Origin of the sequence: Tsuneonella rigui (assembly GCF_003958625.1) — a bacterium.
Classification (GTDB): Bacteria; Pseudomonadota; Alphaproteobacteria; order Sphingomonadales; family Sphingomonadaceae; genus Tsuneonella; species Tsuneonella rigui.
This window is the reverse complement of the sequence record NZ_RSEL01000028.1, coordinates 278,369-336,039: the sequence shown is the minus strand read 5'-3', so window position 1 is coordinate 336,039 and position 57,671 is coordinate 278,369. Positions and strand designations below refer to the sequence as shown.

At 63.0% G+C, this 57,671-nt stretch carries 44 protein-coding genes and 1 pseudogene (2 of these 45 running past the window's edge); 22 read left to right on the top strand and 23 right to left on the bottom strand.

Annotated elements, in window-relative coordinates; all coding sequences use genetic code 11:
- From ELY12_RS13020 to ELY12_RS13005, 4 genes are all read right to left on the bottom strand, one after another.
- Positions 1 to 2,038 carry the 5' portion of a 2Fe-2S iron-sulfur cluster-binding protein gene (locus tag ELY12_RS13020; RefSeq protein ID WP_126177122.1) on the bottom strand. 743 nt of this gene lie to the left of the window's left edge, so 2,038 of the gene's 2,781 nt are visible here — the first part of the coding sequence; its start codon is at positions 2,036 to 2,038; its stop codon lies beyond the left edge, outside the window.
- A complete protein-coding gene (locus ELY12_RS13015) occupies positions 2,035 to 2,355 on the bottom strand; it encodes a sarcosine oxidase subunit delta (protein ID WP_126177121.1) in 321 nt (106 codons plus the stop codon). Before ELY12_RS13015 ends, ELY12_RS13020 begins: the two co-directional genes overlap by 4 nt.
- An 11-nt stretch (positions 2,356 to 2,366) precedes the next feature.
- A complete protein-coding gene (locus tag ELY12_RS13010) occupies positions 2,367 to 3,608 on the bottom strand; it encodes a sarcosine oxidase subunit beta family protein (RefSeq protein ID WP_126177120.1) in 1,242 nt (413 codons plus the stop codon).
- Positions 3,609 to 3,698: 90 nt separating this feature from the next.
- Complete coding sequence (locus tag ELY12_RS13005) at positions 3,699 to 4,340, bottom strand: TetR/AcrR family transcriptional regulator (protein ID WP_277600252.1); 642 nt, start codon at positions 4,338 to 4,340, stop codon at positions 3,699 to 3,701.
- Between the two features lie 137 nt (positions 4,341 to 4,477).
- Between ELY12_RS13005 and ELY12_RS13000 the strand changes: the two genes are divergently transcribed.
- The 4 genes from ELY12_RS13000 (at position 4,478) to ELY12_RS12985 (ending at position 12,231) form a co-directional block, all read left to right on the top strand.
- Positions 4,478 to 6,760, top strand: a complete 2,283-nt coding sequence (locus tag ELY12_RS13000) for a TonB-dependent receptor (RefSeq protein ID WP_126177118.1) — start codon at positions 4,478 to 4,480, stop codon at positions 6,758 to 6,760.
- A gap of 43 nt (positions 6,761 to 6,803) precedes the next feature.
- A complete protein-coding gene (locus tag ELY12_RS12995) occupies positions 6,804 to 7,730 on the top strand; it encodes an alpha/beta hydrolase (RefSeq protein WP_126177117.1) in 927 nt (308 codons plus the stop codon).
- Positions 7,731 to 7,773: 43 nt separating this feature from the next.
- Positions 7,774 to 9,471 carry a DUF885 domain-containing protein gene (locus tag ELY12_RS12990; protein ID WP_126177116.1) on the top strand — a complete coding sequence of 566 codons (1,698 nt, stop codon included), beginning with the start codon at positions 7,774 to 7,776 and terminating at the stop codon, positions 9,469 to 9,471.
- 678 nt (positions 9,472 to 10,149) lie between these two features.
- Complete coding sequence (locus tag ELY12_RS12985) at positions 10,150 to 12,231, top strand: TonB-dependent receptor (RefSeq protein ID WP_126177115.1); 2,082 nt, start codon at positions 10,150 to 10,152, stop codon at positions 12,229 to 12,231.
- 143 nt (positions 12,232 to 12,374) lie between these two features.
- Here ELY12_RS12985 and ELY12_RS12980 read toward each other — a convergent pair whose 3' ends face one another.
- The 4 genes from ELY12_RS12980 to ELY12_RS12965 all read right to left on the bottom strand — a co-directional run bounded on the left by ELY12_RS12980 (position 12,375) and on the right by ELY12_RS12965 (position 17,308).
- Positions 12,375 to 13,097, bottom strand: a complete 723-nt coding sequence (locus tag ELY12_RS12980; RefSeq protein ID WP_126177114.1) for a TetR/AcrR family transcriptional regulator — start codon at positions 13,095 to 13,097, stop codon at positions 12,375 to 12,377.
- Between the two features lie 94 nt (positions 13,098 to 13,191).
- Positions 13,192 to 14,490 carry a spinster family MFS transporter gene (locus tag ELY12_RS12975; RefSeq protein WP_126177113.1) on the bottom strand — a complete coding sequence of 433 codons (1,299 nt, stop codon included), beginning with the start codon at positions 14,488 to 14,490 and terminating at the stop codon, positions 13,192 to 13,194.
- Between the two features lie 183 nt (positions 14,491 to 14,673).
- Positions 14,674 to 15,573: an alpha/beta hydrolase gene (locus ELY12_RS12970; RefSeq protein WP_164549508.1), complete on the bottom strand. Its 900-nt coding sequence runs from the start codon at positions 15,571 to 15,573 to the stop codon at positions 14,674 to 14,676.
- 448 nt (positions 15,574 to 16,021) lie between these two features.
- Positions 16,022 to 17,308, bottom strand: coding sequence for a spinster family MFS transporter (locus ELY12_RS12965; protein ID WP_126177111.1), 1,287 nt, complete (start codon positions 17,306 to 17,308; stop codon positions 16,022 to 16,024).
- Between the two features lie 509 nt (positions 17,309 to 17,817).
- On the opposite strand from ELY12_RS12965, the gene ELY12_RS12960 reads away from it, so the two are divergent.
- From ELY12_RS12960 to mmsB, 3 genes and pseudogenes are all read left to right on the top strand, one after another.
- Positions 17,818 to 19,077 carry a metal-dependent hydrolase family protein gene (locus ELY12_RS12960; RefSeq protein WP_126177110.1) on the top strand — a complete coding sequence of 420 codons (1,260 nt, stop codon included), beginning with the start codon at positions 17,818 to 17,820 and terminating at the stop codon, positions 19,075 to 19,077.
- Between the two features lie 165 nt (positions 19,078 to 19,242).
- The gene (locus tag ELY12_RS12955) at positions 19,243 to 20,961 is read left to right on the top strand and encodes a gamma-glutamyltransferase (protein WP_126177109.1); all 1,719 of its coding nucleotides are present in this window, start codon (positions 19,243 to 19,245) and stop codon (positions 20,959 to 20,961) included.
- A 17-nt stretch (positions 20,962 to 20,978) separates the two neighbouring features.
- Positions 20,979 to 21,693 (top strand): annotated as a pseudogene (mmsB, locus tag ELY12_RS12950) (3-hydroxyisobutyrate dehydrogenase); the annotation flags it as partial.
- 494 nt (positions 21,694 to 22,187) lie between these two features.
- Here the strand turns inward: mmsB and ELY12_RS12945 are convergent.
- Complete coding sequence (locus ELY12_RS12945; protein ID WP_126177108.1) at positions 22,188 to 23,348, bottom strand: ImmA/IrrE family metallo-endopeptidase; 1,161 nt, start codon at positions 23,346 to 23,348, stop codon at positions 22,188 to 22,190.
- Positions 23,345 to 23,632 (bottom strand): hypothetical protein, encoded by a 288-nt coding sequence (locus tag ELY12_RS12940; protein WP_126177107.1) that lies wholly within the window; start codon positions 23,630 to 23,632, stop codon positions 23,345 to 23,347. Before ELY12_RS12940 ends, ELY12_RS12945 begins: the two co-directional genes overlap by 4 nt.
- Before the next feature lie 177 nt (positions 23,633 to 23,809).
- Here ELY12_RS12940 and ELY12_RS12935 point away from each other — a divergent pair, with 177 nt between their 5' ends.
- The 3 genes from ELY12_RS12935 to ELY12_RS14660 are packed head-to-tail and all read left to right on the top strand — an operon-like array spanning position 23,810 to position 25,679.
- Positions 23,810 to 24,079, top strand: a complete 270-nt coding sequence (locus ELY12_RS12935; RefSeq protein ID WP_126177106.1) for a multiubiquitin domain-containing protein — start codon at positions 23,810 to 23,812, stop codon at positions 24,077 to 24,079.
- 18 nt (positions 24,080 to 24,097) lie between these two features.
- On the top strand, positions 24,098 to 25,279 hold the full coding sequence (locus ELY12_RS12930) for a DUF6791 domain-containing protein (protein ID WP_126177105.1): 1,182 nt from the start codon (positions 24,098 to 24,100) through the stop codon (positions 25,277 to 25,279).
- On the top strand, positions 25,203 to 25,679 hold the full coding sequence (locus ELY12_RS14660; protein WP_420907058.1) for a ubiquitination-like system serine protease family protein: 477 nt from the start codon (positions 25,203 to 25,205) through the stop codon (positions 25,677 to 25,679). The genes ELY12_RS12930 and ELY12_RS14660 overlap by 77 nt, the downstream gene beginning before the upstream one ends.
- 107 nt (positions 25,680 to 25,786) lie before the next feature.
- Here the strand turns inward: ELY12_RS14660 and terL are convergent, their stop codons facing one another.
- From terL to ELY12_RS12910, 4 genes are all read right to left on the bottom strand, one after another.
- Positions 25,787 to 27,265: a phage terminase large subunit gene (terL, locus tag ELY12_RS12925; RefSeq protein WP_126177104.1), complete on the bottom strand. Its 1,479-nt coding sequence runs from the start codon at positions 27,263 to 27,265 to the stop codon at positions 25,787 to 25,789.
- Positions 27,255 to 27,806 (bottom strand): DUF5681 domain-containing protein, encoded by a 552-nt coding sequence (locus ELY12_RS12920; protein ID WP_126177103.1) that lies wholly within the window; start codon positions 27,804 to 27,806, stop codon positions 27,255 to 27,257. The genes terL and ELY12_RS12920 overlap by 11 nt, the downstream gene beginning before the upstream one ends.
- A gap of 26 nt (positions 27,807 to 27,832) precedes the next feature.
- Positions 27,833 to 29,128, bottom strand: a complete 1,296-nt coding sequence (locus ELY12_RS12915) for a site-specific DNA-methyltransferase (protein ID WP_126177102.1) — start codon at positions 29,126 to 29,128, stop codon at positions 27,833 to 27,835.
- 85 nt (positions 29,129 to 29,213) lie between these two features.
- The gene (locus tag ELY12_RS12910; protein WP_126177101.1) at positions 29,214 to 30,098 is read right to left on the bottom strand and encodes a hypothetical protein; all 885 of its coding nucleotides are present in this window, start codon (positions 30,096 to 30,098) and stop codon (positions 29,214 to 29,216) included.
- A 150-nt stretch (positions 30,099 to 30,248) separates the two neighbouring features.
- On the opposite strand from ELY12_RS12910, the gene ELY12_RS12905 reads away from it, so the two are divergent.
- On the top strand, positions 30,249 to 33,011 hold the full coding sequence (locus ELY12_RS12905; protein ID WP_126177186.1) for a phosphoenolpyruvate carboxylase: 2,763 nt from the start codon (positions 30,249 to 30,251) through the stop codon (positions 33,009 to 33,011).
- A 6-nt stretch (positions 33,012 to 33,017) separates the two neighbouring features.
- On the opposite strand, the gene ELY12_RS12900 is transcribed toward ELY12_RS12905, so the two are convergent.
- From ELY12_RS12900 to ELY12_RS12870, 7 genes are all read right to left on the bottom strand, one after another.
- Complete coding sequence (locus ELY12_RS12900) at positions 33,018 to 33,728, bottom strand: FadR/GntR family transcriptional regulator (RefSeq protein WP_126177100.1); 711 nt, start codon at positions 33,726 to 33,728, stop codon at positions 33,018 to 33,020.
- Positions 33,725 to 34,480 (bottom strand): helix-turn-helix transcriptional regulator, encoded by a 756-nt coding sequence (locus ELY12_RS12895; RefSeq protein WP_241229866.1) that lies wholly within the window; start codon positions 34,478 to 34,480, stop codon positions 33,725 to 33,727. Before ELY12_RS12895 ends, ELY12_RS12900 begins: the two co-directional genes overlap by 4 nt.
- A gap of 53 nt (positions 34,481 to 34,533) precedes the next feature.
- Entirely contained in the window at positions 34,534 to 35,763 is a 1,230-nt protein-coding gene (locus ELY12_RS12890; RefSeq protein WP_241229865.1) for an MFS transporter, read from the bottom strand.
- A gap of 41 nt (positions 35,764 to 35,804) precedes the next feature.
- Positions 35,805 to 37,208, bottom strand: coding sequence for an FAD-binding oxidoreductase (locus ELY12_RS12885; protein ID WP_126177099.1), 1,404 nt, complete (start codon positions 37,206 to 37,208; stop codon positions 35,805 to 35,807).
- Positions 37,209 to 37,213: 5 nt separating this feature from the next.
- Complete coding sequence (locus tag ELY12_RS12880; RefSeq protein ID WP_126177098.1) at positions 37,214 to 39,406, bottom strand: TonB-dependent receptor; 2,193 nt, start codon at positions 39,404 to 39,406, stop codon at positions 37,214 to 37,216.
- A gap of 111 nt (positions 39,407 to 39,517) precedes the next feature.
- Complete coding sequence (locus ELY12_RS12875) at positions 39,518 to 40,291, bottom strand: SDR family NAD(P)-dependent oxidoreductase (protein WP_126177097.1); 774 nt, start codon at positions 40,289 to 40,291, stop codon at positions 39,518 to 39,520.
- Positions 40,292 to 40,302: 11 nt separating this feature from the next.
- The gene (locus ELY12_RS12870; RefSeq protein WP_126177096.1) at positions 40,303 to 41,787 is read right to left on the bottom strand and encodes a carboxylesterase/lipase family protein; all 1,485 of its coding nucleotides are present in this window, start codon (positions 41,785 to 41,787) and stop codon (positions 40,303 to 40,305) included.
- Positions 41,788 to 41,973: 186 nt separating this feature from the next.
- On the opposite strand from ELY12_RS12870, the gene ELY12_RS12865 reads away from it, so the two are divergent.
- The gene (locus ELY12_RS12865; protein WP_126177095.1) at positions 41,974 to 44,871 is read left to right on the top strand and encodes a M16 family metallopeptidase; all 2,898 of its coding nucleotides are present in this window, start codon (positions 41,974 to 41,976) and stop codon (positions 44,869 to 44,871) included.
- Positions 44,872 to 44,945: 74 nt separating this feature from the next.
- Positions 44,946 to 46,607: a thiamine pyrophosphate-binding protein gene (locus ELY12_RS12860; protein WP_126177094.1), complete on the top strand. Its 1,662-nt coding sequence runs from the start codon at positions 44,946 to 44,948 to the stop codon at positions 46,605 to 46,607.
- On the opposite strand, the gene ELY12_RS12855 is transcribed toward ELY12_RS12860, so the two are convergent.
- Positions 46,604 to 47,788, bottom strand: a complete 1,185-nt coding sequence (locus ELY12_RS12855) for a molybdopterin molybdotransferase MoeA (RefSeq protein WP_241229864.1) — start codon at positions 47,786 to 47,788, stop codon at positions 46,604 to 46,606. The genes ELY12_RS12860 and ELY12_RS12855 overlap by 4 nt on opposite strands.
- 10 nt (positions 47,789 to 47,798) lie before the next feature.
- Complete coding sequence (locus tag ELY12_RS12850; RefSeq protein ID WP_126177093.1) at positions 47,799 to 48,464, bottom strand: queuosine precursor transporter; 666 nt, start codon at positions 48,462 to 48,464, stop codon at positions 47,799 to 47,801.
- A 215-nt stretch (positions 48,465 to 48,679) separates the two neighbouring features.
- Between ELY12_RS12850 and ELY12_RS12845 the strand changes: the two genes are divergently transcribed.
- From ELY12_RS12845 to ELY12_RS12810, 9 genes are all read left to right on the top strand, one after another.
- Positions 48,680 to 48,898 carry a hypothetical protein gene (locus tag ELY12_RS12845; protein ID WP_126177092.1) on the top strand — a complete coding sequence of 73 codons (219 nt, stop codon included), beginning with the start codon at positions 48,680 to 48,682 and terminating at the stop codon, positions 48,896 to 48,898.
- 123 nt (positions 48,899 to 49,021) lie between these two features.
- Positions 49,022 to 49,312 carry a hypothetical protein gene (locus ELY12_RS12840; protein WP_126177091.1) on the top strand — a complete coding sequence of 97 codons (291 nt, stop codon included), beginning with the start codon at positions 49,022 to 49,024 and terminating at the stop codon, positions 49,310 to 49,312.
- A 295-nt stretch (positions 49,313 to 49,607) separates the two neighbouring features.
- Positions 49,608 to 49,895 (top strand): hypothetical protein, encoded by a 288-nt coding sequence (locus ELY12_RS12835; RefSeq protein ID WP_126177090.1) that lies wholly within the window; start codon positions 49,608 to 49,610, stop codon positions 49,893 to 49,895.
- A 63-nt stretch (positions 49,896 to 49,958) separates the two neighbouring features.
- Complete coding sequence (locus ELY12_RS14595) at positions 49,959 to 50,090, top strand: hypothetical protein (protein ID WP_268237093.1); 132 nt, start codon at positions 49,959 to 49,961, stop codon at positions 50,088 to 50,090.
- Positions 50,091 to 50,479: 389 nt separating this feature from the next.
- A complete protein-coding gene (locus ELY12_RS12830; protein WP_126177089.1) occupies positions 50,480 to 51,793 on the top strand; it encodes a NupC/NupG family nucleoside CNT transporter in 1,314 nt (437 codons plus the stop codon).
- 10 nt (positions 51,794 to 51,803) lie between these two features.
- Entirely contained in the window at positions 51,804 to 52,733 is a 930-nt protein-coding gene (locus tag ELY12_RS12825) for an isopenicillin N synthase family dioxygenase (protein WP_126177088.1), read from the top strand.
- Positions 52,734 to 52,976: 243 nt separating this feature from the next.
- Positions 52,977 to 56,477, top strand: coding sequence for a TonB-dependent receptor (locus ELY12_RS12820; protein ID WP_126177087.1), 3,501 nt, complete (start codon positions 52,977 to 52,979; stop codon positions 56,475 to 56,477).
- 101 nt (positions 56,478 to 56,578) lie between these two features.
- Positions 56,579 to 57,298: an energy transducer TonB gene (locus tag ELY12_RS12815; RefSeq protein WP_126177086.1), complete on the top strand. Its 720-nt coding sequence runs from the start codon at positions 56,579 to 56,581 to the stop codon at positions 57,296 to 57,298.
- Positions 57,299 to 57,472: 174 nt separating this feature from the next.
- Positions 57,473 to 57,671: the start of a glycosyltransferase family 4 protein gene (locus ELY12_RS12810; protein ID WP_241229863.1), read on the top strand. It continues 2,153 nt past the right edge of the window; only the first 199 of its 2,352 coding nucleotides appear in the window; its start codon is at positions 57,473 to 57,475; its stop codon lies beyond the right edge, outside the window.

Here is a 57,671-nt window from a genome sequence, read left to right as displayed (position 1 = left end):
CGCATTGGAGCCATTCATCGAACATCGCCGCAATGCGATCGGCCCCGCTGCTAGTGGTATGAACGAGGTAGCGATCTTCGCGGAGCCGCACGAAAACGCCGTCGTCAATGATGATGCCATTTTCGTTGAGCATCAGCCCATAGCGCGCGCTGCCCACCTTTAATGACGATGCGTTCCCCACATAGATACGATCGAGGAAGGTGCCGGCGTCCTTCCCGACGACCTCGATCTTCCCGAGCGGCGAAGCGTCGAGGAGGACGCACCCTTTCCTGGCGGTTGCCGCTTCCCGCTGCGCTGCCTGTTCCCAAGTCTCACCAGGGAACGGATATGCCGTCGGCCGCGCCCAGCCGCCGTATTCCTCGAACACCGCCCCATGCGCAGCGTGCCAATCGTGAGCCGGCAGGTATCTTACGGGGCGGTACAGATCGCCGACCAGGGGGCCGGCTAGCGCGCCAAAGGTAACTGGCGTGTAGGGCGGCCGGAATTTGGTCGTACCGACATCACCAGGCGCTCGCGCGGTCAACTCTCCCATAATGGCCAGGCCGTTGACATTCGACGTCTTGCCCTGGTCGATGCCCATGCCCAGAGTGGTGTAGCGTTTGAGGTGCTCCACCGAGATAAAGCTGTGCTCTCGTGCGAGCCCAATATCCTTCGCGGTGACATCGTTTGCGAAGTCCACGAACTTGGGTCCCGGTCCGGGCACTTCCCAAAGGGGCTCGATATCAAGCCCGGACAATTCACCTGCCGCCGCGCCCACGCACTCGACTGCCTGCACAGCGCGATTGGGGATGAACGACTGCGTGGCTTCGTCGAAACGCAACGACCCTCCGGACTGGGAGAACAGATGAACGGTTGGCGACCAGCCGCCCGACATCAACACGAGATCGCATTGCAGGGTGAATGTTTGTCCTCCATCCAGCGCCCCTATGGTGACGCCGTTGGCGGCGCGCCGCCCTACGACGGCTTTCACGACGTGGCCGGGGAGAACGCGCACGGCAGCGATATCTGGAATCTTCGCACGAGGGCGGACGTCAATGATTGTGACGTCAGCTCCGGCTTCCACGAATGAGGTGGCCGCCTCGTAGGCACTGTTGTTGTTCGTAAAAACAACGATCTGTCGACCGTGGAGGATGCCCCAGCGGCGCAGATACGATTGGGCGGCCGAGGCCAGCATGACACCCGGCCGATCGTTGTTGGCGAACACGAGGGGCCGCTCGATGGCTCCGGTCGCGAGCACGACTCGTTTGGCTCGGAACTTCCAGAGCCGCTGGCGTGCGCCTTCACCGTCGAGCTTCTCGACAGCAACGAGAGCGTTGTGATCGTAGTACCCGAAGACGTTGGTTCGTGTCAGGACCCTGACATTCGCGTGGGCTCGAAGTGCTGCTTCCAGCCGCTCAGCCTCGTTCCTTTCCCCTCTCCAAAGAGAGGAACCACCCAACCTGAAATCTATCTCGGCGAGGATAACGTCCAAGCCGGCTTCAGCTGCTTCCCAAGCCGACGCAAGCCCGGCCGGGCCCCCGCCGACAACCAGAACATCGCACGCTGCGTATTTGTGGATGTAACGATCCGGATCAGGGTCCTGCGGGGCAATCCCCAATCCCGCTGCCCGCCGGATCGGTCCTTCGAACAGGTGCCAATCGGGCCACATGAAGGTCTTGTAGTAGAAGCCGGCGCCCATCAACGGGGCGGCCAATTGGTAAGCGCTTCGCAAATCGAAGGAAGGGCTGGGCCAGCAGTTGACGCTTCGTGCAACCAGGCCGTCAAAAAGTTCGATCTCTGTCGCCTTCAGATTGGGCTCGGCTGCTTCTCCAGTGCCCAATTGCACAATGGCATTCGGCTCTTCGGCCCCGGCCGCGAGGATGCCTCTGGGCCGATGGTACTTGAAGCTTCGCGCCAGCAGTTGGACACCATTGGCAAGCAGCGCAGATGCAAGCGTGTCGCCCGGGTGTCCGACGTAAGACCGATTGTTGAAGCGAAAGCGCAATGCGCGGCTGATATCGATCCCGGTGGCGAATTCTCTTCTCGACCCTCCGCTCATCGCGCCAGCTCCGCCGACTGCTGAAGCCCATTCGATATTGCCGTCTCTGACGTTGCTGGCTTCGGATCGGTCATCGCGTAGGTGGCCAGGATACGATGATTGACGACATCGCGGGCGACATTGAACCAGCAGCCGCAGCCGTAGGCATGCCGCCAGCGTTCGAAGGTCACGCCCATCGGATTGGTTCTGAAGAACACATAGTCTGCCCACGCGTCATCGGTGGCCTCGAGCGATGGGCGAGCGATGTGACTTTCCCCGCCGCAGCTGAATTCGGTTTCATCGCGCGGACCGCAGTGGGGGCAGGTGAGAAGGAGCATATTCCGATCGCCTAGTGTGCGATGCCCGAGGCTGCTGCCTCATCGATCAGGGCGCCGCGAGCAAAGCGGTCGAGCCCGAACGCAGCGGTCAAAGGATGAGCCTCGTTCTTCGCTATGGTATGGGCGAAGCACCACCCGCCCGCCGGAATGGCCTTGAACCCCCCGGTCCCCCAACCGCAGTTAAGAAACACATTGGGAATCGGCGACCGTCCAAGAACCGGAGTGGAATCTGCTACGACATCTACGATGCCAGCCCATTGACGGAGCATTCGCAGGCGCGAAAACGACGGAAACAGGGTCAGCAAGCCGCGCAGGGTCTGCTCGACAGTCGGCAGATTGCCCCGCTGGGCATAGCTCGCATAAAGGTCGAGACCGCCTCCCACCACGAGTTCTCCCTTGTCTGATTGGCTGACGTACACACCGCACGCCGGTGACAGTACGACCGTGTCGAGCACCGGCTTGAGAGGCTCGGATACAAAGGCCTGCAGAGCGTACGAGGTCATCGGGAGGCGGAAGCCGAGCATGTCGGCAAGGGTCGTCGTGTGACCTGCTGTCGCCAATCCGATCCTGTCAGCGCCTATCGTTCCGCGCGTGGTCTTCACAGTGTGCGCGCCGCCTGAGCTCAATTCAAAACCGGTCACTTCGCAGTTCTGGATAATATCGACACCGAGAGCGTCAGCGGCACGGGCGTAGCCCCAGGCCACGGCATCGTGGCGAACGGTTCCGCCCCGTTTCTGGATGAAACCACCCATAACAGGCAGGCGGGCGGAAGGGCTGCAGTCGAGGGCCGGGACCAGCTCTGCGACCTCGTCGGTATCGAGCAATTCGCTGTCGACCCCGTTGAGCCGCATGGCGTTCGCCCAGCGCCGCTGCGACTCCAGATCGTGCCTGCTATGCGCCAGAGTTAGCATCCCGCGCTGGCTGAACATGATGTTGAAGTCGAGTTCCCGGCCGAGGCGCTCGTAAAGCCGCAGGCTATGCTCGTAAAAGCGGGCGCTCTCCGGGAACAAATAATTGGAGCGCACTACCGTCGTGTTCCGGCCGGTATTTCCGCCCCCTATCCAACCCTTCTCCAGTACCGCAATCCTGCGAACGCCATGATTTTTTGCCAGGTAGTAGGCGGTGGCCAGTCCATGACCGCCTCCACCAACGAGGACGACATCGTACCTCGCCTGGGGTGTTGGCGAACGCCATCCGCTTGCACCCTCCAGGTTACCCGCGGTGGGGCTGACTCGCTGTGATCGCTTGGACATAACCCCCAACCAGAACTTGGCGGGTTTCTACCGCCTTGTCACGAAACATAGAGCAGTCTACGTTTCGTGACAAGGGCTCTTCGTGCCTGGCTATGTTTCCGTCGGGTAGTCGGGCGGGTTTCCGACGAGAGCCTCAAGGTAAAGGGCGTAGAGATCCCGGCGCTGTTGCGGGCTTTCGACGATTTCCATCGCCTGGTAGCCAACTTGGTGAAAATAGGTGATTCGCGCCCGGATGAAGGCGCGTTGCTCGTCATAACCAAAGCGGACGAAAATGCTTTTAAGCAGGCCGATTCGCTTGTCTTCGACGCGTCGGACCACTTCCTTCGCAGCATCTGAACTGTGAGCCCACGCTCGCACAGCCGTATCGTAGGCCGGCTCATATTCGCTTTCGTTCAGCCAGACATGGAAAAGTGCATCCAGCTGGTTACGCGGGTCCGGGCCCGCGTTTTCCACTGCGGAGAACATCGGTCCGTTGGTCCGGGTTTCCCAATGATGGAGCAACCCGTCGAGAAGTTCCTGCCGACCGTTGAAGTGATGGTAGAAGCTTCCTGTGGTGACCCCGAGCACGTCAGCGAGGGGCTTGACCTTTACCCGTTCCACACCCTCCGCGATCAGCACGCTCCTTGCACAATCGAGCCAGTCCTCGCGATCCCTTTTAGGCGCCTTATCCGGGCGTTTCGGGCGTCGAAGCGGTGCGCGTCGCCGTCCCTCAGTTAGTGCCGCTGACCCCACCAAACTCTCCCTCTTGTAACAAAACGTAGATGTCCCTATGATTTGATTCGTTCAATCTCAACCTCCCGGGAAAAAAGAGGGACAGAGAGTGGACCGATGATCGCGCGTAGCCAGCTGCGCTGACGGGGAGGAACAACATGAAGGTACGGTTCAACAGGACGCATTGGTTATCCTCAGCGGTTTCTGCGGTAGCTCTTTGCGCATCCTTCCCATCGCTTGCGCAGGATCGCCCAGATGGCGATGAACAACAACCCTCCAGTGCGGGCGCAGCTGCCGACGCGAAAGATCAAGCGGAAATCATTGTGACCGCGAGTAAGCGCGAAGAACGCCTCCAGGACGTTCCGGCTACCGTAACCGCACTTACAGGCGATACGATTGAGAACCTAGGTGTCCGGGATTTCCGCGACTATGCCACCCTGGTGCCAGGACTTAGCCAGCGGGATCTTGGCGCACCGGGGCTAGGCACGATCATTTTACGCGGTCTCAATACCGGCCCTCAGCAGACCACGAACACTGCCTCCTTCTACATCGACGATGCGCCGTTCTCACCGAGCGGCTTCCTTTCAGTGGGGTCGGAGGCCACCCCCTCACCTGATCTCGCCGATATCGAGCGGATCGAAGTCCTGAAGGGGCCGCAGGGAACCCTCTACGGAGCGAGCAGCCTCGGGGGTCTGGTGCGCGTGATCACCAAGAAAGCGGATCCATCTCGCCTTTTCGGCATGGCGCAGTTGGAAGCCATGACAGTGGCGCACGGTGACGAGGGCTGGGCCGCGCGCGCCGCGGTGAATATCCCGTTGATTGCCAACCGGGTGGCCGTTCGCGTCTCGGGCTTCTACCGCCACGCACCGGGCTGGATCGACAATGTCACCACTGGCGAAAGAGACATTAATTCGTCGATCATCAAGGGGGGGCGAATTGCCCTTCATGCCGACGTCAGCGACCGCCTGGCGCTGGATTTGGCAGGCTTCTACCAGGACATCGACAACAACGGCGGGTCCGGGCAAGCGAATGTCAAAGGCACTACCCGGCCGCTGTATGGCAAATACAAGATCGGAGAGATCGCAGGAACTGGTGGGAGCGACATCAGGTATCGTTCGGCATCGGGCACGGCGACGTACGACACGGATGCTGGCGCCGTTGTGGCGACCGCGGCCTACGTCAAATCTGCCACCCGATTTATCGAGGACTATACGCCGTCATATGGCAATTACCTCTCCTTATTCGGCATCGTTCCAGTCGGAACGCAGATCGTCGGGCAGTACGGGCCCGAGCTCGAGAAGTTCACCTCTGAGCTGCGGTTCGTATCGAAGCGACTAGGTCCGGTGGAATTCGTCGCCGGAGGCTTTTACACATGGGAAAACAGTCAATATCCATTTGGTCTGCTCGCGCGCGATGCAACCGGCACGCCTCTCCCGGCCCCGCTTGATGAAGCTTTCTTCGTCCGCACTCATTCGAAATACCAGGAGTATGCCGCGTTCGGCGATCTAACCTTCTACCTGACCGACCGTCTCGACGTTACGGGCGGCATCCGCTTTGCGCATAACAATCAGACGGTGTCCCAGGACCAGGGGACCGTCTTCTATGGGCCATACGCTGCCAATTCGACTGACTTTAGCGACAACGCGACTACGTACCTTGCGACTGTCCGCTACCGACCGTCGGATCAGTTGAGCTTCTACGCCAGGGCAGCCAGCGGCTATCGGCCGGGTGGGCCGCAGACCGCTACCGCCCTGCTGCCGCCAAATGCGCAATCTGAGATCAGATCGGATAGCGTGTGGAACTACGAAGCTGGCGTTAAGGCCTCCAGCGCCGATGGTACCTTCAGCGGGAGTGCGGCCCTTTATCACATCGACTGGACGGACATCCAACTGAACACGATTTTCGGCGGCATCACGCTCCAGGGCAATGCAGGCAAGGCGGAAGTGGATGGCTTCGAGCTTGAATTGCTGGCTCGTCCGTCTGCGAATTTCACTGCCGGCGCTAACGTGGGCCGCACGAACGCGCGCATCACCAGCATTGATGCGGCCGCAGCCGGGTCCCTCGGGGCTTCGAGCGGCGATAAGCTTCCACTGACCCCGGGCTGGACCGTTGCGGCGTTTGCTGATCACAACGTACCCTTCTCTGACAGGCTCGCGGGCACATTCGGTGGCACGGTTCGCTTTCAGTCGGATATGCCGAGTGGTTATCCGGGCAGTGCGTCAAACCCCAGCATCAAAGTTCCTTCGGTCACGACGGTCGACTTGCGAGCCGGTCTCGAGATGGAGGGATATTCTCTGCAGCTCCGCGTGGACAACTTGTTCGATACGCTTGGCTATACATCGCTCAGAGGGGGAGCGCTGTATCCCGGTCAGCCGGTGCCCACCATAGGCACTACCATCCGGCCGCGCGCGGTCACCTTGTCGGCAACGGCAAGATTCTGAGTAGGTGCGCACGGTCGGTCAACGAGGGAGCGCTGATCAGGGCATGAGCGAGAGATCTAGTGACCAAGGTGGGCTTGAGCCCGCCGAACCAGCCTTCGCCGCGATCTTTCCGGACACGCACTACTTTGAGATAGACTCCCGCAGGGCCAAGGCCCGCTACGCTGTCTGGGTTACCCTTCCGCCGGGCGCCGCCAACAGCGGCGCCCGACTCCCCGCCGTGTTTATGCCGGACGGCAACTGGTTGGCGCCCATTCTCACTCCGATGAGCGCGATGGCCGCAAGCGACCCGATCAATCCCGTGCAACCGGTTATCCAGGTTGCCATCGGTTATGCGGGCGCGGATGCGGCAGATATCATGCGGATCCGCAACAGGGATCTGCTGCCCCCGGGCGAAAGGCCCAATCCGCACCATCTGGCTGCCTTCGATCATGGGGTGGATCAGGGCCTGTACGACAAAGACTGGGCCGACGGCTTCAAGCACCTGATGAACAATGGTCGCGGCGATGCTTTCCTCGAGTTCCTGGCTGAAGAGCTGTTTCCGCAAATCGTAGACCGCTACCCGGTGTCTGCAGAAGACTGCGGGTTCTTCGGATACTCGTATGGTGGACTATTCGCGACATACCTCGCGTTGAAGCGGCTGCCCGCGTTCACCCGTGTCGGCGCCGGCAGTCCAGGCTTCATGACGCCGGAGTCGGTGCCTCTGCAGTTGTGGGCCGAGCATTCTGCCGCCGGCACAATCTTCGCTGGACATCATCTTCATATGACTGTGTGCGAGCGGGAGCTCACGGTAGCGACACCATACCAGATGCTGGCACAGGGCTTTTCGCGCTTCGTCACCCGGCAAGGTCTCGAGCCGTTACCCGGCCTCCAGTTCACCAGTGCGGTTTTGCCGTTTGAGTCGCACGCGTCAGGCCTGTGGCCGTCGTGGTTCAGCTTCCTGCGGACATGTTACGGCAGCGCTGCTTCCTAGGTAGCAGGCGTGCCGGCGCAGCGCGGGCTGGAAAGGGAACAACATGAGTGATCAAGCGATAGCCAATGCTCTTGTCGTCCTTGACCAGGTCTGGGCCGAGACAGCGCAGCGCCCCTTCGTGCAGGCCAATCTGGGCCGGCCGATCGATCGTCTTCCTGATATCGGCTTTGACGCCACGGAGGCGCGAAGCGCGCGCGGCGCCCGCCTGCTCGCGAGCATCGACGCGCTCGAGCAGACTCAATTGCCACACGATCTGGTTCTGACGCTTGCGGTGGCGCGCGCCAATGCCGAGCGGATGGCCAAGGAAGCGGAGCGATATTGGCTGGTAATCGATCCAAATGGTGTCGGATTCATGGGGCTTTTCGCCCCGACCGCATACTGCGGCGGGCTGCTCATCAAAAATGCAGCCGCGACACTTGCCAAACATGGATTCGACACTGTCGCCGACGTCGATCGTTATATGGGCCTGATCGAGGACTTCGCTCGCTTGGTCAGCCAGATGCGCGAACGAACGGTCGGTCAAAGCCGGCGAGGGATTCACATCCCCCGATGCCAGCTCGATCGTTCGATCCAACTGGTGCGCGCCCTGGCTGCGGGTTCATCCTCCCTGATCCCTTCTGTCGAGCGGCTGACCGCCGTTGGCGGCGACCAGGCGGCGCAGGCCATCGCCGCGCGCATACGCTCGAGTGTCGACGCCGCGTGGCAGGCTATGGTCGATTTCCTGTCAACGGACGACTACCGCGCTGCCTCGCCTGAGAGCGTTGGATTATCCCAATATCCGGGAGGCGCCGAACTTTATCCCGAACTTGTAGAGCTGCACACAACGCTCAAACGTACGCCGGACGAGGTGCACACGGAGGGGCTTGAGCGCATGGGCGCTCTGCGCGCGCGAATGGACGCGCTGTTCCAAGAAATACACTTCACAGGCACTCCGGGCGAATACGCCGAAACGATTAAGCACAAACCGGATTGGCGTGCGGCCAACGCCTCGGAGATCGCCACCACCTTCAAGCGTTACCTCGACCGGATTGCTCCGCACATCAATTCCAATTTCAACCTCAAGCCATCGGCGCCGTGCGAAGCTGTCGAACTGCCGGCCGCATTAACAGCCTCCATGACATTCGGATACTACGATCCGCCCGGCCCCAAGCAGCCAACAGGGCGGTACTACTTTAATGCCGATAATATCATTTCCAGTTCTCTATCCAATATCGCCGCGGTCAACTACCATGAGCTCATACCGGGGCATCATTTTCATCTTGCTACCCAACGGGAGAACCAGGCACTCCACCCGCTTCGTACCAATGCGTTTTTCAACGCATTCAACGAGGGGTGGGCGGAATACGCGGCGACACTGGCCGGTGAGCTGGGGATGTACAGCGCTCCCGAAGAACGCTTCGGCCGCCTGGTCATGGACGGGTTCCTGACCTCTCGACTGGTCGTTGATACCGGGCTGAACGCGCTTGGATGGAGCTTGGCACAGGCCCGGGACTACATGCAGGAGAACGTACTCCTGCCTCCCAATGAAATTGAATCCGAGATCATAAGGTATTCGTGCGACATCCCGGGGCAGGCGCTCGCTTACAAATTGGGCGAATTCTACCTTCAAGAGAAGCGCGAAGCCTGGCGCGAGGCAAAAGGGCCGAGGTTCGATATTCGCGAGTTCCACGATGCCGTGCTTGGGCCCGGCGCACTTCCGTTGCCACTCGTGGGTGCGAACATTGATAGGAAAATGCTCTAATCCCGATCGGTCTGCTCTCGATCCCTCGCGCACCAAGGTGAATCGGGGTCGAAGTTTGTGTAAGTTCCAGCGGATTGAATCGCCGCGGAATTCGACCACGCCGCTGGGGTGCGCATGGCAAGCTCCCCGGAGGGGGGGGCGGGCTGGATGCGCTAGGCAAGCATTCGCGATAAATTCGTGTCGGCACCCACAGTAGGGCTCCACGCTCCACACGAATTCAATCAGCGATTACAAATTCGGCTCCGCGCGCCCGCATCACACTCGCCCTTACGACCAGGACGCATCGTGTTGCCACGCACCCAACGACAATCCGCCGCCAGGTCGAACTCAACGACATTTGATCACGGCCAGAGGACTTATGATCCGCGCTCAACAGGCAGCGCGGGGACCGCCCGCTAAGGGTGACAAGTCACCTGCCGATCGTAGCGCGCGCACGCAAGTCGCACTTGACAGAACCAGCATTATATATTTAATCTTACTGGAGTCGACGGGGGTCCGGCTGGCCCAGCCATGGGACATTGATGGCGCACCCAAGGGGGGCGTTGGGCCGGAAAGCGACGTTGTCGGGGATCATAACTACCGAGAAGAAGAGCGAAATTGGTGTTTCTCACTTCTATTTTCGGTGCTGACGGGAGGACAGGCGTGCGAAAGTGGAAACATAAATTAGTATCGACCAGCATGATCGGTGCATATGGCAGCCTTGTGCTACTCGGATCAGGCGCGGCCCATGCTCAAGAGGCGGGTGCCGTTGCAGGGGAGGGGCAGGCGGAGGACGAGATTGTAGTAACGGCGCAAAAGCGCGAAGAGAATCTCTCTGACGTGCCAATCTCCATCGCCGTCTTGGGCGGAGAGCAGCTTGACGAGTCCGTTGCTTCAGGACTTACTGAAGCGCTGAGGTCGGTTCCCGGGGTAACGGCGACGGTCGCAGTTCAAGGTAGCGGAACACAGCTGTCCATCCGCGGAGTAACTGCTGGCGCACCGCTATTCACAGGATCCAGTACAGTCGCCTACTATCTGGATTCAGTTCCGTTCGGCTTATCAAAAACCGCAATCGTGCCGGACACGAATGTATTCGACCTCCAACGTGTTGAAGTTTTGCGGGGTCCCCAAGGGACACTGTACGGGGCGGGCTCCCTTAATGGCGTCGTTCGTGTGCTTACAGCGGACCCCGACTATGCAAGTTTCGATCTCAAGGCCCGGGTCGGCGTCTCCTCGACCGATCATGGCGGAGAGAACTACCGCGGGGACGTGGCGGTAAATGTTCCTCTTGTGAACGACCGTGTCGCCCTACGGGCAGTGGGAAGCTACCAAGACTTTGGTGGCTGGATCGACAGACCGATCGGGAAAGATGCCAACGACGAGATCACCAAGGCACTGAGGGTCAAGCTTGGTGCTCAAATGACTGATAATCTCGAGGCCGTGGCATCTGTCTGGTTGTCGCGGAGCCGCGCTGGCGCCCCACCTTATTCCCCCGATAATCGCAGCGTAAACGTGGCGATTAATGAGCCTGTAGAAACAGATTTCACCTTGTACGGCCTGAAATTGACGTACAGCGGATCTCGCTTTGACGTCACAAGCGCTACCGGATTTCTGGACTTCTACAACAATGGGTATGTCCAGGTTGGATCAAGCGTGCAACAGACTTGGCTCAAGTCGGAAGTTTTCTCTCAAGAGGTCAATATCCAGTCAAATTCGGCTGGCTCGTGGCGCTGGGGCGTCGGAGCAATTTACAGGGATGCCTACGATCGGTTGTATGCCAACATCCCTAAGTTGATCGTGGCGCCTTTAGAAACAGACAACAAATCACGATCGATTGCCCTCTTCGCGGACGTAACTAAGCTTCTCCTCGACCAACGTCTGGAGTTGACCGCCGGCCTGCGCTATTTCCATGACTCGGTTCATAGTAAAGAATATTCCAATACCGCTGGCACAAAACCAGCAGGGCTATTTGCCACCCCGGAATTCCAGGCGTGGACGCCCCGCGTTTTGATCAGCTTCCACCCGACGAAGCGGATGACCCTTTACAGTTCCTACAGTCAGGGCTTCCGGAGCGGGTTTAACCAGAATCCAACGGTCATTGCGTTCGGCTTACCGCCAGTACGGCCAGATAAGCTCAGCAACTACGAGATCGGCTTCAAAGCTGATGGACTGGGTGACATCCTCTCCCTGGACGCCGCGGTCTATTACATCGACTGGCGTGACGTCCAGCAATCGCTGACATTGCCGTTGCCAAACGGCGTGAGGATCAGCGCCGGTGTCAACGGCCAATCCGCGAGCGGGTTTGGCTACGACATCTCCGCTACACTGAGGCCCGTGCCTGGCTTGTCCATCGGTGGAGGTTTGAGCGTCAACGACCTTACATTCGACGCGGACGTGATCTCGGGTGGCATCGTGCTGTTTCCGAAGGGCTCGCGGCTAAATGCTTCGGCTAAAGCGACTTCCAACGCGTTTGGGAGTTATCGGTTCGGTTTGGGTGATAATGGTATGAGCGCAGAGATCGCCGCGTCCATAAATCACTCGACGCCCCTGCGCCTTGCTACCCTGTCCGGCGGAGTTCCCTTGCGAACCGTGGGTGACAGCCTCACCTTCGCGCGTGCCTCCCTTGCAGTCAATGGGGCCGACGACCGTTGGTCCGTGATGGTCTTCGCGGACAACCTGACGAACGAGGACGGCGCATTCACCATCGACGCTCTGCCCCCCAACAGGACGATCCACGCGCGCCCTCGCACGATCGGTGTTCAAGCCGACTTCAAACTCTAGGAGGTCGGATGGGGTGCTACCGTTTATTGGATGCGCATGATCGGTAGCACCTGCACTTTCTATCGCGGCGGCTTCCGTCCGCCTCGCAAGGTTATATTGTCAAGGCATGGCCTGAACTGGCCGCTGCCCCTCTTGATTGCGGCTTAACGTGTGCCATTAGTTTGGCGTGATACATGCCGTTTGACTTCGGCAACCGCAGATCTTGTGATGGATTGGAGCACTTCAGGGTCTGTTTGAACGCCGAAAAGGCGTTGAAATGCCAATCCTCGCAGCGCGCTTACAACCACTGATACGACGAGGTCGGCGCCTGATGGGGTCAACCGTTCCCTTGCGAACAGGCGAAGAAACTCGGAGCGAATGTGCTGAGAGATATGTTGCTGATATCGGCGCACTTCTTTCCAGAGTTTTTCTTCTCCGCGCGCGCCAAGTGAGATATCCCAAACGGCGAGGTATTCCGGCTCGCTATAGACCCGCCAGTAAATATCAACCGCTCGCTGCATTCGCGCACCCAGGCCAAGTTTTTCCTGCAAAAGAGAGTCGAACGAAATCTCGAGAACGGGGTACACTTCGTCTAATAGTGCCAGAACTAGATCATCACGGGCCGGAAAATGATGCTGCATTGCGCCATTGGTGTACCCCGCGCGATTGGCAACTTTCGTGATTGTAAGATTCGCATAACCTTCGTCGCGCAATACAGCCAAAGCTGCCTTGAGGAGGCTTGCTCGCGTTTTCGCACGGCGCTCCTCCTGAGTCTGGCGGAGGCTGATATCTTTGCCCGCCGCTTTCTGCCTGTAAGTCATACGGGTGACTTTGGACACTCGCGCCTCGGCGCCGCTCCGAGAGCGGGATTTGCTCGCTTTCTCCATCTAAAATACGGCGTAACCGACGGTGTCAGATGCCGCAAGGCGTGCTAGAAAGAGTGTGGTTCGGTTACTGATGCCGGCTGCATAGGTGCCTGTCTCAGCGTTTGATTGCGCCGATGCGCATCCTCTCCAGGTCGCATCGGAGTCTTCTACTACAAATCCACATGGCGATGCTGGAGGGTATGAAGGCGAACATCGACACCCCTAGGGCGTATCTCAATCCAATAACTCCATAGCGCGCGGTGAACTCATCGCTCAGGAGCCCTGTCATGAGCGGCCCGATACCCAAGCCGATGAAGTTGGCGAAAAAAAACATGATGGCGACGGCCATTGACCGCCGCTCACCACCGCAGACCAGGTGGAGAACTGAAAACATTGCGGGCAGAGCAGCTCCAATGCCCGTGGCTGCGATAAAGCTCGCCCCGAAGAACATTGTCTGGTCGGCGCTTGCCAAAGAGACCATGTAAAATACGAAGCTCCCGACGAGAAGAAGACTGGGCAAGCGAGCGATCCATCGCTGGTCATTCCTGCCCAATCTATCGGTCAGGTAAGCTCCCCCTAATGTCCCAACCAGAGTTGCGAGGCCCTTGGTAAGCGCAAATGTCAGGCCTACGTCTGACAGCTGCCATGAGAGCACTCGCGTCATGTAAGCCGGAAACCAAGTCAGAGCACCGTAAGCCACGACGAAGTATAGTGTCATGGCGATGACAACGAACACGTAAGACGGTGTTCGAATAAGTGATAGAAAAGCTTCCTTGATTGGCTCGTGTCTCACGGAGCGTCCCGATTTCTGACGCGGCTCGGATAATCCCAGAAGACTTAAGGCGGCGATGAAAAAGCCTGGCAGGGCCAAAATGATGAATGACGTGCGCCAATCGTATCTGTCGACCAACGCGACGCCTGCCGTAAACACCACAATATACGCGACGGTTGCTGCTGAAGTCAGAATTCCAATCGCACTCGTACGTCGTTCCGGAGGAAAATAGTCTGCTACAAGCGATTGTGAGGGCGGAATCGCACCCGCCTCACCGACCCCGACACCGGCCCGGCTCAGAGCCAATTGCGCGAATGATTGCGCCATTCCGCACAGCGTCGCAGCAAGACTCCAGACTGCTACTGAAGTCCCGATTATCAAACGGCGATTTCCACGATCGGACCAGCGGGCGATTGGTATGCCAAACACTGCGTAAACCCCGGCGAACGCAAATCCGGTAAGCAACCCCATCTGAGCATCGCTGGCGCCGAACTCATGTTTGATGGGCTCGATCAGGATGGATACGATATGTCTATCGATGTAGTTTGAAAGGGAAACTAGAAAGAGAATCGCCAATAATACCCTTCGTCGCGATTCAGAATAGGTTTCCCATGGCCTTTCGGTAACCGAGTCCTGCTTCAAGCTACGTCTCCAGAAATACTCGTGTCGCTATTCGAAGTGGTGCAAGATCCCTCGATCACGGCTTGTCGGCCGTATTGCAGAGCCGATTGGATTCATCTAACGGCGGTGGGCGCCGTTTAACGAAGGCCGGAGTTTGTCTCTGACCGTGTTGAGGGAGCAGACCGCCTCCTAACCCGTCGCTGGTCAAATTGAATCCTTGCCGTAGCAGGAGCGCAAGAAGCTGAACCATGAGGGAGACAGGCCTGAGGCATGCGACTCCAGTGGGATGATCTCGCTCGTGAAACTGAGGCCTGGCAGCGGCTCGATTCCTTGATGGGCAACGAAGCGCGAAAAGCCATCGGCGATCAGCTGGTATGAGGAAGGTACAGTCAGTTCGCGCTCGCATATGCTCATGTGCAGGTGGCGCCCGCTGTGGTCCGTGCCAGCTGCAGACTGCTCTTGTAGCAATCTAAGTGGAACAGACTCGGGCGTCATGAACCCCGGGCTGCCGGCGCCAACGCGCCTGAACATCGGCGGCCTCTGAAGAGCAAGATACGCTGAGAAAAGACCGCCGTAAGAATAGCCGAAAAATCCACATGCATCAATTGATACCGGATATCGGTCTATTATTTGCGGATACAATTCTTCAGTGACGAAGGAGAGGAATGCGTCGGCGCGACCATTCTTCATCAGACGTTTGTAACCATCTACCCAGGCCGCTTCATAGACGCCGTTTTCGACGCCCCGATCGAACGCAGACAGGTGGATCGGGTTTGCCTTCTCATCTGGTGGTATCAAGTCGCGATTCCGAATGCGCAGGGCGTCTGCCGCATCCGGCCCCGGGTACCCGATGGCGATTTGGATGACTGCTTGAACCGGGTTGATGGGGTCGTTGTAAGCCAGCAGGTTCATCGGAGTCAGGAGGGGCAGCGAGAGGTTGCCATCAGGCATGAACACTGCGGGATAGTGTCTGCCGCTTCTCTCTGCATCAGGCGGAAGTGTCACCCAGATCGCGTATCGAGCTGCGGCTTTGCGCGAATATATCTCGAAATACTCGGTGTTCAGAAACAGGTCGGAGAATTCCGGAGTTGCGCGCTCGAGCACCGCTCGGTGTCCGTGCGTGTTATCGCTCCGCTGATCCCCGTCAGCGCTTTTGCTTGAGTGTGTCATCCATCGAACCCTTTCGGACGCGGAGTGCTCAGCGCACAAAAATGAGGTATCGCATTGAGGGCGCGAGACGGCTGGCTGAATGGGGGCGGTTCCGCACTTCTAGAGGAAGGATTGGTTCGTCGCCTTGGCCTAGGCGGGCTCGGGCCTGCGCCTGTACGGTTCGGCGAGAAGCTGCAGGCTCTGAAATGGGAAAGGATCGAAAGGCGGGTTTCACGAGGCGATCACTCTTCCCACACCGCGTTTTCGTGCATCAGGACACGCTCGCGCACGCTCGCCCGGGCTAAGCAACGCAACGGATCACAGACATAGAGCTATCTACGTTTTGTTACAACGGTGGATTTTTGGGGAAATGTTCCAGTCGATCCTGGTTCTGGCTCGGTTCCTACAGGGGGCCGGGTGGTTGGCTTCCAGATGTCTCAGCGGTGCGGATATCGTCACAAGCTGTCCTTGCGGCGATGAACATGCAGATCGCCCCAGGCAGGAAAGTCAGCGCGCCGGCCATCAGGGCATAACGGAGCCCAAGAGGCCCGTACCTCGAGGCGAAAAGGTCACTTAAAGACCCCACGGCCAAGGGGCCGAGACCTTGGGCGATGAGATTGAGAAATAGGAGGTATATTGCCGCCCCGGTTGCCCGGAGATGCGGACCACAGAGGGACTGGATCAGCGCGTACATGGCGCTTGTGTGAAGGCAACTGACGAAGGTTGCAGGGGCAACCAAAGCGAGCGCAGTACGATAGTCATTTGCAGCAAGGTAGGACAGGCTTAGCGGGCAGGCCAGAATGAACGTCAAGCCGATCATAATGAAAGGTGCCTTGTTGTCGCGCCTAAAGAGCCAATCAGCTAATAATCCTCCCGAAAAAATGCCTGCCATTGTCGCGGGACCTACGACGGCCGCGTATGTCGTCCCGACCGAGCTAGAGGTTAATTGAAATTGCCGCATTAAGTAAGCTGGAACGAAGGCATTGGTGCCAAATGCGCCGATAAGTCCAATTGACACTGCCAAGCATGACCACAGAAACGCACGACGCCGGAGTAGAACTCGGAATGCTTGGGTGAATCGAACCGAGCCCGCCTCCGCCCTGCCGGCTCGTGGTGGCTCGGGCACGGTCAGGAACAGTACGGCAGCAAGTAACAGCCCCGGCGCGGCCGCGGCATAGTAAGCGGCCCGCCAACCGTAGTGCTCGCCTATATACCCGCCGACAGCAAGGGCAGAGATGTGCCCTACGGCCGCCGATATTCCGATAATTCCGAATGCGCGGCCGCGCCAATCGGTCCTGACTGTCTCTGCGATTATCGCGTGGGTGGTGGGAGACCCGCCCGCTTCGCCAATGCCGACTCCGAAACGAGCAAGCAACATGTGCCAAAAATTTGACGCGGCCCCGGAGATTCCAGTCATAATCGACCAAAATCCCACCGACAGCGCCAAAACATTAACCCTGCGGCCTCCATCCGCAATACGCGCGATCGGCACGGACGCGAGTGCATATACGAGCGCGAAAGACATTCCTATCAAGGCGCCTATCTGACCGTCGCTGAGATCCAGATCAGATTTAATGTCATTTACGAGAATGCTTGTCAGGTTTCTATCATAGTAATTCATGACGGTGATGGCCGACATGATGCCGACTACATAGATGGCGTTGCTCTTCTGACCATTCTCATCACTCATGGAACATCCTCAATAAACAGCGCCTTTAGTATCAGGGGCGGGGCAAAATCTGAAAGAAGACCAGTCGACGTCTGGGTGGGCCAACAAGCGGTTCGAAGCACCTCGGCTGCAGCTCGGGCAGCCCATGACTGGGGCGCCCGTCTAGTCTGTGCCCCTCCGTACGCCCGCCAGATTTTCGGACGGCGACCGATGTCAGAGCGCCATATTTGGGGGCGACTCCAGGAATGTTCCGACCACGCGACATAAATTAAGGACGTAAGGTATAATCCTAAATGTGGCAACAGGGGTGCGGCTGCGCTGAGGCTGCGGCGCACGTGGAACTCCGCCGGGCTAGGCTCGATAACGCGCGGCAGCGCGGACTCGTGGCGAGGCAGAAAGGTTTTGCAACAAGATACATTACATGTCTAATGTACAAGGGCTGTCTGCCGACGTTTGGGGGATCCGAATGGATGCCGCCACCCTGCGGCGACTGCATTAGAGCGCAAAGCCACCGCATTTTGGGAAAAGCGATGAAAAGCCTGCTGTTGAAGAACGCCCTCATATTCGATGGGGTTAGCGAAGAGCGATCTTTGGGACACGTCGTGGTCGAGCAGGGCTTGATCAAGGAGGTCGCGGATACACTCCCGACTGGCGAGTTTGAGGTGACCCTTGATGTGCAAGGGCGAACGCTCATGCCCGGCCTCATTGATGCGCACATCCATGCTTACTTCCCGGACGTCGATGCAGGTAAGGTGGACAAGATGCCCATGACGCTGGTCGCGCATCACGCGCGGCGAATGCTCGAGGCTTCGCTGCAACGCGGCTTTACGTCCGTTCGGGATTGTGGCGGTGGTGACTACGGCCTCTACCTGGCCATTGAACGGGGCTGGATTGCTGGTCCGCGCCTTTTCTACTGCGGCAAAGCATTAAGTCAGTCCGGGGGGCATGGGGACAAACGTCTTCCCCATGAGGAGATATTCTGCGGCTGCGGGATCAAGGACCCCCTAGGTTGTTTCGAGGGTCATCGTACCCGGGTGGTGGACGGGCCGGAAAACTTGCGACTCGCCGTTCGCGAAGAGCTGCGTCGTGGTGCGAGTTTCATCAAGATCATGGGCTCTGGAGGCGTAGCCTCGCCAGCGGATCCCATAAAACTTGCTCAATACTCGGCAGACGAGATCAGCGCGGTCGTTGACGAAGTTGAGCGCCATGACACCTATGTAACCGCGCACATTCACCCGGACGGGGCGTTGCGCCGGTGCATAGAGCTTGGGGTTCGTTGCATCGAGCATGGAACACTTATCACCGATGATACGGCCGCGCTGGCAGCTGAGCGAGACGTCTCGATCGTGCCCACGTTGGCCGTAATCGATGCATTGAGCAGGTTCGGGCACGAAGCCGGCTTTCCTCCCGTTTCCCAAGCTAAACTAGCCGCTATCCAGCCGCTAGCGATCGGATCTCTCGAGCGGATGAAGCGCGCAGGCGTGCGAATGGGGTTTGGCACAGATCTGATCGGCCAGCTGGACAAGCATCAATGTCTCGAATTTAGCTTGCGTAGCCAGGTCTTGACACCACTGGAAATCTTAAGATCAGCCACAAGTATCAATGCCCAAATTCTCAGAGCCGAAAATAAAATCGGTCGCATTGCCACGGGCCTGATTGCCGACATGATTGTCGTGGATGGCGACCCACTGGCGGACATAGGCTTGCTAGCCCAGGACGGCCGCAAGGTACCCGTCGTGCTGAAGGATGGGCAGATTTTCAAGAACGAACTCAATCAGATTGCGGGTTGAATGTAACCCGCGAGCATCGACTAACGTCGCCTGTAGAAGAATGATTCCTGGAAAAGCAGGTGCCCTAACTCGGCTTGAGATGCTCAATCTTGGGTGGCTGGTGCGTCGAAAAACGCTGCATCGGGAAGCTGGCAAGTTTTCCCCGCTTGGTGAGAGGACTGGGAAATGACGAACAAAACATTGGCTCCAAGCGGTTGGCCGGAGGCGGAGCGCGAGCATTGGTGGGCAATTCAACATGCCCCTTTGCCCGGGAATCCGGTGGCCCAAGGGTATGGTGGCGCCATAGCTACCGCGATCAATGCAGTCGCGACCCGCGCAGGATTGGAGGCTCTAAAGCAAGGCGGTTCCGCGATGGATGCCGCGCTCACCACTGCCCTCACCCAGATTGTACTAGGAGGTGGCGCTGTCACCAGCTTCTTCGGCATCCTTCAACTTATGCATTTCGATGCTGAAAAGGGCGAAGCATCCTCGATGAGCGCCAGCTGGAATACCGTTCTGGGCGAAGATGACCCGTTGACCATTCCGGGCGAGCGCAGGGGCGCCAGCAGTTCGATCACCGACATGATGGCCTTGGGAGAGCCGTCCGGGCGCACCGCGCTCGTCGGCGGCTTCATGCGGGGCCTAGAAGAAGCACATCGTCGCCACGGTAGATTGCCGTTCCGCCGCTTGTTTGAGCCTGCGATCGAGCTTGCAGAGGAGGGGTTCACCGTTTTCGGCACGCTAGCCCGCTACATCGAGCTGCGCAAAGAAGACCTAAGCCGCTTGCCGGCGACACGATCGATCTTCTTCAAGGATGATGGCACGCCATACGTAACTGGGGACCATTTCCGGCAGCCCCAGCTTGCCGAGACATTGCGACGGGTTGCGGTTGAGGGGGCCGATTACATGTACACCGGCGCTTGGGCGGCGCGCTGTGTTGCGGCAATCCAAGCGGACGGCGGAAAGATGACGCATGAGGATCTGGCGCGTTATCGACCCATATGGTCCGAGCCCATTCTGATCGAACGGAATGGTCGTACCCTCGCTCTCCCGAGCGGCCCGTGCAAGGGCTCGATAAACCTCGTCGAGGCTTTGAACTTGGCCACCGCCGCTGGATTGACGGAGCGCCCGCACTGGTCATCTTCGGGTGACAGTCTGGTCAGAATCGCCAAGTGCTGTGCCGTCGCCGGCCTCTCGTACGCAACGAAAGAGCAATTGGAAGCCGAATTTCCAGGTTTCGACATGAGCGATGAAGTACGCATGACTCAAGGCCACGCCGACAGGTTGTGGGAAAGACTGGATGGTCCGGGCATGATCCACTTCCAGCCGATCGGTACACACTCAGACGACGTTGTTGCAATTGACGCTCAGGGAAACATGGTGTCGCTGTGTCATTCAATAAACTGTCTGATATGGGGGCGCACCGCCATCAATGTGGATGGCATTTCGATAGGTGACTCCGCAGCCGTACAGCAGCCCCTAGTTGCCGCGACGCCTCGCGGCGGAGCGCTTCCAAATCCCATCGAACTCGGCCTCATCTTGAAGGACGACCGGCCCGAAATCGCATGGGCCTCTATGGGGATGGGGCTACACTACCAATCGACCATGTCAGTCCTCAACGTCGTCGATCACGGAATGACAATCGTCGAGGCTGTTGACGCTCCGCGACTACTCACGCCGCTTCAGCCTGACATGAAGACGCGAGAATACACTCTGCGCGTCGTCGAGGGAGAATATCCAGAATCCGTGCTCGACGAGACGGGACTGGAAGTTATTTCTGTTGCGCAAGAGGACGCGCGGTTCGCCCAAGGTCTTTGGGTCGCCATCCAGCGGGATACCGCATCGGGCGTGCTCACGGCGATCTCGCCAAGCTATACCAATGGGCAAGCAGCCGCTCTCGACTAATCATCCGCCGCGAGAATTTGTCGATGCTGCCGAACGGCGAGATCGTGCTCAGCGCGTACACCGGAGAGGTGTTCGGCAATGCGTCAGCGGGCGATCCTGCTCGACTGCTCGACTGCTCGACTGCTCGACTGCTCGACGATCGACGTCGCGACCGCGCGCCAATTGGCGGACCAGGCGCACAAGGCGGGCTACGAGATGGTCGATGCGCCGGTTTCCAGCGGGGTCGCGGCGGTCAACGGCGGCATGCTTACTTTCATGGTCGGCGGTAGCGAGAGCGCGTTCGCGCGCGCGGAGCCGATCCTGCAGGCGATGGGCAAGGCGGTGATCCACGCCGGCGCGGCGGGCAACGGGCAGGCGGCCAAGATCTGCAACAACATGCTGCTCGGCATCAGCATGCTCGGCACCTGCGAGGCCTTCGCGATGGCGCAGAAGCTGGGACTCGATCCGCAGACCTTCTACGACATCTCTAGCGTCTCGAGCAGCCAGTGCTGGTCGATGACGAGCTACTGCCCCGTCCCCGGCGTCGGCCCGACCTCGCCGGCCGACAACGATTATCAGGGCGGCTTCGCGGCGGGGCGGATGCTCAAGGACTTGCGGCTGGCGATGGAGGCGGCCGAGACCGCCGACGCGCCCGTGCCGATGGGCCGGCGGGCGCGCGCGCTGTACGAAGACTTCGGCGGCGCGGGAAACGGCAGCGTGGACTTCAGCGGGATCATTCGGACGCTTCGATGAGAACCTTGGCCGGTCTCGGATGCGCAATGTTCCATGGGCCGCATTGCGTTGGCGTGAGCTAAGTGTTCGGCTGGTTTAGATCGCGTGAGAAAGGGGCGACCGGGAGAACCACGCTCCGCCAGCTGAACCCTCTTTTCGTAGTTATGATTGAACCACAGCATGATGCTGAGCTTAGTGCGTGCATACGACGTAATAATGCCGAGTTTCCCGCATCATTGCGTGTGAACCCGGGCACATGGCTTGTCGTTTCAACCCATTCAATTTCTTCCATGTGGGAGCGTCTGACGACCAATGCGCCGCCAGCGAACCCAAAAATGATATGTAATGTGTATACCCAATTCGGTTGGCGGAACGATCTCGCAATGTGCGCCGCAATGGACAAATTCAGAGACAGCGCCGTCCGGAAGGTGGAAATTGAGCAATAAAAAGGTAGCAGGCTGGAACACATTTGATCAAGTTGAGGCTCCATACGATGGGCGCCGATTACGCAGCCTTTAACGATAAAATTGAGATCTGATTTCTCCGCGACCCAAGCTTCTTGCAAAACGCCGATAGTCGCCGTGCTCTCGCTGCCATCGTCCTGCTACGATTGCCGGATGAACCCCTGCTAACTCAGCGATGCGGTCCACATCATCGTTGTCGAGGTCTGCAGATTTGTTCTCATCCCAAATTGTAGGCGGGATCAAAACGTTTTGAGCAAACAGGTCAGCTTCGGCCTCAATCTCATCGCTGCTCCTTAATTCAAGATCATCAAGGATCAGATTCGTTTCCTTGCCGATGTGATTGAGCACATGACAAAGCTCGTGGAGCAGTGTGAACCAGAAATTGTCGATACGATCATGACGTAGCGTTAGTGCAATGACCGGCGCTCCATCGTTGCGACAAAGCGCTGCTCCGTCGAGATAAGTACCCGGCAGATGCTCCAACGTAACTAGTACTATTCCGATTTTGGCCAGTTCGGCCTTCGCGCGTTGCGGTCCATTTGCTTCAACGCTGAGCTTCGCGATCCGCCTACCCAGCTTTTCGGCGCTTGGTCGTCTATCTGAGCCAATCGAAACCTCGTCAGCCAACAGCCGGACCGCCGCTAGCCATCCAGCGAGCGCAGCATGGTCGGTCTTTGCGCTCGTTCGCTCTGTTCGTGATTTGCGCCAAAACGCATCTGCCTGGCTTGACCCCAACGCGCGGTCGACGAACCCGGCGAATGACTCTCCTGGTCGCATGAAAGCGCCGTCTCGGAGCCGCTGTAACGCAGCTGCAGACGGCTCTTTGACTTGTGTCATCGGTTCGGAGGCGCCTGTTCCAATGAGCACTTCGGCGGGGATCCCGAGATGCCGGTGAAGCGAGCGTATCATATCAAGTGACAGCGGCCGCTTGCCGGCAAACACCTCCGACACTCTGGATCGGCCCCCGATGAACGGCTCGAGATCGCGGGGCTTTAATCGCGCCTGGGCCATCCGAAACCGGATCGCCTCAAGCGGGGTTGGAGCTTCGAGAGCAAAATTCTCACGCTCGTATTTTTCGACGAGAGCGCCGAGGATATCGAGCTCGTCGACCGCCCTCTGATCGCTTTTGCCCATCAGAGCGGAGATACGGGCCTTGGCCTTTTCGTACTGGCTCGCCGTGCGAACCGGAGCGATTGTCACGGTAGCGGTCATGATGCTGAGCGCTTGCGCTTCAGGCTTGCAGCCGGTCCTGCGAATTCCACCAGAGCCATCCCCACTTCGAAGTTGAATGTCACCACCGCGCAGTGGCGTTCGTCAAGGTCAATCGTGACCCGCGGATCGGAGCTGGCTGCGAAGGGGTAGGCCGTTTCGACTTCACTGAAGGCACGCCAGTTGGCTGCCTCGAGCTCGGCGCAAAGCGCGAGCACGGCGGCGCGAAGGTCCTTGTCCTTGGTCCTTGCCAGAGCATGCAGTTCAGATTTGCCGATTAGCCTCATGCGGTTCCTCGCATAGCGTGATGGCGCGCGCAAGAAAAATGTTCCCAGATTGGGAGCGCAGTCCTTGTGCGGGCATCGGACTCGTGCGATATCGACAGCGTTCCCGATTCGGGACCGATAAAGAGCAGTCTGACCGCCGCCAGGCGTCGGGACAGACGTCAGTATGAGGAAATACCAATGACTGATCACGACAATAGCAAGGACGACAAAGCGCCGAAGACGGTGAGCATCGACGTCAACGACATCACCCGCACGGTGCCGAAGGGAAAGATTACTTTCGACGATCTCGTGAAGTTGGCCTTCGGCCCGAACGCGAACCCTGCCGATGGCTACCGCATCTCGTACGATCGCGGGCATGGCAATGCGTCGGGCAAGCTCAAGCCCGGTGGCTCGATCGAAGCTGTCGACGGGATGGACTTCACCGTGACCGGCACCGGTCAGTCGTAAGGGCGGGGGTGCAAAACGATGGAAGTTCTACCGCCTTCTGAGGATGGCAGCATCCAGCGTCTTCTGGATGAAGGGTATGCGCTTTATCGCCGCGGGCCCTATCTGGTCATGTCCGTGCCCTACCTCGACGCGGCTGGGGATCCGCACACTGGCTATATGGTCGATACGATCAACTTCGATCACAATGGCCAGGCACGAACCCTGCCCATGAACCACCAGATGTATTTCATCGGAGGACAGCCTTACGATCAGGAGGGCAGGATCCTCTTTAGTGGTAACGGCGCCAACGTCACGCCGCTCTTCGATGGCAAATTGTCGTCGTTTTACTGGTCCTGGAAGCAGCATGGCGACGGCGGCGTCATGCGTGATTACGTGAGCCTGCACGAGAAGTTCACCGAGTACGCGTGCTACATCTCGGGTCCTGCGGAAGCGAAGCATCCGGAATTTCAGGCCACCCCGTTTGCCAACCTCGGTGAGGCTGACGAGGACTGTCCGTTCCCGTTCGATGACATGAACTCGGCGCGGGCGAACCTCAGTGAACTCGACAAGCTGCTGGCGAGCGACACGATCGCGATCATCGGCGCTGGTGGAACCGGTTCCTACATCTTCGATCTCGTCTCAAAGACGCGCGTGAAAGAAATCCGGCTCTTCGATTTCGACGTGTTCGATCTCCACAATGCGTTCCGCGTCCCTGGTGCGACGCACCGCGAGGAACTCGGTCAGCCGAAAGTGCGAGTGATCGAGCAGCGCTACGCCGGGTGGCACAAGCGTGCCAAGGTGATCGAGGCGAAACTCGACCAAGGCTCAATGCAGCTCCTTGAAGGGGTCACCTTCGCCTTCCTCGCTGTCGACAAGATGGGCGCGCGCCGGGAGATCGCCAAAATGCTGCTGGCGCACGGGATCCCTGTAATCATCGTCGGGATGGGCCTGCATCACGGCAACCCAGGCCTCACTGGCATGGTGGACACAACCTTGCTCGATCCAAGCAGCTCCGACGACCTGATCAACGAGGTCATCGGCGAGGATCTGGTCGACATTCCTGATGAGTACCAGAAGAATATTCAGACGGTGGAACTGAACGCCCTCAACGCTGCTATGGCGGTCTTCATGTACAAGAGGTATCGTGGCTACTACGCCAGCGGTCGCGCTGTTTCGCAAGCTACCTTCACTATATCAACGATGCAGCTGGACCGTGAATAAGTTCGACCGGCGGAGTTATACCTTCGTGGTCTCGCGAGGTCCGATACCCGAGCAGCTTGAGGCAGGCATCCTCTACGTCAATCCGCAGGGTTCGAGGTGCCATCACCTTTGCGCTTGCGGATGCGGAGAGCGCGTGATCCTTCCGCTCAACAACATTGAATGGGCACTGGAAGGCACCGACGCCCGGCCATCGCTTCATCCGTCCGTCGGGAACTGGAACCTCAAGTGTAAGTCTCACTACGTGCTCGGTCAGGGTAGGGTTCAATGGCGACGGCGCTACTCCGAAGCTGAGATCGAAGTCGTGCGCCGCAGGGACCTCAAGCCATATCAGCGGAGGCCGTGGACCCAGAGGGTCGGCGATTGGGTCAAACGCCTCGTAGCGTTTCTTCGCGACGAGTGATCGCGCGACTTACGGGAGGCCGCAGTCACGATCTCTTCAACGCCTGCTCGCGTCCAGCCATGTCAGGAGACGACAATCAGTTCGAGATGACGGTTCGCACCTGAGGATCAGACGTCCCAGGCTCTGAGGTAGTTATCCATGACTTCTTCATCAGACAGGCCGGTTGAGTATGTCTCGTCGGCCAACTCGGGACCTACGTTGACGATCGTCGGCTTTTTCCAAGGCGGGTTCGCCAGGAGCTGCGCGAGGGCGTCCGCCTGATCGTCGTGGCGCTTGTTAGGAAAGCCGACGACTTCGGCGATAAACTCTGCAAGCCATGGCGCCTCGCGGGGGAGAAAGAGCTGTCCAGCCTGAACGCGACTAGCCTGTGCTTCAAACCGTATCGTCTTTGACTCGAACGGCTTCACCTTGACCGGGTAGGGCACTCCATCGGGGAGTTCCTCTTCGAGCCTTTGGATCAACTGAATACCGCTTCCGGCCTGTTCGATGACAAGGCGATCGACTTTGTATCGCCGACAGAGCTCGATGACCGCCCTCTCCATGGCCCCGAATGCGACCCGCGCCCGGTAGACATCAAGGATGTAGAACCTTCCCTTGTAGTAGCGAGCAGTGATGCCGACCGTGAAATCGTTGCCGAGACCGGGCTGTGAAGCGGTATCCCAACTCTGGATCACGACGCCGGTTTCTGGCGGCTTGTCGTAGAACTGGAACCACTCGCGCTCGACGAAATTGCCCTGGCGCGGAATGGGCTCCTGCTGGTACTGGGAGGAGAAGTAGTACCAGCTCTGGGCCCGGAGGTCGTGCAGGTACGCGAGTGACCGCCTGGCCGGGTGCAGCGCGCATCCTTCGCGCCGCAGGTAGAATCTCCCGCGGGTGAGCGGGATAACCTCATCATGGGTCGCAATCGCGGAGAGACGGAGCTCGTTCCATCCTCCGCGCTCGATGAGCATGCCGGCAAGATCATCCTCGTGGAGCCGCTGCATGACCAGAACGATAGCGGCGACGCCGCTCTCGTCATCATCGAGGCGTGAGATGAGCGAGCCGTCGAGCCACTCCTTGACCTTAATGCGCGCGGCTTCCGACAGCGCGTCCGCGCCCTTCATCGGATCGTCGATCACGATGAAATTTGCACCGCGCCCCGTGATCGGACCTTCGACACCCGTCGAGAGACGACCACCGCCAGCCGTTGTCTCAAAGTCCCCTGTCGTGGTCCTCGCCAGTCGCACGTTCGGGAAGGCCAGCTTGTAGAGCCTGCTGCGCATGATTTTGAGGCAGTCTCGCGCGTGCTTCTCAGCGAGCTTGTCGCCATAGCTGACGCACATAAAATTCAGCGACGGGTCCTGACCCAGCATCCAGGCTACCCACGCGGTGGAGATGGCGATCGACTTGAGGTGCCGGGGCGGCATCGTCACGATCAGGCGCCGGTTCTGCCCCGTCCTCATGAGCTCGAGCTGGTGCGCAATCGCGTCGATGTGCCAGTTGTGGAGGTAGGTGCCCCCGTTGATCTCGGTGAACATGACACGCAGGAACAGGTCGAAGTTGAGACGGATTGCGGCGGCCAGAGCGGTGGTCGGGTCAACGGTCATCGGTTGGCTCCTGGTCTTCAGCTGACGGGTCGCCGGAAGTGGTTGCAACGACCACCGCGCCGTCCTCCGGGTCACCGCAGAGGTGCGGACCGAAGGTCTGAGGACCCATCAGGTCGCGGATGTAGGCGTCGAGAATTGCCGCATCGGCCTCGGCGGAGCGCTGCCGGCTCGCTGCCTTGCGCTCCAGCATCCGCTGATGGCGCCGGTCGACCTCGATGATCGCGGCGGTTTGACCTTTCGCGACCGCATTATCAAACAGGCGCATCGTAGCTGCCCGGCCCTTGCTCACCCGCCGCTTGGCGCCGCCTTCAGCCAGAGTGATCTTCCGATTGTACTCCTCTTCAAAATCGGTGTCGGCGTTGCGATCGCCTTTGCGCCGCCTTCCGCGCTTGCGGCCGTCGCCTGTTGCAAACTTCCCGGCCTCTGGCGGTCGGCCCTTGCCAACCACATAACTGCCATCGTCGCGGGTGTTGTCCGGCTTGAAGGGCTTGCCGTCCTTGCGGCGCCCCTCGGGACGCGGCGCGTCGTCGTCATCATCCATGACCCAATTCCTCTTCCGGTTTGTGGTCAGGGCTCCTCGGTCCGTGCGTGGGTGACCTCGGACAGCGTCCGACCATCCTCCAGCGTCGGCTCCTCGCCGACGGCCTCGCTGAGCCGCTTGAGGATGAGATCGGCGTACTTGGGATCGAGCTCGATCCCGAACCCGCGGCGGTTGGTCATGTGCGCACTGACCAGAGTCGTGCCCGATCCCGCGAAGCCGTCGAGCACGATCCCACCCGGTTTCGAAACGTCGAGGATCGCATCTGCGATCATGTTTTTGTTCTTGATCGTCGGGTGTGCGTCGAGGTCCGCCTTGCGCCCACGGCGGAAGGTGTTCGCGCCCGAATACACCCAGACGTTGGTCCGGTGACGACGCAGACCGAAGTTGTTGATGTGCTTTCCGGGGCTGACCTTGAACACGTAGATCAGTTCATGGGCTGACCTATAGAATCCCATGCTCGCGTTGGTCTTCGACCATACGATGAGGTTCTTGATCTCGTGGAAAATGCCCTGTGCGGCCTCCCACAACGCGGGCAGACCGCGCCAGTCCATGAAAACGAATGCGATCGCGCCCGGCCGGGCATAGACGCGCATGCACTTGAGGGCGGGGCGCAACAGTCCGTGCGCCAGCTCGGGTCCAACGCCGTCGCAACCCATCACGAAGTCTTCCGCGTTGCGGTTGCGGGATACGTTGCCGGCGATGGCGCAGCCGTAGGGCGGGTCCGCGATGATGAGTTCCGCGCGCTCGTTGCCCAGCAGCCGCGCGTAGGAGTCGAGAACCCGGGCGTCGCCGACGAACAGCCGGTGCCAGCCGATGCTCCAGAGGTCACCGAGCTGACAGATGGGCGGCTCGCGCTCGTCGAGCAGCTCGATCACGTCTTCCTTCGGGTCGTCGTCGCTCATCGAGATGAGCGTGTCGATCTCGAGGGTGTCGAACCCGGTCAGCTCGACATCGTAGCCCAGCGCGACCAGTCCGCTGAACTCGTGCCGGAGCAGATCCTTGGACCATCCCGCCTTGGTCGCGATGGCGTTGTCAGCGAGAATGTAAGCGCGCACCTGCGCCTCGCTCATGTTCGCGAGCATGATGGTGGGCACCGAGGTCATACCGAGCAACTTCGCCGCCATGAGACGACCGTGCCCCGCCAGTACATTCATGCCGTCGTCGATGAGGATCGGATTGGTGAACCCGAATTCTTCGATGCTCGCGACCAGCTTTTTGAGCTGCGCCTTGGAATGCTCGCGCGCGTTGTGCGCATAGGGAATGAGAACGTCGGGATGGCGGTTCACCACCTCGAGCTTCCGGTGTTTGGGAACTTTGACCATCGCGGCGCTTCCTTGGTTTGCTGGGAAGCGCGCACATCTCATTTGTGGGAAGCGGCGAGGATGATCGCCAAATCACCCGCGCGGGCTATTTGGGATACATGTGGCGCAGGTGCTCGAGACGGCCGGTCCGTCTCCTCCATTTTCGAGGTGGCTCGTCGTCATCGATTTCCTTCCGCGTCACCGAAATCCACGAGTCCGCATGCTCCGCAAACAGTCGCTCTTTCTCGATTGCGCCCATCTGGGGCTCCACTAGGTCCAGGTATCTGAAGAGCAGCTCGCCAGTGCTTGATCCGGGACGTGGGTTACGGCCACCAGTATCGGACTGCTTGATCTCGATCTCCACTTGTCGGCAATAGTCGCCGATGATGGAGGTGGCAGCTGCCATCAGCCGCGCACGCAGGCTGTCTACACTCCGGCCGCGGGATCGGCTCGGTATCTCCGACGCACATATGCTGGCTGCGACTGAGAGATCCCGGAGCTCGGTCGCCATTTGCTCGAGGTGGAACACCGGGATCGAGTTTTGATCGACAGCCCGTTGGCGAACCAAACCGAGGAACACTTCGAATTGGAGGTCCAACTCGGGCAGCAGATCCGATAGCGCCCCTGCTGCCTTGGCAATCTGGCGGACCCGCTTCTTGGTCGCGGCAGCCCCGATGCCCGCCAGCTCCTTCAGCTCCACCAAGCGATACGCGGCTGCGATCGTATAAAGCTGGACCGCAAGCACATCGGCATTTCGAGCGCGGATCTGAGGTCCCATGGAGTGAACCAGTTCGCTGATCGCCGCGCGCGTGAGGATCGTCCGCGGAGCAACTCCGCGTTTCTCCAAGGCACTGAGCAGGTCTTCGTACCTTCGCACGACGTCGGGCTTCGCACCCAGCGGTTCCAGAATTGTGCCGAATTCTTCCCACAACGCCGAATATGCGAAACCGCTGACTTTGCCTTTGGAATCGGGCAGTTTTTGCCGGCTCATGATCGTGCTTATCGCCCGAAACAGCTATGCTTCCCACTACTTTCCCATCAAATGGGAATATGGCATGGCAAGACCGGTTAGCGACGGACTGCGTCGTTCACCACGCAGCAACGTTCGTGCGAACGAGGATTGTCGGAGGTGAGCGTTCCGATGCGTGATCTCGGCGAACTCGTCGCGCGGCTGCAGGTGCTGCATGAGCGCACGGCCGAGACCCCGCTGTTCAATCCGGTGTTCCAGCTCTCGCTCGATGTTTCGCGCGAGATCGAGAGTGGGGCGCTGACGCTCGACCAGGTCGGCTCGATGGTCGCCGAGCTGGAGTGCTCCGCGCTCAAAAGCCGGGCAGAGCGGTTGCGGTGTCTGGTCGGGCCTGACGATGCGCCGGCGACGCTCAGCGAGCTGGTCGCCGAAGGCAGCGATTTCGAGCAGTTCGCAGAGCGCTGGTCGCGGCCGCAACTGCACGCGGTGTTCACCGCGCATCCGACCTTCCTGCTCGCTCCGGCGCAGTCGGACGCCGTTGCTGATGCTGCGAGCCGGGCGGGCGACGACGAAGCGGTCTGCGCGGTCCCCGCTGAACGTCCATCGGTCACGCTCGACTATGAGCACGATTGCGCGATGCGGGCGCTCGCGAACGCGCAGGACGCGCGCGACCGGATCGTGGGTAAGGTACTGGAGCGCGCTCGCACGGCGTGGCCCGAGCGGTGGAGTGAGGTGCGCCCGCTGCCGTTCCGGTTTGCGACCTGGGTCGGTTACGACATGGACGGGCGGACCGATATCGGCTGGCACACATCGGTCTCGTACCGGTTGGCCGAGAAGGCCGAGCGCCTCGACCGATACGCTGGCTCGCTGGCCGCGATTGATGCAGCGCATCCGCTGGTCGCCACCTTGCGCGCTGCTGCGACGTACGCGTCCGAGCGGGCCGCCGATTTTGCCAGCGATCTCGACGATGCGGAACAGCTGTCCGCCGCGGCCAATCGCCTGACCGCCGATCATCCCGACAAGTTGCTCTCGCTCACGCCGGTGATCGAGCAGATCGAGGCCGATGCTGCCGGCGGCGATAACGCGGTCGCCATGCGAACGCTCGCGGCGGCGATGCGCGCTGACGGGTTGGGGATGGGGTGGATCCATTTCCGGGTCAATGCGAGCCAGCTCCACAACGCGATCCGCCGCCGCTTGCCCGATGATCACGAGATCGACCTCGGCAGCCGCGGGGCGATTGCGACCTTGCGCGAGCTGCTCGCGAATGTCCGGTCGCTGCGGTCGAATTTCGCCTCGCTGGCGATCGAGAGCTCGACCGCGATCCGGCAGTTCCTGGCGATGGCGCAAATCTTGCGCCACGTGGACGCCGACGCGCCGATCCGCATGCTTATCGCCGAGTGCGAGCAGCCGAGTACCGTGCTCGCCGCGCTCTATTTCGCGCGGCTGTTCGGGATCGAGGACAAGGTCGATGTCTCACCGCTGTTCGAGACCGAGAGCGCGCTGGAGCATGGCGGGCGCTTGCTCGACGCGTTGCTCGCCGAGCCGGCCTATCAAGACTACGCGCAGAAGCGCGGCCGGGTGGCGATTCAGACCGGGTTCTCGGATGCCGGGCGGTTCGTCGGCCAGATCCCGGCAAGCCTCGCGATCGAGCGCCTGCAAGGCCGTCTGGCGAGCGCGATGGAAGCTAACGGTCTGGCCGATCTCGCGGCGTTGGTCTTCGACACCCACGGCGAGAGCATGGGCCGCGGCGCGCACCCGTCGAGCTTTGCCGACCGGCTCGAATGGCCGCTTTCGCCGTGGGCGCGGCGGCGGTTCGCGCGCGCTGGCATCGACCTCGAGCCCGAGGTCAGCTTCCAGGGCGGCGACGGCTACCTGTTCTTCGCCACCCCCGAACTGGCGCTGGCGACGCTCACTCGCATCGCTGGGCTTCGGCCGGGCGAGACCGACGCCGATGCCCCGGCCGACCCGTTCTATCGCCGCACCGACCTCAGCCTCGATTTCTACCGCGCGATCAAGGAGCACCAGCACCAGCACCTGGAGAGCCGAACTTACAACCGCGCGATCACCGCGTTCGGGCTCGGCATGCTGGTCGAGACCGGCAGCCGCAAGTCGCGTCGCCAGTCGGACCTCGCAGCGGACCGCGACATGACGCTGCGGCAGATCCGCGCGATCCCGCACAATGCGATCCTGCAGCAGCTCGGCTACCCGGTGAACGTCATCGCTGGATTCGGCAGTGCGGCCGACGGCAACCTCGAGGAAATCGCCGGCCTCTTGACCGAAAGTCCGCGCGGCCGGCAGATGATCCGCCTGATCCGCGCCGCCAACGCGCTTGCGAGCATCAAGACCGTCGCCGCCTACGGCGAGCTGTTCAACTCTGCCTATTGGGCGAGCCGGACCTATCGCGGGATCGAGGAAAACCTCGCGCCCGCCTGCGCGGCGTTGGCCGAGTACCTCACGAAGGACGATCGCAACGGCGTGTTCCGCCGGCTCGCCTCGCGGCTTCGGGTCGATGCGCTCAAGCTGCACCGGCTGTTGGCGCTGGTGCCCGAGGAAGAGAGCTTCGCCGGCCGCGAGCAGGTGCGGCGCGAGATCGGCGTGCTGCAGGCGCTGCGCCTCGCACTGCTGCAGCACATGTTCCTGCGCGCGGTCAGCATCCCGGCGTTCGCGCGCGCCAACGACATCAGCAGGGCGGATGTGCTGGAAATGGTGTTCACCCTCAGGATCGACGATGCGCTGGCGCAGCTACGCCGCGCCTATCCGGCGCAAGGGGCGCAAGTAAGCGACTTCGAGGTCGACGAGCCCGGCGACTACCCCGACGATGCGGAGGAAGGCTACGCCGCGATCCACCGCGACTACATCGACCGTATCGAGGCCGCGCACGCGCTCAATTTGCGCATCGCCAGCGCGATCGCCAACCACTTCGGGGCGCACGGCTAGCGCGCGTCAGGACTCCGAGCGGTGGAAGAGTTCGCCGATCGAGCGAGCGAAATGCGATTCCATCGCCTCGCGGGCACTTACCGGATCGCGGTTGGCGATTGCATCGGCGACTTCGCGGTGCAGCGCCAGGCTCTCCTCGCGCTCGGCGTCGGTCGCGCGGCCGGCCCAGGCCTTGGGGATGGCGATCTGCATCATCTGCTCGAACGAGCGGACGATCTGGAAGAACATCTGGTTGCCGCTGGCGAGGGCAATCGACTGGTGGAAGGCGGTGTCGGCGGCGGTGCGGGTGGTCTCGTCGCGGCTCATCGCCAGCGTGTGCGCGGCGGTCACAATCGCGTCGGCCTGCTGGTCGGTCCGGTTGCGCGCGGCCAACTCGGCGGTGCGCAGCTCGAGCGTGCGGCGCACGTCCCAGACGTCGGCGAGCGAGACTTGCGCGGTGTTGACCGCATGCCCGATCGAGGCGGCCATCACCGATCCGTCGATCGCGCCGACGCGCGCGCGGCGGCCGTTGCCGACATCGATCATCTTGAGCGCGGCGAGGGCGTGGAAGGCTTCGCGCATGACCGGGCGGCTGACGCCGAGTTCGGAGGCGAAGCTGCCCTCGCTCGGCAGGACATCGCCGACCTTGAGCTGGTTGAGGCGGATATGCTCGCGCACGGCTTCGGTCGCGCTCTCGACCAGCGTGCCCTTTGGCAGCGCCATGGCGTCCGCGCTCATGCCGCCACTCCCATCCGGCGCAGCTCGGTCGGCGCGAGGCCGTAGCGGCGGTTGAACGCGCGCGTGAACGCGGCGTTGTTGAGATAGGAGCAGCGGTAAGCGACCGTCGCGACCGGCAGATCGCTGGCGAGCAGCATGCGGCGGGCTTCGCGCAAGCGGCGCTCGCTCAAGACCTCGGCGATGGTGGCGCCGTAGAGTTCGCGGAAGCCCCGGACCAGCTTGTCGCGGTTGACGCCGGCGATTCGCGCCAGCTCGGCGATGGTGAGCTTTTCCTGCCAGCGCTGATCGACCACCCGCCTCGCCGCGGCGATGCGGGCGATGTCGAGCTCGCTGAGCGCGCCGTCCGGGCCCGCGGGGACCAGCAGGCCGTCCGCGAAGGCGGCGTGGATCTGGCATAGCAGCTCAATGCTGCGGGCAAGCCGTAGCGTCGCTTGCGCCTCGCCCGTCGCCTCGCAATCGATGATCGACAGGGCGAGCGTCAGCAGCGCGCTGGGAAAGTGCCAGGTCTGCGGCCGTTCGGGCTGGGCGGCAAACAGGCGCGCGCAAGCGGCGCGCTGGACGATGAGGACCAGGGGGCTCTCGTTGGCATCCGAAAGATCGGCCCGGTCACAAAAGGTGAGGGTGGGCGTCAGGTCAGCATCGATCCCAGCAACGAACATGACCGAATCAGCCGGCAGCGGCGCCGAATGCGGCACCGGACCGCGCCCGACGAGCGTGGTCATTTCCTCCGAAACCAGGATGACGTCCTTCATGCGGCAGGCTCCTCTGCCGCTTAGCTACAACCTATAATACAGGTTGACAATAGCTATCTTACAGGTTGCGGTGCATGCTTCCGGGCGACGATGAAGCCACCGCAGCCGAGCACACTCACTGCGAGGCCGACTACCGCCAGCGCTTGGGCCAGAAATGTCTCTCCGCCAAGCAGCGCGCTCACACCGGTGACCAGCGTTGGCGCCACTCCGAAAGCGATCAATCCGCCAACGGCGAGGAACACGCCAATCGACAGCCCGCGCAATTCGTTGGGCAGGAGCACAGCCAGCGCGGTCGCGGTCACCAGGCCAGTGATAGTCCCGCCAAACAGCAGGACGAACAGCGCGAGCGCGAAGCTCGGTACGCTGGGCGCCAGCGGGAACACCGCTGCGGGCAGGGCGACGACCGAGGCGATGATGGCGCCGAGCAGGATGCCGCCGCGGCGCTCGCTCTTCAGCCCCGCGTCCGCCGCGAAGCCGCCGATGAGTGCGCCAAGGATGCCGGCGCCGAATACCACCGCGCCGAGCCAGCCGGCGAACTCCTGCGGCGTCACGCCGTACGAGCGCGACAGGACCGGAGCGGCCCAGATCGCGGCCGCGGCATCAGCCATCAACACGCCGATCTGGCCGATGAACAGCGGGATCAGGAAGCTCCGGTACTCAGCCAGCTCGCGGAAGGTCTCGCGAATCGATGCTTGCGGTCCCACGCGTGTTTCGAGGCGCGCGGGCTCGCGTAGAAAGGCGAGCGCCAAGACGATCAGGAGGCTGAACAGGCCGAGCACTAGGTGGATGCTTCGCCACGGAGCGAGCCCTTCGACCCCGCCGTGTGCAAGGAACAGCCCCAGCAGCCAGCCTCCTAGTGCGAATGCGAGCCCCGTCCCGGCGTACTTGCCGATTGTCAGCAGCAGTAGCGAGCGGCCGCGCCGCTCGGGCAGCGACAGGTCGGCGGCGAGTGAGATCGCAATCGTGGTAGAAATGTTCGCGCCGACCCCGCCCAGCATCCGCGCAAGGAACAGCAGGGGCAGGTTCTCGGCGAACGCGGTGAGCAAGGTGCCGGCGGTCCACACGATCGCGGTCCACAGCAGCATCCGCACGCGAACGGCGCGGTCGACCATCAGCCCGACCGGAATCGCCAGCACCGCGAGCGGAATCGACACCGCCAGCCCGTTGAGCAGGCTCATCTGGAAGTCGCTCAAGACCAGCTCCGCCTTGGCCTGCTCCTGCACCGCGCTGAACACGCCGAGCATGACGTTGCCGACCGCCATGGTCAGCGCAAGCAGGATCAAGGCCGGCCAAGCGCGCGCCGGCCGCTGAGCAGCGTCAATGCTCACAGCGAAAAGATCTTGCCGGGGTTGAGGATGTTCTGCGGATCCATCGCGCGCTTGATCACGCGCATCTGCTCGACCGCGTCGCCCAGTTCCGCAACCAGCCATTCCTGCTTGCCGAGACCGATGCCGTGCTCGCCGGTGCAGGTGCCGTCCATCGCCAGCGCACGTTCCACTAGGCGGGCGTTGAGCGCCGACACTTCGGCCAACTCGTCCGCCGAATTGGGATCGAGCGAGAACACCACGTGGAAGTTGCCGTCGCCCACGTGACCGAGGATGGTCGCCGGCATGCTCGCTCCGGCGAGATCGGCTTGCGTCTCGGTGATGCACTCGGCGAGGCGGCTCATCGGCACGCACACGTCGGTCGCCCAGCCGACCGCGCCTTCGCGCAGGTTGACCGCGGCGTAATAGGCCTCGTGCCGGGCGCGCCACAGCTTGCTGCGCTCCTCGGGCCGGTTGGACCACGCGAACTCGCCGCCGCCATTGGCTTCGGCGAGCGCCTTCACCGTCTCGACCTGCTCGGCGACGTGGTTCTCGCTGCCGTGGAATTCGAAGAACAGCGTCGGCGCTTCGGGGTAGTCGAGCTTCGACCAGCGGTTGACCGCGCGCATCTGCAGCGCGTCGAGGATTTCGACCCGTGCCAGCGGAATGCCGCACTGGATCGACTGGACCACGGTATCGACCGCACCCTTGAGAGTGTCGAAGCTGCACACCGCGGCGGAAATCGCCTCCGGGATGGGGTGCAGCCGCAGCGTCACCTCGGTGATGATCCCGAGCGTGCCCTCCGACCCCACATAAAGCCGGGTGAGATCGTAGCCCGCGGCGGACTTGCGCGCCCGGCGAGCGGTGCGGATCACCTCGCCCTGCGGGGTTACCACCTCGAGGCTCAGGACCGCGTCCTTCATCGTGCCATATCGCACCGCGTTCGTGCCGCTCGCCCGGGTCGAAGCCATCCCGCCGAGGGTCGCATTGGCGCCGGGATCGATCGGAAAGAACAGGCCCTGGTCGCGCAGGTGCAGGTTCAGCTCCTCGCGCCGCACGCCTGGCTGGACCACGCAGTCGAAGTCCTCGGCATTGACCGCGACGATCTTGTCCATCCGCGTCAGGTCGAGCGACACGCCGCCGCGCACCGCCGCCGCGTTGCCCTCGATCGAGGTGCCTGCGCCGAACGGCACGATCGGCACGCTCGCCTCGCGGCACAGGTTCACCAGCGCGACGACGTCGTCCCGGCTTTCGGCGAACACCACAGCATCGGGGAGCATCGCCTCGAAGTGCGATTCGCTCGATCCGTGTTGCTCCAGGATCGCCGCACCGGTCTGGAGGTTCGCGCCGAAGCGCTCCTCCAGCTGGCTAAGGAAACCTTGTGGAAGCGGCACGCGGGCCGCCGCGGGGGCGGACGCCGACATGACGGTCAGAACTTCAGGCTGGCGCGCACGCCGTAGCGGCGGCCTTCGCCCATGATGCCGAGATCGGACGCCGGAAGACCCGCGAGCTGCAGCGTGGTCTTCTCGATGTAGCTTTCCCAGTACTTGGCCTTGAACGCGTTGGTGACGAACGCGGCGACTTCGATCGGACCGGTGCGGTAGGTGATTGAGCCGCCCGTCAGCCAATAGCTGTCGAGGAAGGTTGGGGTGGTCTGGTTGAGCGTAGCGGCGAGACGCTTGCCCTTGCCTGAGACGTTGGCGCTGAACACCAGCTCGCCGTTGCCGAGCGGCACGGTGTAGTCCGTAGCGAGGTTGGCGGTCCAGTCGGGCTGGAAGGTCAGGCGGTCCGACGACAGGCGGCGGCCGGTGGTCGCGAAATAGGCATCGTCGTTGTCGAGCCGGGCGTGCATAAGCGCCACGCCGCCGCTGATGGTCCACGCCGGGGTCGGCTTAAAGTAGCCTTCGAGCTCGACGCCGTAGCTGGTCACGTCGCCGGTATTAAGGTCGACCGTGACGAGCCCGCCGCCTGCGGCGGGTGCAATCGAGTTGAGGCCGATGTAGTTCTTGTAATCGTTGTAGAACACGTCGCCCGACAGGCTGAAGCGTCGGTCGTCCGAGGCATACTTGGCGCCTAGTTCGTAGGTCCAAGCGCTGTCGCCGGTGTAGGTCCGGGTCGGCGCGGTGGGGGCGTTGAAGCCGCCGCCGCGATAGCCGCGCGCGACCGACGCGTAAGTCATCAGCTCCGGCGTCCAGTTGCGCTTGACGGTCAGCTTGGGCTGCCACTCGTTCGACTTGATCTGCGCCTGCGGCAGCGGACCGCCGATGGCGCCGAGCGGGCCGAGCACAGTCACGACCGAGCCGTTGGCGGTGCGGTTCTCGTGGTCGTAGCGCAGTCCGAGCGCGACTTCCCAATCGGGGGTCGGGTTCCAGAACACGGTGCCGAACGCGGCGTAAGTATCGGCCTGATTGTCGACCGTGGTGGTGCGGACGATATTGAACGGCAGGCCAGAGAACGCCGGCAGCAGCGTCGTCACGTCGAGCGCGTCGGCATCTTCGCGGCTGTAAAACAGACCGAACAGGCTGGAGAACGAATCCGACCACTTGCTGTCGAAGCGCAGCTCGGCGGTCTTGGTGCGGAGCTGGTCGTTACCGGTCGCGCGGGCGAAGTTGCCCGGACCGAAATCGACATCCTGGTCGATGTTGTGCGCGTCACGGGCGTCGTAGGCGCCGATCAGGGTCAGCGTGCTGCCGATGCTGTCCATCGGCACCGCCAGCCGCGCGTTAACGCCGCGGTAGCGGAAGTTGACCCGGTTGAGCGTGTTGACGGTGAGATTGCGCGAATAGTCGTCCGGCCCGGTCACCCGGACGTACGGAATATTCACCGAGTGGATCCAGTCGTAGTAGCCGTTGACGGTCAGCTCGACCGGCCCGGGCGTGAACCGCACGGTACCGTTGAGCGACTCGCTGTTGAACGGCTGGGCCGGCTTGCCGAGCGTGGTGTTGGTCGAGAAGCCGTCCTGCTCCTGGTGCGAAGCGGCGATGCGCACCGCGAGGGTGTCCTGCACGATCGGCGCGGAGATCGAGCCGGCGACTATGAACTGATCGTCGGGCCCGGCGTAGCTGGCGCTGGCGCGGCCTTCGAATTCGTTGCCCGGCTGGCGGGTGATGACGTTGATCGCACCGCCGAGCGTGTTCTTGCCGTAGAGCGTGCCCTGCGGCCCGCGCAGCACTTCGATCCGCTCCACATCGAGCAGCGGGTTGTTGAGATAGGCGGTGTTGGGGCGATAGATGCCGTCGACGAACAGTCCGACGCCCGGCTGCACCGACTGCACCAGCGTCACCCCGACGCCGCGGATGGCAACGAACGCGCGGCCCGAGCCGTCGCTGTTGATGTTGAGGCCCGGCGCCAGCACCGCGGCCTCGCGCACCGAGTTGATGCCGCGCGACGACAGCACGTCGCCGGTGATCGCCGTCACCGCGACCGGCACGTCCTGCAGCGTTTCCTCGCGCTTACGCGCCGTCACCACGATCGTGCCCGGGTCCGACACATCGCCCGCGTTGGGGTCGTTCGTCTGCTCGTTGGTGGTCGAGCCGTCCTCGAGCGCGGTCTGCGCGTGAGCGGCCGGAGCAATCGTGACGGCGGCGACGCCGGCTAGGAAAGCGTGACGAATGCGAATCATAAACAGGTCCTCTCACGGGATCGTTGCCCTGGAGACCTGTCTGACAGCTCTTGAACCTATATGAAAGGTCGCGCGATTGTGCCGATCGTCAGACTGGCTGTGCCGATCGGCCTACCAGCAGGTGTACCCGCCATCGGCGAGCACGATGCTGCCGGTCATCAGCGAGGCCATGTCCGACGCCAGGAACAGCACCACCGAAGCCACTTCCTCGGGCTCGCCCAGCCGGCCCTGCGGCGTCCCATCGATCCACCGGCGATACATCTCGCTGGTCTGGTCGGCGAAGGCGTTGAGCGGGGTGGCGATATAGGTCGGCGCCACCGCGTTGACCCGCACGCCGCGGCTGGCCCATTCGGCAGCGAGGCTCTTGGTCAACTGGTGCACGGCCGCCTTGGAGGCGTTGTAATAGCTTTGCGGCTGCGGGCGGTTGACGATGAACCCGCTCATCGAGCCGACGTTAACGATGCTCCCGCGACCTGCGGCGAGCATGTGCCGCCCGAACGCGCGCGCGCACCAGAAGCTGCCGTTGAGATTGACGTTGAGCACGTTGAGCCAGTGCTCGTCGGCGACATCCTCCGCCGCGGTCTCGCTGCGGGCGATCCCGGCGTTGTTGACCAGAATGTCGATCCGCCCCTCGAACCGCTGCATCTTGTCAGCGGCGGCCGCGACTGCCGCCGAGTCCGTGACGTCGAGCACGGCAACGCGACAGGTGTAGCCGGCCTGCGCCAACTCATCCTGTGCGCGGGCGAGGGCGGCTTCGTCACGATCGGCGATCGTTACTTTCGCGCCCGCTTCGGCGAGTGCGTGAGCGCACGACAGGCCAATCCCCTGCGCGCCGCCGGTGACGAACGCGGTCCGGCCGTCGAGCCGCAGTTTCTCAAGGTACATGGCAGCGTCTCTCAGGCGGGGAGGTAGTCGGCCGCGGGCATGCGCGGTTCGTAGCGGGTGTCGCCGGCCTCGAGTTGGTAGACCAGCCGGTCGCCGTTGAAGCGCCGCCACGGCAGCGATCCGTCGCGCGCGAACTGGACCCAGATTGCGTGTGTGCGATCGGCGAGATCGGCCGGCGGCTGCTCGCCGACAAGGCCCTGGGGGCCGGTCGCGCATGCGAGCGTCTTGAACACGAACGGCAGCTCGATGCCGTGGCATGCGCCGAGTTCGCCGCCGCACGCGGGGCTGTGCCAGTCCATCTCGTAGAGCCAGGTCGCGCCCTTGTGCGCTTCGGCATACTGGCGCGCGGGCCAGCGGAACACGAGGTCGGTGAGCGCCTTGGTCATCGCCTCGCCAGGGCGCACTCCCTTACGGCCCCATCCGTAGGCCTTGAGCGCGGCGCGCGCCCTGGGCTGCGAGCGCGAGACCAGCCACCAGGCGAGCAGGCCCGGCACCTTGCCGCGCACCCCGGTGGGTACGAAGTACAGGTTCATCTCATCGGTGTTGGTGCCGATGAGCACTTCGACATCCTTGCCCGCGCCCAGCCGCAGCGCCTCGAGCGGCTTCAGCGGCAGAACATCGTCGCCCCACACCGGGATGAAGCGACTGATGCCATAGACCGGCTCGAACCCTGCCGCGTCGCGCAAATCGACCGCGGTGGGCCGCGCGACCTTCTCGAGCGCGTTCATCGCCGCGGTGTCGCTCACCGAGCGGAAGCCCGCGACATCGGGCGTCACGCCGAGCACTTTGGCGAGCTTCTTCACCAGCCGCTGCACGACCGGAATCTCGCGCACCATCGACCCGTGCCCGCTCTGGATGATCGCGCGGCGGAAGAGCCCTGCGGCAAGCGGCGACGTGACGAGGTCGGCGATCGCCATCGCCCCCGCGCTCTCGCCGAACACCGTGACGTTTGCCGGATCGCCCCCGAACGCTGCAATGTTGTCCTGCACCCACTGGAGCGCGAACAGCATGTCGCGCAGGCCCAAGTTGGTCGGCGCGCCCGGCACGGGCAAGAATCCATCGATCCCCATGCGATAGTTGATCGCGACGCAGATCACGCCCGAGCGGGCGAACTCGGTCCCGTCGCTGACCGGCGCATCCTTGCTGCCGACCACGAACCCGCCACCGTGGATCCACACCATGACCGGGGCGTCCGCTGCGTTCTCGGGCGCCCAGATATTGGCGCGCAGGTAGTCGCCGTCCCCGCCATCGCTGCCGCTGCCGATGAGCGGGATTGCATCGATCTGCGGCACCTCGCGGACGCGGTGCGGGTAGGCGGGACCCGGTTCGACCGCTTCGAGTATACCCTCCCACGGCGCGCGCGGTTGGGGCTCAACAAAGCGTTCGGGCGGCGCAGCATACGGCACGCCAAGATAGGTCACCACGCCCTCGGCCAGCGAGCCGCGGACCTGGCCGGCTTCCGTGTCGATGATCGGCGCAATGCTGGCGGTAGGCATTCGGCGAGTTTGCCCGACGATGGAGCGGAGGTCACGCGCCCGGGCTGTGCCGTTCGTCGCTTTCGCTGTGCAATGGCCGAGTCCGGACGCGGGCGAACGGCACACTGCACTCGACCAACGGCCCTGTCCCCACTCGGGCAAATCTGGCATGACGCGCCCCTCTTGGGGACGCAAAGGACTACCACCATGTCGGATAGCATTTTCATCGCGCGCCGCGCGCGCCGCCTGCCGTTCGTGATGCAGGCTTCCGCGCTCGCGCTGGCCGGCGCTGCCGTGCTCGCCACGCCTGCCCATGCGCAGGACGCCGCGCCGCCAGCAGCGACCGCCGCCACGCCCACCACCGGCATCCCCGCGTGGAACCTCGCCAGCGCCGACCTACCGGCCGACCCGACCGTCCGCTTCGGCGTGCTGCCCAACGGCATGCGCTATGCGCTGAAGCACAACGAGACGCCCAAGGGCGCGGCGGTGGTTCGCTTCGCGATCGACGTCGGCATGCGCGAGGCGGTTCCGGCGCAGGCCGGCGCGCCGCACTTCCTCGAGCACATGGCCTTCAACGGCTCGACCAACATTCCCGAAGGCGAACTGGTCAAGCGGCTCGAGCGGCTTGGCCTGGCGTTCGGCGCGGACACCAATGCCGAGACCGATCTTGAGCACACCACCTACAAGCTCGACCTGCCCAACCTGAAGCCGGAGACGGTCGATGGCGCGCTCACCTTCATGCGCGAGATTGCTTCCGAGCTGACGCTCGACCCGGCGGCGGTCGACCGCGAGCGCGGCATCATCCTGTCCGAGTACCGCGTGCGCGACGTGCCGCAGCTGCGGCGCACGATCGATGCGCTGGGCAAGCAGATCGGCGACCCGCGCTTTGGGCCCGGCGTGACCGGTACCCCGGAATCGATCGGCAACATAACCGCGGCGCAGCTGAAGGCGTTCTACGAGGGCTACTACCGCCCCGATCGCGCTACGCTGGTGATGGTCGGCGACTTCGATGTCGACGCGATGGAGAAGGAAGTGCGCAGCCGCTTCTCGAACTGGAAGCCCACGGGCACCGCGCTGCCCAACTACATGCCCAAGATCAGCCCGGCGAAGGTCGCGAAGGTGGCGACCTTCTCCGATCCCGCGACGCCGGAAATCATCGAGTTCGATCGCGTGACGCCGTACGAAAAGTCGACCAATAGCGTCGCCGAGCAGCGCCGAGAGACGCTCGAAGCGATCGCCAGCGCCGCGCTCAGCAATCGGCTCAACACGATCGCGCACAAGGCTGACAGCCCGATCCTGCTGGGCCAGGCGGCGACGCAGGACGTTGCCCGCAGCGCGCATGCTGCGACCATGATCGTCGTCGCCAAGGACGGCATGTGGCAACCCGCAATCACGGTCGGCGAGCAGGAGCTGCGCCGCGCCGTGCAGTTCGGCTTCACCGGCGCGGAGATCGCCGAGGCCAAGGCCAACATCCGCACCGCGCTCGAGAACGCGGTCAAGCAGGAAGGTGGCCGGTCGAGCGCCGCCATCGCCGATCGACTGGCTAGCTCCTCGCTGTCGGACAGCGTGTTCCTGTCGCCGACCGGCACGCTCGCGCTTTACAACGCGCTCGATCCGACGCTGACCGCCGAGGCGGCGAGCGAGGCGTTCCGTGCCGCGTGGAACGGCGGGCCGACGCTGGTCCACGTCGCAACCAAGCAGCCGGTCGAGATTGCCGCCATCAACTCCGCGCTCGCCGGCAGCGCCAAGGTCGCGGTCACCGCGCCGGTCGAGGAAGCGACCAAGGCGTTCGCCTACGACGATTTCGGCGCCCCGGGCAAAGTGGTGTCGGACACCATGATCGCCGACCTCGGCATCCGTACCGTCCGCTTCGCCAACGGGGTCGAGCTCAACCTCAAGAAGACCGATTTCGAGCCCGGCAAGATCGCCTGGTACGCCGACATCGGCTCGGGAGGGCAGGTGTTCCCGGCCGACCAGCCCGGACTGCCGGTCGCAGTACAGATCCTCACCTCGCTCAGTGGGCTCGGCAAGCACAATGTCGACGAGCTGCGGCGGATTACTGCAGGGCGGCAGGTCGGCATCGGGCTCGGCGTGGATGACGATGGCATCGTCGCGTCCGGCGGCACCACCGCTGCCGACCTTGAGCTGCAGCTGAAGCTGCTCGCCGCCGAACTGACCGATCCGGCCTACGACCCGGCGACTCAGGCGCAGTGGGCCGGCATGGGCCCGGTCATCGCCAAGAACGTCATCTCGAATCCTTCGCAGCTCGCCGCGGTGGCGGTGCCGTGGATTCTGACCGGAGAGGACGCGCGATTCGGGTTCAACGACCCGGCGGTGCTCGCAGCGCGGACGATCGACGATGTGAAAGCGGTCCTCGCGCCGCAGTTGGCGGGCGGCAAGATCGAGCTCGGCCTGGTCGGCGACTTCGACCAAGACGCGGCGATCGCGGCGGTTGCCAAGACGCTCGGCGCCCTGCCTCAGCGCGGCGCGGCCGAGGCCGTGGTGGCCGGCGTGCGGCCGGTGGCGTTCACCGCCGATCGCAAGCTCAGGACGATCTACCACGGCGGATCGGCCGACCAGGGCGCGATCTCGCTCAACTGGCCGACGACCGACGATCACGACCTCAAGGACTCGCTGACCCGCGACCTGCTTGCGGCGGTGATGGAGTTGCGGCTGATCGACGTCGTGCGCGAGAAGCTGGGTGCGACCTACACCCCCAATGCCGCGTCGGTCGATTCCTCGACCTACAAGGGGTTCGGCTACCTGACCGCCTCGGCTCCGGCGGCGCAGTCGTCGATGGATGCGGTGGCGAGCGCGGTCCGCGAGATCGCCAAGGACTTGCGCGCCACGCCGCCGAGCGCGGACGAGATGCTCCGCGCGCGCCAGCCGATCCTCGAACGCTGGCAGCGCCAGGCGCGCGAGAACGGCAGCTGGGTTGCGCTGGTCGCGGAGGCGCAGACCAAGCCCGAGTACCTCGAGCGGCGGCGCACCCGCGCGGCGGTGCTGGAGGCGATCACCCCGGCCGAGATCGGCGCGGCGGCCGACCGCTACCTCGATCCCGCCGCGGCGGTGGAAATCCGGGTGGTGCCGAAGCCGGCGGGCTGACGCGCGGGGTGGCGGGCGGCGCCTAAACCTGCTTGAGCGAAAGCGCATAAGTTCCGCTCAAGCAGGGCCACCCGATGACGACCCAAGCATTCTCCGGCAGCCGCCTTACCGGTGGTCAGATCCTCATTCGCGAGCTGATCGCGCGGGGGGTGGACACGGTGTTCTGCGTGCCGGGCGAGAGCTATCTCGCCGCGCTCGACGCGATCTATGAGGCGGGCGAGGCGATCAAGCTGGTGGTCTGCCGGCACGAGGCGGGGGCGGCCAATATGGCCGAGGCGTGGGGCAAGCTTACAGGTAAGCCGGGCATCTGCTTCGTCACCCGCGGGCCCGGCGCATGCCATGCAAGTATCGGGATTCACACGGCAAAGCACGACAGCACGCCGATGATCCTGTTCGTCGGCCAGGTGCCGCGCGACCAGATTGGGCGGGGGGCTTTCCAGGAGGTCGACTACCCGGCGACTTTCGGCGACCTCGCCAAATGGGCGACGCAGATCGACGACGGGACGCGGATTCCCGAGATTGTCGGCCGGGCCTATGCGGTCGCGCTGGGTGGCCGGCCGGGGCCGGTGGTGATCGCGCTGCCTGAGGACATGCTCAGTGAGCAGGTGCAAGTCGGCGCACAACAGGTTCAACCTCGCCCCTCGCGCCCAGCGCCCGACGACGCGTCAGTGAAGCGCTTGATCGAGCTGCTGAACAGCGCCGAGCGACCGCTGCTGGTTTTGGGCGGTTCGGGCTGGACTGATGAGGGCCTCGCCGACCTCACCCGGTTCGTCGAAGCGTCGGGCCTGCCGGTGACCTGCGGGTTCCGGCGGCAGGACCTGTTCGACAACCGCCACCCCAATTACGTCGGCGAGAGCGCGCTGGGCATCAATCCCAAGCTCAAGGCGCGCTGGCGAGAGGCGGACCTGATTGTTGCGGTCGGCACGCGACTGGGGGAGATCGTCACCGACGGTTACACCAACCTCGATGCGCCGAGTCCCGGGCCGAAGCTGGTGCATGTCTATCCCGACGCGAGCGAGCTGGGGCGGGTGTACCAGCCGGCGCTGGCGATCACCGCCGACGTCAATGCGTTCGCCAAGGCCGCCGCCGGATTGTCGCTGGCGCCGAAGTGGGACGACTGGCGCCAGTCCGCCCGCGCCGATTACGAGGCGTGGCAACAGCCGCCCGCCTCGGTCGGTCCGGTCGACATGGCGAAGATCGTCGGCTGGCTGGCCGACACGCTGCCAGATGAGGCGATCGTCACCAACGGCGCGGGCAACTACGCGATCTGGCTCCATCGCTTCTTCCGCTACAAGCGGCGCGGGACCCAGCTTGCGCCGACCAGCGGGGCGATGGGCTACGGCCTCCCCGCCGCGATCGCCGCCGGTATCCGTCACCCCGATCGGCCGGTGGTGTGCTTCGCGGGCGACGGCTGCTTCATGATGGCGAGCACCGAGCTGGCCACCATCGTCCGCCACCGCGTGCCGGTGATCGTGGTGGTGGTGAACAACGGCGCCTACGGCACCATCCGCATGCACCAGGAGCGGCGCTACCCCGGTCACGTGGTCGGCACCGAGCTGGTCAATCCCGACTTCGCCGCGCTGGCCCAAAGCTACGGCATCGCCGGCTGGCGCGTAGAGAAGACCGAGGACTTCGCGTCTGCGTTCGAAGCGGCGCGTGCATCGGGCGAGGCGGCGCTGATCGAGATCGTGCTGCCGACCGCCGAGCTATCCCCGACGATGAAACTCAAGAGCTAGAACGCCAGCGCGCGGACCGTCGCGCCCGCCGCCAGCAGTGGCTGGTGGGCGAGACAGCGGATCAGCCAGTCGGCTTGGGTGAGCGGGCTTTGCGCGCCGCTGTCCTGATTGCCGAGCGGGGTCAGGCCGTCATCTTCCCATCGCGCCCGCGCAAAAGTCTCGCGCTCGTCGGTCGCCGGAAGCGGGGCAGCGAGCGGCATGGTCCGCCAGCGATGCTCCGCTTTGCCGCCCTGCAGCCGCGCCAGCAGCGGGCGCAGGAACAGCGCGGCGGTGACCATGGCCGACGTCGGATTGCCGGGCAGGCCAAGCACGTGGCACTCGCCGCAGCGGCCCAGCCATACCGGCTTGCCCGGTTTGATCGCGACCTTCTCGAACGCCAGCGTCAGCCCGTGCGCGGCGAAGCTTGCCTTGGCGAAATCGCGCTCGCCCACCGAGGCGCCGCCAGTCACGACCACCAGGTCGGCGGCGGCAAGCAGGTCTCCCGCTAGCGCGGTCAGGCGTCCAAGATCGTCGGGGCAGATCGCCCGCGCGATGACCTCGGCTCCCGCACTCTTCGCCAATGCCGCCACGCCGAGGCCGATGGTCTCGGGGATTGCATCCTGCCGGGCATGCGCCTCGCCGGGCGGGGCGAGTTCGTCGCCTGTGGCGAGGATCGCCACGCGAGGCACGCGTCCGACGGTCACCTCCGCCCGGTCGGCCGCCCCCGCTGCGACCAGCATGCGCGGGGTCAGCCGCGTACCGGCGGGCAGCAGCATCGCCTCGGCGGCGAAGTCGCTGCCCGCCGCGCGGATGTAGGTCGCGGGGCCGTAGCCGGGCGTGAAGCGCACGCGCCCGCCATTCCGCTCGGCATGTTCCTGGATGATCACCCGGGTCGCGCCCGCCGGAACGCCCGCGCCGGTGAATACGCGCACCGCCTGTCCCGGCGCGACCGCACCGCGCCACCAGGCACCGGCGCGCGATTCGCCGGTCACGTCGAGCCATTCGCCCGGCGCGGTCGCGGCATCGACAATCGCGTAGCCGTCCATCGTCGAGACCGCGGAGCGAGGCGCCTGGCCGCGCGACACCAGGTTGGCGGCGAGCGTGCGCCCGGCGGCTCGGGCTAGCGGAACCCTCTCGCTGTCGAGCGGTTCGACTTCGCCAATCAGCGCCAGCGCCGCGTCGAAGGGGATCGGCGCGGCCAAGGCGACAGGCTCAGGCGGGAGCGCGATCGAGCCGGCGGGCGACCGCCACGCCGAGCGCGATCAGCGGCGGCACCAGCACGATCGACAGCGTCACCTTGGCGATCATCTGGCCGATCAGGAGGTCACGGATCGGGAACTCGCCGTAGAACGCCAGCGTGATGAAGATCAGCGTGTCGACCACCTGACTCAGCGCCGAGGCGATCGCGCCGCGCACCAGCATGAACGCGCCGCCGCTGTTCTCGCTTTTCCCGCGCAAGGCCGAGAACAACCACACGTTAAGGAACAGCGACACGCCGTACGCCACCGGGCCCGCCGCCATGATCCGCGGGGTGCTGCCCATCATCAGCTCGAACGCGGCCTGCCGGTCGGCTGGCATGTCGGGCGATGCGGGCAGCTGCAGCACCACGAAGATCAGTGCGATCGACAGCGCGAGCGGCAGGAAGCCCCAGAACACCAGCCGGTCGGCTGCCTTGCGCCCGTGGACCTGCGCCACCGTGCTCGACAGCACGACCAGCATCAGGAATGCGAAGATCCCCGCCTCCACCGCCAGCGGGCCGAGCGCAACCTGCTTGTTGCCGAGCATCCCGGCGAGCACGGTCATGCCGCCGTAGATAATCGCATAGACGAACAGTGAGCGGGGGACGGCCGGCGCGGCGGCGGTGACGGGGTCGTTCATGCGCGGGAGGATTGGCACCGCCGTGCGCAAAAGAAAAGCGGGCCTGTGAGCTTCACTGTTCTCATCACCGGCGGGGAAACCACTCTGCGGGGTCGGCCACCTTGTAATGAGCCTTGTAACACCCAACTTCAGGTGCATCGATGCGGCAACCCAGTTCGTGAGCGCCCTCGACTGAGAGACAAGAGAGCTCCCGCTTGCAGCAAGGGAGCAGTGCGATGTCTCAGGTTCAGCCGCGCCAAGGCGCAACCGGACTCACTTCCGAATCCTGGGAGAACGAAGGCGGCGGCCTCGTGGCGGAGACGCTTGCGGGGTCGCTCGGCGTCCTTCGCCATCTGACCGAAACCTATTCGGTCGGTGGGTTCCAATACACGAACTTGACCGATGCCATCGCGCAAGCTCGGCGAATGACGAAGCTCGAGCGCGAGGTCCTGTGAACCCGCGCCAGAACGCCGGTCCAAATTACGTCGGCCTGTTTGTTCCTCTCATCGCCACGGTGGTGATGATTTACTGGCTGGTCAGTTGAGCGGGCCCGCAAACTTTGAAGAAGGTTATCCCGCATGACTGAGGAAAAGATCAGTTCCCCCGCTTCGCATTGGCGCCGGCGCAAGTGGTCGTCACCCATTCCGAGCGATCAGGCAGCCCGACAGGGCAACATCACCCGTATGGCGTTCGAGCTGTTGGGCAAGGATGGCGCGATTTCGTTCTTGAGCAGCGAGTTTGCCGATCTCGGCGGCCGCCCGCTGGCGATCGCGACCGCGAGCGCAGCCGGCCAAGCCAGGGTGCTGACCGAAATGCAGGATCTGGCGTCCGGTGGCGCTCGGATCGACGATGTGGTCGCTGCGCAATGACGCATCTCGGGACCGTCATTTCGTACGATCGCGGCCGCCGTGCAGGGATGCTGAGGCCCGATCAAGGCGGCGAGGCCGTGGTTTTCAAATCCGCGGATCAGCCGGAGTTCTTTCCCGATCCGCGGCCATTTCAACGATACAGTTTCGGACTGCTGGTTGCCGTCGATGGGGGCCAGCCTAGAGCGATCAATCTCCGTCGCCAGCTCAGCCACCGCGAACAGGCCGAGGCGCAGGCAGGCTAGCGTGCCGCGGTGGGCCATCGAGCCCGCGCTGATGCAAATCAAAGGAATCGAAGATGGACCTCAACGAACTGCTGTACGCTCATCAACTTGAAGCGATGAAGGCAAACGCGTCGAGCGACGACGATCACTTCGGCCGGATCGCGGAATACGCCGATAGAATCAGGCAGCTGCGAACGGTCTCGTATGCAGAGTCGATCGCCCAGAACCCTTCTGCACCACCAACAATCATTTACGGCAGCTATGCGGGAAGTTCGGCGTCCGAAGCCGGTGCCGGCCACGCCACTGACAAACTCAACGGGGTGGACAATGAAAATCCGGACCGCGGACACGCAGACGCCTGACGGGCGGCGTTGAGCCGCCGCCGCTCTTTTCAGCGGCGCCGCCTTTGTGACAGGAGAACGGACATGGCCAAGGGCCAGAAGAAATCCAATCGCGAGATTCGCAAGACGAAGGCGGAGAAGCCGAAAACGAACGCCTCGCAACCCACGCAGAAGTCGGGGTCGATCAAGGGCCTTGAAAGTTTGAAGAACTCCTGATCGGTCGCTTTTGATTGGCCGCAGGGTCCAATGTGATGCGCCTCAACTCGGAATTGTGATGATCCGCACTACGCGCTCCCAGGTAACTTTCTCCGGACCGCTCATGCTTCCGGAACTGGACGCTCCGCTTCCTCCCGGCACCTATGACGTCGACACCGACGAAGAGGTCATCGAAGGGAACGAGAGGACTGTCTATCTCAGGATCGCAACCGTGATTTACGTGCGCGGAGTAGGCAGCACACGCACGGTCACGATACATCCATCCGTCCTCGCCGCCGCCTTACAACGGGACGCAGGCCACCGCGGGTAAGTAGTGGAGTTCACTTGCCCGCCGGAAGCGATGTGAATCCAGTTTCCTACAAAACCACATCCCGCTAACGGGGGGCGCGATGCCTCCAGTCCTCACCAGCCTCATCGGGATTGTAGCGATCCTCGGAATCGCCTTCGTCCTCTCGAACGCCAAGCGGCGCATCCGCCTGCGGGTGGTCGGCGCGGCGTTCGCGTTACAGGCGCTGATCGCGTTCATCGTCCTGCGCACGCCGTGGGGCGTGGCGGCGATCCATGGGATGTCGAATGGGGTCGCCGCGCTTCTGAGCTATGCCAACGAGGGCACCGCATTCCTGTTCGGGGCGGACAATCCGCTCAAGAACACCTTTGCCCTGGGCGCGCTGCCGGTGATCGTGTTCTTCGCGGCGCTGGTTTCTATCCTCTATCACCTCGGCATCATGCAGCGGGTGGTGCGCTGGGTCGGCGGGGCGATCGGCTGGGTGACCGGGATCGGCCGGGTCGAATCGCTCGGCGCGGCCGCCAACATCTTCGTCGGCCAGAGCGAGAGCCCGCTGGTGGTGCGGCCCTATCTCGCTGGCCTGGCGCCGAGCGCGATCTTCACCCTTATGACCGTTGGCATGGCGGGCGTGGCGGGGACCATCCTTGCCGCCTACGCCGGGCTGCTCGGCGAACGCTACCTGCCGTTCCTCCTCGCCGCGGCGTTCATGTCGGCGCCGGGGGGCATCCTGATGGCCAAGATCATCATGCCCGATCCGGCCGATCCCGAGCCCGAGGTGAAGGGCCCGATTGATCTGCCCGACGCGCGCATCAGCGCCGAAGGGCCGGGCGCGCTGGTCGAGGGCGGCAAGCCGCACGAAGTCGCGCTCGCCGAGACCTTCGAGGAAGGCCAGGCGCCCGCCAACGTGATCGAGGCCGCCGCGCAAGGCGCGCAGACCGGCGTCAAGCTGGCGGTCGCGGTCGGCGCGATGGTGCTGGCGTTCGTGGCGCTAGTTGCGCTGGCGAACGGCGTGCTCGGCTGGGTCGGCGGACTATTCGGCTTTTCGAACTGGAGCTTCCAGGCGGCGCTCGGTGCGATCTTCGCGCCGGTCATGTTCCTGATCGGTATCCCGTGGGACCAGGCACCCGTCGCGGGCGGGCTGTTCGGCACCAAGATCGTGCTCAACGAATTCGTCGCCTTCATCGACCTGGGGCAAATGGACGCGGCGCATCTCAGCGACCGCAGCCGCGCGATCGTCACGTTTGCGCTCTGCGGATTCGCCAACTTTTCGTCGATCGCGATCCAGATGGCGGTGACGGGTGGGCTCGCCCCCAACCAGCGCCCGGTGATCGCGCGCCTGGGCCTGAAGGCGCTTGCCGCGGGCTCCCTCTCCAACCTCATGAGTGCCGCGCTTGCCGGCCTGTTCCTCCCTTACTGAGCCTTATCCCATGTCTGAGATCGCATCCGTATCCATCGCCCGCCCCTTGAGCGAAGTCGCCGACGAGCTCGGCCGCTCCTTTCGCGAATACGGCTTCGCGGTAATCCGCGACCACGGCATCCCGGCCGAGCTGATCGCGCGCGCCGAGGCGTTGTCGAAGGAGTTCTTCGCACTGCCCGAGGCGACCAAGAAGGCCTACAAGATCGAAGGCGGCGGCGGGGCGCGCGGCTACACTCCGTTCGGGGTCGAGCGGGCCAAGGACGCCGAGGTCCACGACCTCAAGGAATTCTGGCACGTCGGTCGCGAGCTGCCCGAGGGGCACGACCTCGCGCAGTACATGGCCGACAACGTCTGGCCGAGCGAGGTCGAGGGTTTCCGGGAGACCTTCACCGAACTCTACGCCGCCTTCGAGAAAGCCGGAGAGCGAGTGCTGGAGGCGATCGCGCTGCACCTTGGCCTGCCGCAGACCTTCTTCACCCCGACGGTGGAGGACGGCAACTCGGTGATGCGGCTGCTGCACTACCCGCCGCTCGACGGCCCACACGCGGAGGGCGCGATCCGCGCTGCCGCGCACGGGGACATCAACACCATCACCCTGCTGCTCGGCGCCGAGGAAGCGGGCCTGGAGCTGCTCAACGCCAAGGGCGAGTGGCAGGCGGTCGACACTCCGCCGGGCGCGCTGGTGGTTAACATCGGCGACATGCTCGACCGGCTGACCAACCACCGGCTGAAGTCCACCCAGCACCGGGTGGTCAATCCGAAGGGCCCTGCGGCCTACCGCTCGCGCTATTCGATGCCCTTCTTCCTGCACTTCCGGCCGGACTTTGATATCGTCACACTGGAGAGCTGCATCGACCCGGCGCGGCCCGACGATCATCCCGCGCCGATCTCCAGCCACGAGTTCCTCCAGCAGCGCCTGCGCGAGATCAACCTCGCCTGATTCGCGCCGGGCGGAGCCATCCGCGGGACGGTGAGACTCTTTCTGAAATCTTGTTGCAATGCGGCAACATCGGAAAGCTGCTGTTTTTCAAGCAGTTGATGCTTGTCCACAAGCCGTGTGGATAACTTGCGGCCCGGTTGTCACACACCGGTAACACAAGATACTTTTGGCGGCAGACGGAAACACCTACGGGGCTGCCGCCCCTCCTTCTCACTCTCATCGAATGCAAGGGATCGTCATTCCATGAAGCTCAAGTACTTGCTGGCTGCAAGCGTCGTCAGCCTGTCCGCCGCCGCCATCCTGCCGGCCCCTGCTTTCGCCCAGCAGATCACCACCGGTATCGAAGGCACGGTCACCGACGCCGACGGCAATCCGCTGTCGGGCGCGACCGTGACGATCACCGACACCCGCACCGGCGCGGCGCGTGACATCACCACGGGTGCCGATGGCCGCTTCGTCGCCACCGGCCTCGTCACCGGCGGCCCCTACACTGTTGCGGCCAATGCCGGCGGCTTCGAGGGGCAGACGGTCAACGACATCCAGACCACCCTGCAGGGCAACACCAGCCTGACCTTCTCGCTTACCTCGGGTTCGGGCGAGATCGTCGTCACCGGCAGCCGCGTGCAGGTCACGCAGCTCGCGGTCGGCCCGGGCACCAGCTTCACCGCCGAGGTGCTGGAGAACGCCCCCACCTTCAATCGCGACATCCGCGACATCATCCGCATCGACCCGCGCGTCAGCCTCGACCGCGACGACGGCGGCAACGGCGTGGACCGCGTCTCCTGCCTCGGCGGCAATGACCGCGGCAACGCCTTCACCGTCGACGGCATCAGCCAGGGCGACGTCTACGGCCTCAACGAAAGCGGCTTCTCGTCGCGTTCGTCGGTGCCGATTCCGTACGACGCCGTGCGCGAGACGCAGGTCCAGTTCGCGCCGTTCGACGTCGACTATTCGAACTTCACCGGCTGCGCGATCAACGTCGTCACCAAATCGGGCACCAACGACTACCAGTTCGGCGGTTACTTCGAGTACTCGAACAACGACCTGCGCGGCGACGAGCTGAACGACCGCGGCACGATCAAGCCCGTCCCGCCGATCGGTCCGGAAAAGCGTTACGGCGTCTACCTCGGCGGCCCGGTGATCAAGGATCGCCTGTTCCTGTTCGGCGCGTACGAGCACCAGGAAGCCAGCCAGTCGCAGGACGAAGGTCCTTCGGGCGCCGGCTTCGTCAATCCCGCCAACGGCGTCTCGCAGGCGCAGTTCGACGAAATCTCGGCGGTCCTCAAGAGCGTGTACGGGATCGATACCGGTCCGATCGTCACCAACCGCGACTACACGAACGATCGCTACTTCGTTCGCGCGGACTTGCAGATCACCGACAATCACCGCCTCGAAGCGACTTACCAGCGCCTTGAGGAAGCCAGCGTGAAGCCTGATGATCTCACGATCAGCGGGACGTTCGGCCCGACCATCGTCGGCCGCAACACCTTCCTCAACAGCGGCACCAAGTCGAACTACTATTCGGCGCGCCTGTACTCGAACTGGACCGACAAGTTCTCGACCGAGCTGCGCTACTCGCGCGCCGAGGTGCAGGACTTGCAGGATCCGATCGGCGGCGGTGAGGCGCAGAGCGACAATCCGATCCCGCGCATCGTCGTGGGCGTGGACAACGCCACCGGTCCTGACGGTGCCGTCGGTGCCGGCCCGGGCTTCTCGCGTGCGGCCAACGACCTGCGCACGACCATCCAGCAGTACCGTGCGGTCGCCAAGCTCGATGCCGGCGCACACCAGCTGAAGATCGGCGCCGAGCTCAACAGCTCCGACCTGTTCAACCTGTTCATCCAGAACGGCACGGGCACGCTGTACTTCCGCAACATCAACGATCTGAAGGCAGGCCTGCTGTCGCCGGGCACCGGCAACTTCCAGACCTCGTCGAGCATCGCCAACATCGTCAACGGCGCGATCGAGGGTGCGATCGGCAACTTCTCGTCGACCGGCGATCCGCGCGACGCCGCCGCCGACTTCAACCGCAGCATCTACTCGGTGTTCGCGCAGGACGATTGGCAGATCAACGATCAGCTGAGCGCGGTGCTCGGCGTGCGCGTCGACTGGTACGATGGCGGCCACCCCAAGGTGAACCCGCTGTACGCCCAGCGCTACGGCTTCTCGAACACCACGAGCTTCAGCAACATCGATCCGATCATCATGCCGCGGCTCGCGCTGACCTACGACATGAACGATTTCGCGGTGTTCAGCCGTGCGCAGCTGCGTGCCGGCGTCGGCATCTTCTCGGGCGGCGATCCGGCAGTGTTTTACGCCAACGCCTTCCAGAACGACGGCCGCGGCTTCGCGCAGGGCACGCTGCAGGACGCGGGCTGCCCCGCGCAGTCGCCGGCGACGCAGGTCGACGTGGTGGTGAACGGCCAGTTCACCGGCGTGCCGCAGTGTGTCATCAATTTCGCCGCTTCGCAGGCTGCGAAGGGCCTGGGCGATACCCAGGGCATCGATCCCGACATCCAGCAGCCGAGCGTGCTGCGGGCGAACATCGGCTTCTCGTCGGAGCTGAACTTCACCGACACCGGCTTCTTCAGCGGCTGGAACCTCAACCTCGACTACATCTACAGCAAGTACCGCAACCCGCTGACGCTGGTCGACCTGGCCGCCGTTCCGGCGACCGCGACGTTCGGCACCAATGCGGCTCCGAACGGCCCGGCCCTCGGCATCAACGGCTTCACCATCGACGGGCGTCCGATCTACCGGTCGATCGATCCCAGCGTTGCCGGCTGCAATGCCAAGCTGGTCGATATCACGCCGACCCCGATCTACACCGGCGTGACCGGCGCGTGCTTCAACACGCAGCGGGACGACGAACTGCTGCTGACGAATGCGGGTTCCTACGAGAGCCACATCGCTTCTGCGATCCTGTCGAAGAACTTCAACGGCGGCCTCATCACCGAGGGCGGCAGCGTGTTCTTCAGCCTCGGCTATGCGTATACCGACGCGCAGGACCGGCGCAGCATGTACCGTTCGACCGCCGGGTCGAACTACGATGGTACCGCGGCGTTCGACCGGCAGAATCCGGCCGCCTCGCGCAGCTTCTTCTCGAGCAAGCACAACATCACCGCGCAGATGAGCTTCAAGGAGGAGTTCTTCTCCGACCTCGCGTCGCGCTTGGGCATCACGTTCGTCGCCCGTTCGGGCCGTCCGTACAGCCTGACGTTCTCGGGCGGCAGCGTGTTCGGGGACAGCGTCTCGGGCTCGGACAACGCGCTCGTGTACCTGCCGACCGGCGTCAACGATCCCAACATTTCGCCGACCTCGAACATGGCGGCGGTGCAGGGCCTGGTCGACTTCGCGAATGGCCTCGGCTGCGCGCGCAAGTACATCGGCACGTCGATCCCGCGTAACACCTGCTCGAACGACTGGTACTACGACATGGACCTGTCGCTGTCGCAGGAGATCCCCGGTCCGGGCCGGTTCTTCGGGCGCAATGACAAGATCAAGCTGTACGCTTCGATGGACAACTTCCTGAACTTCCTCGATTCGAGCTGGAACCTCCAGCATCGGCGCAACTTCGAAGGGTTCCAGGACGTTGCTTCGGTCAGCGGAGTGGACGCGCAAGGCCGTTACATCTTCATCCCGTCTCCCAACGGCCAAGGCTACTCGACCTTCGCCAACGACAACGGTGTAAACGTCAGCTCGTCGGTGTGGCGCGTGAAGTTCGGCATCAGCTATGACTTCTAATTTCTTCGCGAGAGCGAATGGCTAACGGCGGCGGCGCTCCTTCGCGGGAGCGCCGCCGTTCGTTTGTGGAACGCCCCGCGCAGGGATATCGTTGATGCGCGATGGCCAGCGAGGGCACCTTTACCACCGCATCGCGCAAGCCCCGGCCGGCGACGCTGGTCGCGATCGTGTTGCTGCATCTGCTCGGCATCTATGCGCTGGCGAAGGCCTTCGCGCCGGGTGCGACCGCTTCGGTCGAGCAGGCGGTGCTGGAAAGCTTCACCGTCACCGTTCCCGTCACGCCCCCGCCTCCGCCCCCGCAGGCCGAGCCCGACAGCGGCAAGTCCGGCGAGGAAGGCCGCAAGGCCGTGCCCAAGGCGGCCGTGGCGCCGGTCCCGAAGGTGGTGGTCAAGCCGGCGCCGCCCGCGCCGCGCGCAAGCTCGACCGGGTCGGCGGATACAGCGGGTGCGCGGGACGCCGGTAGCGGCACCGGTGCTGGCGGCACCGGGAGCGGCACGGGCAGCGGCAGCGGCGGATCGGGCCAGGGCGGCGGGATTGCGACCAAGCCGGTGTGGATCGGCGGAGCGATCAGCAACGCGCGCGACTATCCCACGCCACCCGGCGGGAGGCAGGCGCGGGTGGGCACCGAGGTCATCGTCAAGGTCACTGTCGGGACCGACGGCCGGGCCTCGAACTGCAGCGTATTCCGGGCCAGCCCCGATCCCGAGGCGGACGCGATCACCTGCCGCCTGGTCGTCCAGCGCTTGCGGTTCAAGCCGGCGACCGATGCGGCGGGTAATCCGGTGGCCGCGCCATTCTACTGGCGCCAACGCTGGTTCTAACCCATGTTAGCAGGCGCAGCATTATGATTCCGCGCTGCGGAAATTATCATGAATTAGCAAAGTGTTGAGTCGCGCGAAATGCGCGACGATTGTGCGTCGCAGCGGAACTAGAACGCTTCCCCGCCGTTAAGCCCCCGACTCTTTCCGTCAGCTTTAACCATGGGGATTGCTTCAGTGGACGCACGCCGCGCCGATGCTTTTGTATTTTCCCAGCCCGAGAGCCGCTCGGCAACCGAGCTGATCACCTTTCGCTCGGCGCGTCCGGCGCGGCGGCTTGCCGTGGTCGGCAACTATGTGCCGCGCAAGTGCGGCATCGCGACTTTCACCGCCGACCTCACCGAACAGCTCGCCCGCTTCCGGCCCGAGATCGACG

Coding starts and splice junctions, on each gene's coding strand:
- ELY12_RS13015 (WP_126177121.1), bottom strand. CDS start 2,355: ATGCTCCTTCTCACCTGCCCCCACTGCGGTCCGCGCGATGAAACCGAA.
- ELY12_RS13010 (WP_126177120.1), bottom strand. CDS start 3,608: ATGTCCAAGCGATCACAGCGAGTCAGCCCCACCGCGGGTAACCTGGAG.
- ELY12_RS13000 (WP_126177118.1), top strand. CDS start 4,478: ATGAAGGTACGGTTCAACAGGACGCATTGGTTATCCTCAGCGGTTTCT.
- ELY12_RS12995 (WP_126177117.1), top strand. CDS start 6,804: ATGAGCGAGAGATCTAGTGACCAAGGTGGGCTTGAGCCCGCCGAACCA.
- ELY12_RS12990 (WP_126177116.1), top strand. CDS start 7,774: ATGAGTGATCAAGCGATAGCCAATGCTCTTGTCGTCCTTGACCAGGTC.
- ELY12_RS12985 (WP_126177115.1), top strand. CDS start 10,150: ATGATCGGTGCATATGGCAGCCTTGTGCTACTCGGATCAGGCGCGGCC.
- ELY12_RS12980 (WP_126177114.1), bottom strand. CDS start 13,097: ATGGAGAAAGCGAGCAAATCCCGCTCTCGGAGCGGCGCCGAGGCGCGA.
- ELY12_RS12965 (WP_126177111.1), bottom strand. CDS start 17,308: ATGAGTGATGAGAATGGTCAGAAGAGCAACGCCATCTATGTAGTCGGC.
- ELY12_RS12960 (WP_126177110.1), top strand. CDS start 17,818: ATGAAAAGCCTGCTGTTGAAGAACGCCCTCATATTCGATGGGGTTAGC.
- ELY12_RS12955 (WP_126177109.1), top strand. CDS start 19,243: ATGACGAACAAAACATTGGCTCCAAGCGGTTGGCCGGAGGCGGAGCGC.
- ELY12_RS12945 (WP_126177108.1), bottom strand. CDS start 23,348: ATGACCGCTACCGTGACAATCGCTCCGGTTCGCACGGCGAGCCAGTAC.
- ELY12_RS12940 (WP_126177107.1), bottom strand. CDS start 23,632: ATGAGGCTAATCGGCAAATCTGAACTGCATGCTCTGGCAAGGACCAAG.
- ELY12_RS12935 (WP_126177106.1), top strand. CDS start 23,810: ATGACTGATCACGACAATAGCAAGGACGACAAAGCGCCGAAGACGGTG.
- ELY12_RS12930 (WP_126177105.1), top strand. CDS start 24,098: ATGGAAGTTCTACCGCCTTCTGAGGATGGCAGCATCCAGCGTCTTCTG.
- terL (WP_126177104.1), bottom strand. CDS start 27,265: ATGACCGTTGACCCGACCACCGCTCTGGCCGCCGCAATCCGTCTCAAC.
- ELY12_RS12920 (WP_126177103.1), bottom strand. CDS start 27,806: ATGGATGATGACGACGACGCGCCGCGTCCCGAGGGGCGCCGCAAGGAC.
- ELY12_RS12915 (WP_126177102.1), bottom strand. CDS start 29,128: ATGGTCAAAGTTCCCAAACACCGGAAGCTCGAGGTGGTGAACCGCCAT.
- ELY12_RS12910 (WP_126177101.1), bottom strand. CDS start 30,098: ATGAGCCGGCAAAAACTGCCCGATTCCAAAGGCAAAGTCAGCGGTTTC.
- ELY12_RS12905 (WP_126177186.1), top strand. CDS start 30,249: ATGCGTGATCTCGGCGAACTCGTCGCGCGGCTGCAGGTGCTGCATGAG.
- ELY12_RS12900 (WP_126177100.1), bottom strand. CDS start 33,728: ATGAGCGCGGACGCCATGGCGCTGCCAAAGGGCACGCTGGTCGAGAGC.
- ELY12_RS12895 (WP_241229866.1), bottom strand. CDS start 34,480: ATGAAGGACGTCATCCTGGTTTCGGAGGAAATGACCACGCTCGTCGGG.
- ELY12_RS12885 (WP_126177099.1), bottom strand. CDS start 37,208: ATGTCGGCGTCCGCCCCCGCGGCGGCCCGCGTGCCGCTTCCACAAGGT.
- ELY12_RS12880 (WP_126177098.1), bottom strand. CDS start 39,406: ATGATTCGCATTCGTCACGCTTTCCTAGCCGGCGTCGCCGCCGTCACG.
- ELY12_RS12875 (WP_126177097.1), bottom strand. CDS start 40,291: ATGTACCTTGAGAAACTGCGGCTCGACGGCCGGACCGCGTTCGTCACC.
- ELY12_RS12870 (WP_126177096.1), bottom strand. CDS start 41,787: ATGCCTACCGCCAGCATTGCGCCGATCATCGACACGGAAGCCGGCCAG.
- ELY12_RS12865 (WP_126177095.1), top strand. CDS start 41,974: ATGTCGGATAGCATTTTCATCGCGCGCCGCGCGCGCCGCCTGCCGTTC.
- ELY12_RS12860 (WP_126177094.1), top strand. CDS start 44,946: ATGACGACCCAAGCATTCTCCGGCAGCCGCCTTACCGGTGGTCAGATC.
- ELY12_RS12850 (WP_126177093.1), bottom strand. CDS start 48,464: ATGAACGACCCCGTCACCGCCGCCGCGCCGGCCGTCCCCCGCTCACTG.
- ELY12_RS12845 (WP_126177092.1), top strand. CDS start 48,680: ATGTCTCAGGTTCAGCCGCGCCAAGGCGCAACCGGACTCACTTCCGAA.
- ELY12_RS12840 (WP_126177091.1), top strand. CDS start 49,022: ATGACTGAGGAAAAGATCAGTTCCCCCGCTTCGCATTGGCGCCGGCGC.
- ELY12_RS12835 (WP_126177090.1), top strand. CDS start 49,608: ATGGACCTCAACGAACTGCTGTACGCTCATCAACTTGAAGCGATGAAG.
- ELY12_RS14595 (WP_268237093.1), top strand. CDS start 49,959: ATGGCCAAGGGCCAGAAGAAATCCAATCGCGAGATTCGCAAGACGAAG.
- ELY12_RS12830 (WP_126177089.1), top strand. CDS start 50,480: ATGCCTCCAGTCCTCACCAGCCTCATCGGGATTGTAGCGATCCTCGGA.
- ELY12_RS12825 (WP_126177088.1), top strand. CDS start 51,804: ATGTCTGAGATCGCATCCGTATCCATCGCCCGCCCCTTGAGCGAAGTC.
- ELY12_RS12820 (WP_126177087.1), top strand. CDS start 52,977: ATGAAGCTCAAGTACTTGCTGGCTGCAAGCGTCGTCAGCCTGTCCGCC.
- ELY12_RS12815 (WP_126177086.1), top strand. CDS start 56,579: ATGGCCAGCGAGGGCACCTTTACCACCGCATCGCGCAAGCCCCGGCCG.